This window comes from Kineosporia sp. A_224, assembly GCF_002198655.1.
GTDB lineage: Bacteria > Actinomycetota > Actinomycetes > Actinomycetales > Kineosporiaceae > R-H-3.
Genome location: NZ_MWLN01000234.1, coordinates 1 through 42,443, shown reverse-complemented (window position 1 = coordinate 42,443; position 42,443 = coordinate 1). Strand labels below are relative to the sequence as shown.

General features: G+C 74.9%; 38 protein-coding genes and 1 pseudogene. 23 read left to right on the top strand and 16 right to left on the bottom strand.

What is annotated here, in order from left to right; genetic code table 11:
- The first annotated feature begins 199 nt into the window (after positions 1-199).
- The 5 genes from EDJALFJO_RS31875 to EDJALFJO_RS31855 all read left to right on the top strand — a co-directional run bounded on the left by EDJALFJO_RS31875 (position 200) and on the right by EDJALFJO_RS31855 (position 6,170).
- A complete protein-coding gene (locus tag EDJALFJO_RS31875; protein WP_198950837.1) occupies positions 200-736 on the top strand; it encodes a formate dehydrogenase subunit gamma in 537 nt (178 codons plus the stop codon).
- Positions 733-2,442: an NADH-quinone oxidoreductase subunit NuoF gene (locus EDJALFJO_RS31870; RefSeq protein WP_088290655.1), complete on the top strand. Its 1,710-nt coding sequence runs from the start codon at positions 733-735 to the stop codon at positions 2,440-2,442. Before EDJALFJO_RS31875 ends, EDJALFJO_RS31870 begins: the two co-directional genes overlap by 4 nt.
- Positions 2,439-5,261 carry a formate dehydrogenase subunit alpha gene (fdhF, locus tag EDJALFJO_RS31865; RefSeq protein ID WP_088290654.1) on the top strand — a complete coding sequence of 941 codons (2,823 nt, stop codon included), beginning with the start codon at positions 2,439-2,441 and terminating at the stop codon, positions 5,259-5,261. Before EDJALFJO_RS31870 ends, fdhF begins: the two co-directional genes overlap by 4 nt.
- 92 nt (positions 5,262-5,353) lie before the next feature.
- On the top strand, positions 5,354-5,533 hold the full coding sequence (locus EDJALFJO_RS31860; protein ID WP_198950836.1) for a formate dehydrogenase subunit delta: 180 nt from the start codon (positions 5,354-5,356) through the stop codon (positions 5,531-5,533).
- A 94-nt stretch (positions 5,534-5,627) separates the two neighbouring features.
- Positions 5,628-6,170 (top strand): 2'-5' RNA ligase family protein, encoded by a 543-nt coding sequence (locus tag EDJALFJO_RS31855; RefSeq protein ID WP_158220647.1) that lies wholly within the window; start codon positions 5,628-5,630, stop codon positions 6,168-6,170.
- Here EDJALFJO_RS31855 and EDJALFJO_RS31850 read toward each other — a convergent pair.
- Entirely contained in the window at positions 6,167-6,811 is a 645-nt protein-coding gene (locus EDJALFJO_RS31850) for a response regulator (protein ID WP_369812601.1), read from the bottom strand. The genes EDJALFJO_RS31855 and EDJALFJO_RS31850 overlap by 4 nt on opposite strands.
- A gap of 5 nt (positions 6,812-6,816) precedes the next feature.
- On the bottom strand, positions 6,817-7,977 hold the full coding sequence (locus EDJALFJO_RS33870) for a sensor histidine kinase (RefSeq protein ID WP_158220646.1): 1,161 nt from the start codon (positions 7,975-7,977) through the stop codon (positions 6,817-6,819).
- 145 nt (positions 7,978-8,122) lie between these two features.
- Between EDJALFJO_RS33870 and EDJALFJO_RS31840 the strand changes: the two genes are divergently transcribed.
- Positions 8,123-10,075, top strand: a complete 1,953-nt coding sequence (locus EDJALFJO_RS31840; protein ID WP_158220645.1) for a serine hydrolase — start codon at positions 8,123-8,125, stop codon at positions 10,073-10,075.
- A gap of 5 nt (positions 10,076-10,080) precedes the next feature.
- On the opposite strand, the gene EDJALFJO_RS31835 is transcribed toward EDJALFJO_RS31840, so the two are convergent.
- Positions 10,081-10,632 carry a copper resistance CopC family protein gene (locus EDJALFJO_RS31835; protein ID WP_088290649.1) on the bottom strand — a complete coding sequence of 184 codons (552 nt, stop codon included), beginning with the start codon at positions 10,630-10,632 and terminating at the stop codon, positions 10,081-10,083.
- 114 nt (positions 10,633-10,746) lie between these two features.
- Here EDJALFJO_RS31835 and EDJALFJO_RS31830 point away from each other — a divergent pair, with 114 nt between their 5' ends.
- Positions 10,747-11,709, top strand: coding sequence for an AEC family transporter (locus tag EDJALFJO_RS31830; protein WP_088290648.1), 963 nt, complete (start codon positions 10,747-10,749; stop codon positions 11,707-11,709).
- An 18-nt stretch (positions 11,710-11,727) separates the two neighbouring features.
- Here the strand turns inward: EDJALFJO_RS31830 and EDJALFJO_RS31825 are convergent, their stop codons facing one another.
- From EDJALFJO_RS31825 to EDJALFJO_RS34720, 3 genes are all read right to left on the bottom strand, one after another.
- Positions 11,728-12,576: a PhzF family phenazine biosynthesis protein gene (locus tag EDJALFJO_RS31825; RefSeq protein ID WP_088290647.1), complete on the bottom strand. Its 849-nt coding sequence runs from the start codon at positions 12,574-12,576 to the stop codon at positions 11,728-11,730.
- A gap of 64 nt (positions 12,577-12,640) precedes the next feature.
- On the bottom strand, positions 12,641-13,762 hold the full coding sequence (locus EDJALFJO_RS31820; RefSeq protein WP_088290646.1) for a Gfo/Idh/MocA family protein: 1,122 nt from the start codon (positions 13,760-13,762) through the stop codon (positions 12,641-12,643).
- A 57-nt stretch (positions 13,763-13,819) separates the two neighbouring features.
- Positions 13,820-13,984, bottom strand: a complete 165-nt coding sequence (locus tag EDJALFJO_RS34720) for a hypothetical protein (RefSeq protein WP_158220644.1) — start codon at positions 13,982-13,984, stop codon at positions 13,820-13,822.
- Here EDJALFJO_RS34720 and EDJALFJO_RS31815 point away from each other — a divergent pair.
- On the top strand, positions 13,908-15,173 hold the full coding sequence (locus tag EDJALFJO_RS31815; protein ID WP_369812599.1) for a type IV toxin-antitoxin system AbiEi family antitoxin domain-containing protein: 1,266 nt from the start codon (positions 13,908-13,910) through the stop codon (positions 15,171-15,173). The genes EDJALFJO_RS34720 and EDJALFJO_RS31815 overlap by 77 nt on opposite strands.
- 51 nt (positions 15,174-15,224) lie before the next feature.
- On the opposite strand, the gene EDJALFJO_RS31810 is transcribed toward EDJALFJO_RS31815, so the two are convergent.
- The gene (locus EDJALFJO_RS31810; protein WP_088290644.1) at positions 15,225-15,494 is read right to left on the bottom strand and encodes an acyl-CoA carboxylase epsilon subunit; all 270 of its coding nucleotides are present in this window, start codon (positions 15,492-15,494) and stop codon (positions 15,225-15,227) included.
- Complete coding sequence (locus tag EDJALFJO_RS31805) at positions 15,491-17,113, bottom strand: acyl-CoA carboxylase subunit beta (protein WP_088290643.1); 1,623 nt, start codon at positions 17,111-17,113, stop codon at positions 15,491-15,493. The genes EDJALFJO_RS31810 and EDJALFJO_RS31805 overlap by 4 nt, the downstream gene beginning before the upstream one ends.
- Before the next feature lie 155 nt (positions 17,114-17,268).
- Between EDJALFJO_RS31805 and EDJALFJO_RS31800 the strand changes: the two genes are divergently transcribed.
- The 5 genes from EDJALFJO_RS31800 to EDJALFJO_RS31780 all read left to right on the top strand — a co-directional run bounded on the left by EDJALFJO_RS31800 (position 17,269) and on the right by EDJALFJO_RS31780 (position 25,165).
- Entirely contained in the window at positions 17,269-18,189 is a 921-nt protein-coding gene (locus EDJALFJO_RS31800; RefSeq protein WP_088290642.1) for a biotin--[acetyl-CoA-carboxylase] ligase, read from the top strand.
- 32 nt (positions 18,190-18,221) lie between these two features.
- Positions 18,222-19,016 (top strand): PH domain-containing protein, encoded by a 795-nt coding sequence (locus EDJALFJO_RS31795; RefSeq protein ID WP_088290641.1) that lies wholly within the window; start codon positions 18,222-18,224, stop codon positions 19,014-19,016.
- Complete coding sequence (locus EDJALFJO_RS31790; RefSeq protein WP_088290640.1) at positions 18,977-20,038, top strand: adenylate/guanylate cyclase domain-containing protein; 1,062 nt, start codon at positions 18,977-18,979, stop codon at positions 20,036-20,038. The genes EDJALFJO_RS31795 and EDJALFJO_RS31790 overlap by 40 nt, the downstream gene beginning before the upstream one ends.
- Positions 20,039-20,141: 103 nt before the next feature.
- Positions 20,142-20,954: an enoyl-CoA hydratase-related protein gene (locus EDJALFJO_RS31785; protein WP_088290639.1), complete on the top strand. Its 813-nt coding sequence runs from the start codon at positions 20,142-20,144 to the stop codon at positions 20,952-20,954.
- Between the two features lie 83 nt (positions 20,955-21,037).
- Complete coding sequence (locus EDJALFJO_RS31780) at positions 21,038-25,165, top strand: SCO7613 C-terminal domain-containing membrane protein (RefSeq protein WP_088290638.1); 4,128 nt, start codon at positions 21,038-21,040, stop codon at positions 25,163-25,165.
- Between the two features lie 669 nt (positions 25,166-25,834).
- Here EDJALFJO_RS31780 and EDJALFJO_RS31775 read toward each other — a convergent pair.
- Entirely contained in the window at positions 25,835-26,371 is a 537-nt protein-coding gene (locus tag EDJALFJO_RS31775; protein WP_198950835.1) for a GtrA family protein, read from the bottom strand.
- Between the two features lie 222 nt (positions 26,372-26,593).
- On the opposite strand from EDJALFJO_RS31775, the gene EDJALFJO_RS31770 reads away from it, so the two are divergent.
- From EDJALFJO_RS31770 to EDJALFJO_RS31755, 4 genes are all read left to right on the top strand, one after another.
- Positions 26,594-27,718, top strand: a complete 1,125-nt coding sequence (locus tag EDJALFJO_RS31770; protein ID WP_088290657.1) for a 5-(carboxyamino)imidazole ribonucleotide synthase — start codon at positions 26,594-26,596, stop codon at positions 27,716-27,718.
- A gap of 69 nt (positions 27,719-27,787) precedes the next feature.
- A complete protein-coding gene (gene purE / locus EDJALFJO_RS31765; protein WP_088290636.1) occupies positions 27,788-28,327 on the top strand; it encodes a 5-(carboxyamino)imidazole ribonucleotide mutase in 540 nt (179 codons plus the stop codon).
- 33 nt (positions 28,328-28,360) lie between these two features.
- Positions 28,361-28,765 carry a hypothetical protein gene (locus tag EDJALFJO_RS34715; protein WP_088290635.1) on the top strand — a complete coding sequence of 135 codons (405 nt, stop codon included), beginning with the start codon at positions 28,361-28,363 and terminating at the stop codon, positions 28,763-28,765.
- Positions 28,766-28,868: 103 nt separating this feature from the next.
- Positions 28,869-29,240 (top strand): hypothetical protein, encoded by a 372-nt coding sequence (locus EDJALFJO_RS31755; protein ID WP_088290634.1) that lies wholly within the window; start codon positions 28,869-28,871, stop codon positions 29,238-29,240.
- Between the two features lie 63 nt (positions 29,241-29,303).
- Here EDJALFJO_RS31755 and EDJALFJO_RS36640 read toward each other — a convergent pair whose 3' ends face one another.
- Both EDJALFJO_RS36640 and EDJALFJO_RS31745 read right to left on the bottom strand, forming a co-directional pair.
- Positions 29,304-30,023, bottom strand: a complete 720-nt coding sequence (locus tag EDJALFJO_RS36640; protein WP_369812600.1) for an LCP family protein — start codon at positions 30,021-30,023, stop codon at positions 29,304-29,306.
- 643 nt (positions 30,024-30,666) lie between these two features.
- The gene (locus tag EDJALFJO_RS31745; RefSeq protein ID WP_088290632.1) at positions 30,667-31,110 is read right to left on the bottom strand and encodes a CoA-binding protein; all 444 of its coding nucleotides are present in this window, start codon (positions 31,108-31,110) and stop codon (positions 30,667-30,669) included.
- Between the two features lie 305 nt (positions 31,111-31,415).
- On the opposite strand from EDJALFJO_RS31745, the gene galE reads away from it, so the two are divergent.
- Positions 31,416-32,405: a UDP-glucose 4-epimerase GalE gene (gene galE, locus EDJALFJO_RS31740; RefSeq protein WP_088290631.1), complete on the top strand. Its 990-nt coding sequence runs from the start codon at positions 31,416-31,418 to the stop codon at positions 32,403-32,405.
- 127 nt (positions 32,406-32,532) lie between these two features.
- Here the strand turns inward: galE and EDJALFJO_RS31735 are convergent, their stop codons facing one another.
- Positions 32,533-33,882 carry a UDP-glucose/GDP-mannose dehydrogenase family protein gene (locus EDJALFJO_RS31735; protein ID WP_088290630.1) on the bottom strand — a complete coding sequence of 450 codons (1,350 nt, stop codon included), beginning with the start codon at positions 33,880-33,882 and terminating at the stop codon, positions 32,533-32,535.
- A 172-nt stretch (positions 33,883-34,054) separates the two neighbouring features.
- Between EDJALFJO_RS31735 and EDJALFJO_RS31730 the strand changes: the two genes are divergently transcribed.
- Both EDJALFJO_RS31730 and EDJALFJO_RS31725 read left to right on the top strand, forming a co-directional pair.
- Positions 34,055-35,041: an LLM class F420-dependent oxidoreductase gene (locus EDJALFJO_RS31730; RefSeq protein WP_088290629.1), complete on the top strand. Its 987-nt coding sequence runs from the start codon at positions 34,055-34,057 to the stop codon at positions 35,039-35,041.
- A gap of 98 nt (positions 35,042-35,139) precedes the next feature.
- Positions 35,140-36,315 carry an acyl-CoA dehydrogenase family protein gene (locus tag EDJALFJO_RS31725; RefSeq protein WP_088290628.1) on the top strand — a complete coding sequence of 392 codons (1,176 nt, stop codon included), beginning with the start codon at positions 35,140-35,142 and terminating at the stop codon, positions 36,313-36,315.
- 29 nt (positions 36,316-36,344) lie between these two features.
- On the opposite strand, the gene EDJALFJO_RS31720 is transcribed toward EDJALFJO_RS31725, so the two are convergent.
- Genes EDJALFJO_RS31720 through EDJALFJO_RS31710 form a run of 3 tightly spaced genes read right to left on the bottom strand, consistent with a single transcriptional unit; the run spans position 36,345 to position 38,373 of the window.
- Entirely contained in the window at positions 36,345-36,725 is a 381-nt protein-coding gene (locus tag EDJALFJO_RS31720) for a cupin domain-containing protein (RefSeq protein ID WP_088290627.1), read from the bottom strand.
- Between the two features lie 29 nt (positions 36,726-36,754).
- Positions 36,755-37,111 (bottom strand): TraR/DksA C4-type zinc finger protein, encoded by a 357-nt coding sequence (locus EDJALFJO_RS31715; RefSeq protein ID WP_088290626.1) that lies wholly within the window; start codon positions 37,109-37,111, stop codon positions 36,755-36,757.
- Complete coding sequence (locus EDJALFJO_RS31710) at positions 37,108-38,373, bottom strand: CdaR family transcriptional regulator (RefSeq protein WP_088290625.1); 1,266 nt, start codon at positions 38,371-38,373, stop codon at positions 37,108-37,110. The genes EDJALFJO_RS31715 and EDJALFJO_RS31710 overlap by 4 nt, the downstream gene beginning before the upstream one ends.
- A gap of 83 nt (positions 38,374-38,456) precedes the next feature.
- Here EDJALFJO_RS31710 and EDJALFJO_RS31705 point away from each other — a divergent pair, with 83 nt between their 5' ends.
- Complete coding sequence (locus EDJALFJO_RS31705; protein ID WP_198950833.1) at positions 38,457-39,530, top strand: ferredoxin reductase; 1,074 nt, start codon at positions 38,457-38,459, stop codon at positions 39,528-39,530.
- Between the two features lie 70 nt (positions 39,531-39,600).
- Positions 39,601-40,791 (top strand): acyl-CoA desaturase, encoded by a 1,191-nt coding sequence (locus EDJALFJO_RS31700; protein WP_088290624.1) that lies wholly within the window; start codon positions 39,601-39,603, stop codon positions 40,789-40,791.
- 31 nt (positions 40,792-40,822) lie between these two features.
- Here the strand turns inward: EDJALFJO_RS31700 and EDJALFJO_RS31695 are convergent, their stop codons facing one another.
- Entirely contained in the window at positions 40,823-41,623 is an 801-nt protein-coding gene (locus EDJALFJO_RS31695; RefSeq protein WP_088290623.1) for a PIG-L family deacetylase, read from the bottom strand.
- A gap of 198 nt (positions 41,624-41,821) precedes the next feature.
- Here EDJALFJO_RS31695 and EDJALFJO_RS31690 point away from each other — a divergent pair.
- A pseudogene (locus EDJALFJO_RS31690) lies at positions 41,822-42,443 on the top strand (hypothetical protein); the annotation flags it as partial.

Genomic DNA, 42,443 nt, shown 5'->3' with positions numbered 1-42,443 from the left:
TCGGCGTCGAGGACGACGCGGACGACGCGACGGCGGGTGGTCGCATGGGGCACCCGCCCATCGTCGCCCCGCGCGCCGTCCGCCGCGAGCCCCGCCGCCCTCCCGCGCGTCCCACGATGCGGAACTTAGTCCCGCGACGTGGGCACGGGTCCCGGACGGTGGCTGCCCCGCGTGCCACCCCGTGATGCATGCTGGCTGTGTGAGCAACGGCGCTTCGAGTCCACCACCCACCGCCCCCGGCGCCACCGCCGACCTCGCCGAGGTCGCGCGGTCCGTCGTCGCGACGCACCGCGGCGACCGGGGGGCGCTGCTGCCGATCCTGCACGGGGTCCAGCACGCGCTCGGGTACGTGCCGACCGAGGTCGTGCCGGTCATCGCCGCCGAGCTCAACCTCAGCCGCGCCGACGTCCACGGCGTCGTCTCCTTCTACCGGGACTTCCGGCGGACGCCGCCCGGCCGCACCGTCGTCGGCCTCTGCCGTGCCGAGGCCTGCCAGGCGGTCGGCGCCGACGCCCTCGCCGCGCAGGTCGAGGCCCGGCTCGGCGTCGAGTGCGGTGCGACCCGGGCCGACGGCGGCGTGACCCTCGACGAGGTCTTCTGCCTCGGCAACTGCGCGCTCGGCCCGGCCGCGATCGTCGACGGCCGGGTGCTCGGCCGGGTCACGGTCGACACCGTCGCGGCGCTGGTCGACAGCCCTGCCGACAGCCCCGCCCAGCCCGAGGGGGTCGGCGCGTGAGCCGCACCGTCTACGTCCCGCGCGACAGCGCCGCCCGGTCCGTCGGCGCGGACGGCGTCGCGGCCCGGATCGGGCAGGCCGTCGCCGACGCGGACGGCGTGACGCTCGTCCGCAACGGCTCCCGCGGTCTGCTGTGGCTCGAGCCGCTCGTCGAGGTGAGCGTCGACGGCGGGCCGCGGCACGCTTTCGGCCCGGTCGCCCCGCGCGACGTCGCCGGTCTGCTCGAGGCGGGTCTGCTCGACGCCGACCCTGCGGACCTGTCCTCCGCCCTCGCAGCCCACCCGCTCGCCCTCGGCGAGACCGAGCAGCTCGAGTGGCTCGCCTCCCAGAACCGGATCACGTTCGGCCGGGTCGGCGTGATCGACCCGCTGTCGGCGGACGACTACCTCGCCCACGGCGGCACCGCGGGTCTGCGCACGGCCCTGTCGACGACGCCCGAGGAGGTCGTCGCGCAGGTCACGGCGTCCGGCCTGCGCGGCCGCGGCGGCGCCGGCTTCCCGGCCGGGGTCAAGTGGAAGACCGTCGCCGACGCCCGGGCCGACATCAAGTTCATCTGCTGCAACGCCGACGAGGGCGACTCCGGCACGTTCGCCGACCGGATGCTCCTCGAGGGCGACCCGTTCTCGACGATCGAGGGCATGACGGTCGCGGCGTACGCGGTCGGCGCCCGCGAGGGCTACGTCTACGTCCGCAGCGAGTACCCGGACGCCGTCGCGACGCTCACGAGCGCGGTGGAGATCGCGTACGCCCGGGGCTGGCTCGGGGAGAACATCCTCGGCTCGGGGCTCGACTTCGACCTCTTCGTGCGGGTGGGTGCCGGCGCCTACATCTGCGGCGAGGAGACCTCGATGCTCGAGAGCCTCGAGGGCAAGCGGGCCGTCGTCCGGGCCAAGCCGCCGCTGCCGGCGCTCGAGGGCCTCTTCGGCCGCCCGACGGTCGTCAACAACCTGCTCACGCTCGCGACCGTGCCCGCGGTGATGTCCGGCGGCGCGCAGGCGTACGCCGACCTCGGCGTCGGCCGCTCCCGCGGCACCCAGGTGTTCCAGGTCGCCGGCAACGTCCGGCAGGGCGGCATCGTCGAGACCGCCTTCGGTGTCACCCTCGGCGAGCTCGTCGAGCGCTGGGGCGGCGGGACGGCGTCCGGCCGGCCGGTGCGCGCCGTCCAGGTCGGCGGTCCGCTCGGTGCCTACCTGCCGCCGTCCCGGTTCGACCTGCCGATGGACTACGAGGCGTTCGCGGCCGTCAAGGCGATGGTCGGGCACGGCGGCGTCGTCGTCTTCGACGACACCGTCGACATGGCAGTGATGGCCCGCTTCGCGATGCACTTCTGCGCCGAGGAGTCCTGCGGCAAGTGCACGCCGTGCCGGATCGGCGCCACCCGCGGCGTCGAGACCCTCGACCGGATCCGGGCCGGCGTCGACCGGGAGAAGAACCTCGCCCTCCTCGACGACCTCTGCACGCTCATGACCGACGGGTCGCTGTGCGCGATGGGTGGCCTGACGCCGATGCCGGTGCGCAGCGCGATCGAGCACTGGCCCGAGGACTTCCACCACGAGCCGGTCCCGGTGACCATCGGCCGGCACCGCCCGGGCCGGGAGGCCGCGTCCGCCGGCCCGGTCTACACCCCTGCCAACGCGTCGGTCGCGGCGTCCCTCGGGGCCCCCGCCGGCAGCGCGCCGTCCACGAACGAGGAGGTGGCACCGTGAGCCTGCTCAAGGAGCCCGACCACGGCACGCCGGCACGGACGTCGGACACGACCGTCCGGGTCACCGTCGACGGCCAGGGCGTCGAGGTGCCGAAGGGCACGTCCGTCATGCGGGCCGCGTCGCTCGCCGGGGTCGCCGTCCCCAAGCTCTGCGCGACCGACTCGCTCGAGGCGTTCGGCTCGTGCCGGCTCTGCCTCGTCGAGATCGACGGCGTCCGGGGGACACCCGCCTCGTGCACGACGCCCTGCGCGGACGGCATGAACGTCACCACCCAGAACGACCGCCTCGCCGACCTGCGCCGCGGCGTCATGGAGCTCTACATCTCCGACCACCCGCTCGACTGCCTCACGTGCGCCGCGAACGGCGACTGCGAGCTGCAGGACATGGCGGGCGTCGTCGGGCTGCGCGACGTCCGGTACGGGTACGCGGGCGAGAACCACACCCACCAGGAGAAGGACCTCTCCAACCCCTACTTCGACTTCGACCCGAGCAAGTGCATCCTCTGCAGCCGCTGCGTGCGGGCCTGCGACGAGGTGCAGGGCACGTTCGCCCTGACGATCGAGGGTCGCGGCTTCGACTCCAAGGTCTCCCCGGGGATGGGCGAGAACTTCTTCGACAGCGAGTGCGTCTCGTGCGGCGCGTGCGTCCAGGCCTGCCCGACGTCGACCCTGCAGGAGCGCAAGGTCGTCGACATCGGGATGCCGACGCGGTCGGTCGTCACGACGTGCGCCTACTGCGGTGTCGGCTGCTCGTTCAAGGCCGAGATGCGCGGCGGCGAGGTCGTCCGGATGGTCCCCTTCAAGGACGGCGGCGCGAACGAGGGGCACTCCTGCGTCAAGGGCCGCTTCGCGTGGGGCTACGCGACGCACTCCGAGCGGGTGCTGTCGCCGATGGTCCGCGAGAGCATCGACGACGAGTGGCGCGAGGTCTCCTGGGACGAGGCGATCGCCTACACGGCCGAGCGGCTCACGGCGATCCAGGCCGCGCACGGCCCCGGCGCGATCGGCGGCATCACGTCCTCGCGCTGCACGAACGAGGAGGTGTACGTCGTCCAGAAGATGGTGCGGGCGGCGTTCGGCAACAACAACGTCGACACCTGCGCCCGGGTCTGCCACTCGCCGACCGGCTACGGCCTCAAGCAGACCTTCGGCACGAGTGCCGGCACGCAGAACTTCGCGTCCGTCGCGAAGGCGGACGTCATCGTCGTCATCGGCGCCAACCCGACCGACGGCCACCCGGTGTTCGCGAGCCGGATGAAGCGCCGGCTGCGCCAGGGCGCCAAGCTCGTCGTCATCGACCCGCGCCGGATCGACCTCGTCCGGTCGCCGCACATCGAGGCGGAGCACCACCTCCAGCTCGCCCCGGGCACGAACGTCGCGGTCGTCAACGCGATGGCGCACGTCGTCGTCACCGAGGGCCTCATGGACGACGCGTTCGTCGCCGAGCGCTGCGAGGGCACCGACGAGTGGGTCGCGTTCATCTCGCAGCCCGAGAACAGCCCCGAGGCGGTCGAGCACGTCACCGGCGTGCCCGCGACCGACCTCCGTGCCGCCGCCCGCCTCTACGCGACCGGCGGCAACGCCGCGATCTACTACGGCCTCGGCGTCACCGAGCACAGCCAGGGCTCGACGATGGTCATGGGCATGGCCAACCTCGCGATGGCGACCGGCAACATCGGCCGCGAGGGCGTCGGCATCAACCCGCTGCGCGGCCAGAACAACGTCCAGGGCTCGTGCGACATGGGCTCGTTCCCGCACGAGCTGCCCGGGTACCGGCACGTCTCGGACGACGCCGTCCGCTCTGTCTTCGAGACCCTCTGGGGCCGCACGCTGCACTCCGAGCCCGGCCTGCGGATCCCGAACATGTTCGACGCCGCGATCGACGGCACCTTCCGCGGCCTCTACGTGCAGGGCGAGGACATCGCGCAGTCCGACCCGAACACGACCCACGTGCACAAGGCGCTGCGCTCGATGGACCTCGTCGTCGTCCAGGACCTGTTCCTCAACGAGACGAGCAAGTTCGCGCACGTCTTCCTGCCGGGGACGTCGTTCCTCGAGAAGGACGGCACGTTCACCAACGCCGAGCGCCGGATCAACCGGGTGCGGCCGGTCATGCAGCCGAAGAACGGCAAGCACGAGTGGCAGATCGTCTGCGACATCGCTCAGGCGATGGGCTACCCGATGGCGTACGACCGGTCGAGCCAGATCATGGACGAGATCGCCATGACGACGCCGACGTTCGCCGGCGTCTCGTTCGCCCACCTCGACGAGGTCGGCTCGCTGCAGTGGCCGTGCAACTCCAACGCCCCGCAGGGCACGCCGACCATGCACGTCGACGGCTTCGTCCGGGGCAAGGGGCACCTCATCCCGACCCCGTACGTGCCGACGAACGAGCGCTCGACGCGCAAGTACCCGCTCATCCTCACGACGGGGCGGATCCTGTCGCAGTACAACGTCGGCGCCCAGACCCGCCGGACGTCGAACTCGCTGTGGCACGCCGAGGACGTCCTGGAGGTCCACGCCCACGACGCCGAGGTCCGCGGCATCGAGGACGGCGACCTCGTGCAGGTCTCCAGCCGGGTCGGGGCGACGACGCTGCGGGCGGTCATCAGCGACCGGATGCCCGTCGGGGTCGTCTACACGACGTTCCACCACCCGGTGAGCGGGGCGAACGTCGTGACGACCGACCAGTCGGACTGGGCGACGAACTGCCCGGAGTACAAGGTGACGGCGGTGCAGGTCGGCCTGGCGCAGGCCAGGACGCCGGCCGGGGTCGTCGCGCAGGACCGGCCGCTGCCGACGCCGGTCGCCGGCGACTGAGCGACGTCCGACGAGCACCCGGCACAGCGACTGACGAGAGCGACAGGCGAGAGCGAGGACGAGGCGTGGCGGTGGCGGCACAGGTTCGCCTGGTGAACGACGTGGCACGGCACTTCAGGCACCTGCCGCACGACGAAGCGGTGGCCGGGGTCGTGCAGCACATCCGGAGCTTCTGGGAGCCCCGGATGCGGGACCAGCTGCTCGCCGCCGTCGACGCGGGCGACGACGGCCTCGACCCGCTCGCCGTCGAGGCGGCCGAGGCGCTCCGCTGATCCCGGCCTGGCCCGCACAACCCAACACGCCGCGTTGATCTGCAGTTACTTTTCGTAACACTGTCGTTGTGTCATGCGCGGATACGCTGCACCCGTGGATCTTCAGGTCGGCCGGACGGCCGTCGTGGCCACGGTCCCGGCCGCCGAGGACCTGCTCGACCACGTCCCGACCGTGTTCGGTCCGGCGGCCGGGGCGGCGGTGCTCCCGCACGTCACGGTGCTCTACCCCTGGCTGGCCCCCGCCGCCGTCACCGCGGCCGACCTCGACGGGCTGCGGCAGGTGGCCGCCGAGGTCCCCGCGTTCGAGGTCGTCTTCGACCGGTTCCGCTGGTTCCCCGGGGTGCTGTGGCTCGCACCCGACCCCGCGGAGCCGTTCGCCCGGCTCACGGCGTCCGCGGCGCGACGGTGGCCGCACACCCCGCCGTACGGGGGCGCCCACGCCGAGATCACGCCGCACCTCACGGTGATGGACCTCGACGGCGCCGGCATCGACGTCGACGACGAGATCGCCCTCAAGGACGCCGTCGAGCGCCTCGAGCCCTGGCTGCCGGTCGTGCACCGGGTCACCGAGCTGTCCGTCGTCCTCTTCGAGGGCGACGGGGCCTGGACGACGATCGCGCGCTCGCCGCTCGCCTAGTCCACGAGGCCGGCGCGGAATCCGGTGACGGCGAGCTGGACCCGGTTGGTGGCGTCCCGCTTCTCGAACAGGTGCGTGACGTGGCTCTTCACGGTCGCCTCGCTCAGGTGCAGGTGACGGGCGATGTCGGCGTTGGTGTGCCCCTGCGACACCTCGGCGAGCACCTGCCGTTCCCGGGCGGTGAGGGTCTCGAGACGGGCGAGGGCGGCCGCGCGGGTGCGGCTGCGGTCCTCGGCGGTGAAGCGCTCGATCACGCGGCGGGTCACACTCGGGGACAGCAGGGACTCGCCGGCGGCAGCGAGACGGACGGCCTGGAGCAGCTCGGCCGGAGGCGTGTCCTTGAGCAGGAACCCGGTCGCCCCGGCGGCCAGGGCCTGGAAGACGTCGTCGTCGGTGTCGAACGTGGTCAGCACCACGACCGCCGGCGGTTCCGCCAGGGCCCGCAGGCGGGCGGTGGCCGCCACCCCGCCGAGCCGCGGCATCCGCAGGTCCATGAGGACCACGTCCGGACGGTGCCGGGTGGCGGCCTCCACCGCTGCGTGACCGTCCCCCGCCTCGGCGACGACCTGCAGGCCGGCGTCCGTCCCGAGGATCATCCGCAGCCCGGCGCGGACCAGCATCTCGTCGTCGACGAGCAGCACCGAGATCACGGCGCGTCCTCGCTGCCGGCGCGAGGGAGCACGACCCGCAGCTGCCAGCCCCCGCCCTCGCGCGGCCCGCTCTCCAGGGACCCGTCGGCCAGCCGAACCCGCTCGGCGAGGCCCAGCAGTCCCGCGCCCGCGCCTGGCAGGTCGAGGGCTGGCCGGGACGCGGCGTCGTTGGTCACGGTCACCGTCACCAGACCCTCGGTGTCGTCTCCGCCCTCGGTGCCGTCCCCGCCCTCGACGCGGACGACGACCGGCGCTCCCGGGGCGTGCTTGCGGGCGTTGGTCAGCCCCTCCTGGGCCACCCGGTGGACCACCCGGGCGACGGCCGGCGGGAGCCTGCCGCCGTGGTCCTGCAGCTCGACCTGCTGCCCGGCGCGCGTCGAGGCCTCGACCAGGTCGCCGAGGTCGGCGAAGGGGGCGCCGTCGGGCGCGGCGGCCGGCAGCGGCTCCGTCGTCAGCACTCCGAGCACCGTGCGCAGGTCGCGCAGCGCCTCCCGCGCGGTCCCGCGGATGAGCGCGGCGCCGTCCCGGGTGCGCTCCGGGTCGTCGCCGGCGGCCACCTCGAGGGCCCCGGCGTGCAGCGCGATGAGCGAGATCTGGTGGGCCAGCACGTCGTGCATCTCCCGGGCGATGCGCGTGCGCTCGGCGGACCGGGCCTGCTGGTCGCGCAGCACCCGTTCGGCCTCGACCCGCTCGGCGCGGTCCTCCAGGGACGCCTCGAGGTCGCGCCGGGTGGCGGCGTGCACGCCGACCGCCACCACGACGACCGCACCGACCACGGAGAACGCCGCGTCGCTCGCGGTCAGCCTGCCGGCGTCGACCCACGCCCAGCCGGCCTGCCCGGCAGCCCCCACGGTCGCCGTGAGCCACGCACGGCGCCGCGGTGCGTACGCGCCGCCCGCGTAGAGGCCGGCCAGCAACGGGCCCGGGTTGCCCGACAGCGTGTACGAGGCCGCCCCGGCGATCGCGGCCACCTGCGGGTGTCGGCGGCGCAACCACTGGGCCGCGCTGCCGCCGACCCCTGCCGGCACGATGACCGCCGCCGGCAGGCCCGACCAGGCCCCCCGGACGGCGAGCACGGTGAGCACCAGGCAGCCCAGCACCACCGCGGCGTCGACGGTCCGCGGCTCGGCGAGCAGGGTCTGCCACCTCGTCCTCACGAGAGCCCAGCCTAGGCAGGGCACCGTGCGGGGACGTCCCTCTCGGGGTCGAGGATCCGGGTCGCCGGGGTGCGACTTTGGTCGAGGCCCGGTGCCGACCCGGCGCCGATGCGGCCGCCGCCCCGGCCCGGACACGCTGGGCGGCATGACCAGAAACCTGTTGCACCGCAAGGGACCGGCGATGGTGGGCCTGCTCGTCGCCGCCCACCTGGCCCTGGCCCCCGGGGCCGCGGCGGCCACGCCCGTCGCGCCGGCCCAGCCGGCCATGCCGCCCTCGCCGCTACTCGCGGCGGGCTCGTCCGGTGCCTGCGCGCCCGCGACGCCGACCGCTCTGGCCGGCTTCTTCGACACCGCCGTGCCCGGGCGCCTGCGCCACGATCGCGTGCCCGGCGCCGTGGTGTCCGTCGTCTCCGGGGGCAGGACGGTCTTCGCCCGGGGCTACGGCCTGGCGGACGTCGAGCACGGCACCGCGTTCGACCCGGACCGGTCGCTCGTCCGGATCGCCTCGATCACCAAGCTCTTCACGTGGACGGCCGTCATGCAGCAGGTGCAGGCCGGCCGCCTCGACCTGGACGCCGACGTCAACCGCTACCTCACGGGCTTCAGGATCCCGGCCACCTACCCCGAGCCGGTCACGCTCGCGACGCTCATGGACCACACCTCCGGGTTCGAGGGGCAGGTCGTCGGCACCGCCGCCCGCAGCGCCGCGGACGTGCAGCCGCTCGGGGCCTATCTGGCCGCGCATCTACCGGCGCGGATCCGGCCGCCCGGCGAGATGTCCGCATACTCCAACTACGGCGCCGCCCTGGCCGGCCACATCGTCTCCCGGGTCAGCGGGCAGCCGTACGAGCGCTACGTCCAGGACCACCTGTTCGCCCCGCTCGCGATGACGCGCAGCACCGCGGCCGAGCCGGTGCCCGCCGCCCTCGCAGGCGACCTCGCCCGCAGCTACGACTCCGACGTGTCACCGCCGCGGCGGATCCCCTTCACCTTCGACCCGATGACCCCGGACGGCGCGATCAGCACGACGGCGGACGACATCGCGCACTTCATGACGGCACAGCTGGAGCAGGGCCGGTACGGCGACGGGCGGATCCTCGACCCCGCGGGAGTCGCGCTGATGCACCGGCGCACGTACGCGGCGGATCCCCGGCTCGCGGGCTTCGCGCACGGCTTCATGGACCGCACCGTCAACGGTCACCGGGTGCTCGCCCACGACGGCAGCTGGGAGGGGTTCGAGAGCGTGCTGCTGCTCGTGCCCGACTGCGACCTCGGGCTGTTCGTCTCGGCCAACGCCACCGGCGGCATCGCGGCCCTCACCGACGTGCTGCGCGCGTTCGACGACCGCTTCCTCACCCCGGCGGCGCCGCCGGCGACCGCGGCCGGCGGTCCGGTCGTCGCGCCGCGGGCCGGCTTCTACCAGCCGGCACGGCACAACGAGTCGACGGTGGAGAAGCTGACGAACCTGCTCGGCCCGATGCGGCTGACCGTGCGCTCCGACGGTGCACTGCACTTCAAGGGCATGCGCTGGACGGCGCAGGGCGGGGGCCTCTACGGGTCGGCGGACGGACGGGACCACCTCGTGTTCCGGGCCGGTGCCGGCGGCCGGTTCTACGCCGCCACCGACGGGGCCGCCTACCAGCTGATGGATCCGGCCGACACGCTGCCGGTCAACCTCGCGGTGCTCGCCGTCCTCGCCGTCCTCGGTCTGAGCGCGTCCGCCGTGCCGGTGGCGGCGGGGTGGCGCCGGCTGCGACGACGTCCTGCCACAGGCGGCCGGCCCTGGCGCGCCGCCCGGAGGCTCGCCGCCGCCGCGACGGGACTCGGCCTCGCCTTCCTCGTCCTGCTCGCCGCCACGCTCCTCGGCGACACGAGCGCCTACCTGTACGCGGTCCCGGCGAGGTTCACTGCGCTGCTCGCTGTGCCGGTGCTCGTGCTGCTGCTCGGTGCGGGGGCGCTGGCCTGCACCGTCGCCGGATGGCGCGGGCCGGGCGCAGGAACCCTGGCGCGCACCCACCAGGTGGCCCTGCTCCTCGGGCTGGTGGCGTTCACCTGGTTCGTCGTGAACTGGAACCTGCTCGGCTGGCAGTACCCGTGACCGGGTCAGCGGCCGAACGCCGACCGGAGCCGCTTGAAGCCCCAGGCGAGCGCGATGACGAGCACCCCGACGAGGAGCGCGCCGGCCGCCGGGTTGGTGCGCGCGGCGTCGACGCCGTTCTCTGCCGCGACGACGGTGCGGCTCTGCGTGGCCGGCTTCGCGCCGGTGCCGAACGTCCAGGGGATCGTGCCGGCGAGCTGGGTGCCGTCCTGGAGCACGACGGTCCAGCGGACGACGTACTCGCCCTTCCCGGCCTTCTGCGCGAGCGGCTGGGTCACCGTCCGCCCGTCGGTCGCCGTCCGCCCGGTCGACGAGACGACCCCGCCGGGCCCGTCGACCCGCACCAACGCCGTCCCCTTCGCGACCCGGTCGCTGAAGGTGAGCGTCACGGCGTCCGGCCACGACGACAGCCGCGCCTTCGCCGCGGGGGAGCTGGAGACGAGCGTCGGGGACGCCGCACCGGCCGGTGCGGCGCCCGCGACCAGCAGCACGCCGAGCAGCACGGCCGACAGAGCCGTGACGACGGCGACGCAGACGGCCCCCAGCACTTTCCGCATGGGCGCAGCGTAGGTCGACCGGCGGCGCGATCCCTCGGCCCTGCAGGGTGTGTCGCGCAGACGTGACGCACCCCGCGTGCAGGGCGGGCGCGACGGGGCCGGGATACTCGCGCGGTGTCCTCCGTCGTCGTGCTGCGCCTGCTGGCGATCTTCGCCGTCATCGGGCTCGGTTGGTTCGCCGGGCGGACGAAGCTCCTCGGCGACGGCAGCGACACCGCGCGGGTGATGTCGAACGCCGCGTTCTACCTGTTCACCCCGGCACTGCTGTTCCGGACGACGGCCCGGATCGACCTCGCGGCGCTGCCCTGGGCGACGCTCGCGGCATTCTTCGGCCCGGTCGTCGCGCTGCTGCTCGTCGTGTACCTGCGCGAGCGCCGGCGTGGCGGGCTCGAGCCGGCCGGCCCGGCGGTGCGCGCGATCAGCGTGAGCTTCGGCAACACGGTGCAGCTCGGGATCCCCATCGTCACGGCGCTGTTCGGCGAGGCCGGCCTGGCGCTGCACGTCGCGATCGTCAGCCTGCACGCGCTGACGCTGCTCACCGTGCTCACGGTGCTCGTCGAGGCCGACCTCGTGCGCGCCCACGTCGGCGGCGACCGGCCCGGGCCGCTCGCGACGGCGCTGACGACGGCCCGGCGCACCGTCGTCCACCCCGTCGTCCTGCCCGTGCTCGCCGGGCTCGCGTGGAACCTGCTGTCGCTGCCGCTCGGCGGCCCGTTCGACGAGATCCTGCGCACCCTCGGGCAGGCCGTCGTCCCGGTGTGCCTCGTGACGATCGGCCTGTCGCTGCACCAGTACGGCGTGGTCGGGGTCGCCGGGCCGGCGGTGGCGCTGTCGGTCGGCAAGCTCGTCGTCCAGCCGGCGCTCGTGCTCGTCGCCGCGCACTGGGGCGCCGGGCTGACCGGCGTGCCGCTCGCGGTCGTCGTCCTCGCGGCGGCGCTGCCGATCGGCAGCAACGCGCTGCTCTTCGCGCAGCGCTACCGGGCGCGCGAGGGGGAGGCGACCGCGGGGATCGTGCTGTCGACGCTCGCGTTCGTCGTCACCGGGCCGCTGTGGCTGCTCGTGCTCGGGCGGTTCTGAGCGCGGCCCCTCGACAGGTCAGAGCTCGACGAACCCGTCGACGCACGTGATCGTCGTCCCGCCGACCCAGACGGTGCCCTCGTCGTCCCGGGACAGGTGCGCCCGCCCGGCCCGGCCGAGCAGGGTGCCCTGGGACGCGACGTAGGGATACGTGACGACCCCGGCGCTCTCGAGCCACGGGGCGATCGCGGCGTTGAGGCTGCCGGTCACCGGGTCCTCCATCGTCACGTCGCCGCCCCCGGGACAGAACGCGCGCACCTCGACCGCCTCGGGCGAGCTCCCCGGGTACGGGCCGACGACCCCGACGTAGCGGTCGCCGACGGACCCGGGGCGCAGTGCGAGGACGGCGGCGGCGTCCCGTAGCCGGACGGCGACCCACGGCGGGCCGTTGTCCGCGTGCACGGCGTCGAGGACGTCGGCGCGGTCGATGCGCAGGGCCGCGGCCACCCGCGCGACGTCCGCCTCGTCGACCGGGCCGGACCGGCGCAGCAGGGGAGCGGCGAACGCGAGCCGGCCCTCCTCGCGCCGCACCCGGACGAGCCCGGCGGCGCACTCCTGGACGACGTCCCGCGTGCGGTCGAGCCGGGCGGCGCCGTTGATGGCGCTGCGCAGCCAGGCGTGGCAGGTGCCGAGCGTCGGGTGCCCGGCGAACGGGAGCTCCTCGCTCGGGGTGAAGATCCGGACCCGGTAGTCCGCGCCGGGCTTCGTCGGCTGGAGCAGGAAGGTCGTCTCGGACAGGTTCGTCCACACGGCGAAGCGCTGCATCTGCTCGTCGGACAGGCCGTCGGCATCCACGACGACCGCGACCGGGTTGCCCCGGTACCGGGTCTGCGTGAAGACGTCGACCTGCGCGAAGCGTCGCCTCATGGCGTCATCCAAGCAGCCGCCGCCGACGAACGGCAGGGCCGACGGCCCGGGTGAGGAGGATCTCTCAGCCGAGGAGCAGCTCGCCGACCTCGACCGGGGTGCCGCGCCGGGCGGACTCGAGTGCCGTCTCCAGCACGGCCTGGACCACGAGCGCCTCGGCGAAGTCCGGCATCGGCGCGACCGGCTCGGCGCCCGAGAGCGCGGTGAGGATGTCGAACGCCTGGTGCGTGAACGTGTGCTCGTACCCGATCGGGTGCCCGGCCGGCCACCAGCTGCCGACCCACGGGTGCCCGGCGTCGCCGTCCGAGACCTCGATCCGCGTCCAGCCGCGCACGAGCGGCTCGGCGGTCGCGTCGTAGTAGTCGAGGTAGGGCATCTCGTCGAACCAGAAGCGCAGTGCGCCGAGCTCGCCGTGGATCTCGAAGCCGTGGTGGTTGTGGAACCCGGTCGCGAGGCGGGTCGCCTCGAACGTGGCGACCCCGCCGCCGGACAGCCGCGCGAGGAAGAGCACCGCGTCGTCCACGGTGTGGCTCGGCACGAACGTCTTGGTGATCGAGCCGCTCACCTCGACGATCTCCTCACCGGTGACGAACCGGACGGCGTCGACGATGTGCGCGTTGAGGTCGCCGTGCGCGCCCGAGCCGGCGATGCCGCCGTCGAACCGCCACACCGCCGGCGCGGCCGGGCCGCCCCACTGCTGGGCGTAGACCGCGCGGACGTGCCGGATCTCGCCGATCCGGCCCTGGCCGACGAGGGTGCGGGCGAGCGCGATCGCCGGGACCCGCCGGTAGCTGAACCACACGTAGGTGTTGCCGGTCGCGCTCTTCGCGGCCTTGGCCATCGCCTTCGCGTCGGCGAACGTGCCCGCGAGCGGCTTCTCGCACGCCACGTGCTTGCCCGCCTCGAGCGCCGCGACGGCCTGCTCGCGGTGGACGTCGTTCGGCGTGCACACGTCGACGAGCGTGACCTCCGGGTCGGCGAGCGCGACGGCGAGGTCGGTCGTCGACGACTGCCACCCCCAGCGCCGCGCGAACTCGGCGGTCGCGATCGCGTCGCGCGCCACGACGGTGCGCATCACGGGCGTGAGCGGCGGGTCGAAGAACCGCGTCACCTGCTGCCACGCGTTCGAGTGCGCCTTGCCCATGAACTTCGAGCCGACGAGTGCGATGCCCACGGTGCCGGTCATGCGCAAACCCTAGTGCGGCGGTGGTGATGGGGGGTCGGCGCACCGCGAGGCGTGCTGTCAGCGTGGAGCGCGGAGCAGGTCGTCGGCCCATCGGCGCTCGCCGGGAGTCATCGGCCCGCCGGTGGCCGCGAGGATGTCGTCGACCATGGTGTCGAAGCGCTCGGTGGTGGGACTGCCGGTGCCCGGGTCGTCCGGCGGGGTCCCGCCGATCACGGTCGTCATGCGCTCTTGGTACCTCCCGCCCGTTGTCGTCCGCAACGAGATTCCCCCGCGGCCTCGCTGGGTCCGCACGAACGAGGTCCTGCTGAAGTCTTCCGTCGCTCCGTACGGCGGAAGTCTTCAGCCGAGCCGTTGTCCACAGGTGAACGCGCACCGATCGCCGCCGCGGTGCGGGTTTCGCCATGATCGTCGGGTGGCGGAGCACAGGTGCGGAGGAGGGGCGCCACCGGCGGCGTGGTCCGACCTCGCGGCGGGACAGGCCGGCGTCGTGAGCCGGTCCCAGCTCCTGGCGGTCGGGCTCACGGGGTCGGCGGTAGCCGCCCGGCTCGCGAGCGGGCGCTGGTCCCGGCTGCTGCCCGGCGTGTACGCCACCTTCACCGGACCTGTGCCTCCGGTCGTGCGGGTCTGGGCCGCGGTCCTCTACGCAGGCCCGCCTGCCGCGGTCGGAGGTGTTGCGGCGCTGTGGCTCTGGGGCGTCGCCCCCGCGCCGCCCGAGGTCGTGACCGTCTGCGTGCCTGCGACCCGGCGGGTGCGGGACCAGCCGGGCGTCCGCGTCGTGACGCTGGCCCGGTGGCGGGCGGCCACCCATCCGGCGGCGCTTCCGCCGCGGCTGCGGGTCGAGGAGGCGCTGCTCGACGTCGCGGCGAGCGCGGACGACCCGGCCCGGGTGGTCGACCTGTTGCTGCGGGCGACCCAGAGCCGGCACACGACCGCAGACCGGGTCCGGTGGGCACTGGGGCAGCGGCCCAGGCATCGGTGGCGGGCGCTCGTCGGCGAGGTGCTCGGGGACGTCGTGGACGGCGTCCGCTCGCCGTTGGAACTGCGCTGGGCCCGCGACGTCGACCGGCGGCACCGGCTCCCCCCGCCCGACCGCAATGCGGGGGACACGGGGCCGGACGGGCGACGCCGTTACCGCGACCTGCGGTACCGGCGCTGGGGCCTGGTCGTCGAGCTCGACGGGCGGGAGGCGCACCCCGACGACGCCCGGTTCCGAGACCGGGCCCGGGACAACCTGGTCGTCGAGGCGGGCGATGTACCGCTGCGCTACGGCTGGCGCGAGGTCGCGGGGACGCCGTGCGAGGTGGCGGCCCAGGTGGTCCATGTGCTCCGCCGGAGAGGTTGGAACGGGACGCCGCGCGCGTGCGGTCCGCGGTGCCCTCTCGCTGCCGGCCCCGGAACGTCATCAGGCTGAAGACTCCGGCCGTCCACGACGACGGAAGTCTTCAGCCTGATGCGCGGCGCGTCAGCTCGGCCAGTACGACGTCTTCCAGCCGTGCCGGCTCGGGGTGAAGGCCGCCCGGATGTGCCGGTGGGCGCGGCCGTGCTCGGACCACGTGGCGGCCCGGTCGTCGTCCGCACCGGACAGCGGTGCGCTGCCGCCCGAGCGGGCCGCGACGATCGCGAGGATCGCCGCGATCTCCTCGGGCGTCGCGTCGCCGGAGATGACGCGCAGGGTCGGCCGGGCGGCCGGCGACCGCGCGCCGTCCGTCTCCGGGTCGTGGTCCGTGCTCACAGCGGGATGTTCCCGTGCTTCTTCGGCGGCAGCGTCGCGCGCTTGGTCCTGAGCATCCGCAGCGCCTTGACGATCTCCGCCCGGGTCGACGACGGCGGGATGACCGCGTCGATGTAGCCGCGCTCGGCGGCGATGTACGGGTTGGCGAGGGTGTCCTCGTACTCGGTGATGAGCCGGCGGCGCTCGCTGTCGACGTCGCCGGCGGCCTCCGAGACGTCCCGAAGCTCGTGCCGGTAGAGGATGTTCACCGCGCCTTGGGCGCCCATGACGGCGATCTGGGCCGTCGGCCACGCGAGGTTGACGTCGGCGCCGAGGTGCTTGGAGCCCATGACGTCGTACGCGCCGCCGTACGCCTTGCGCGTGATGACCGTGACCTTCGGGACCGTCGCCTCGGCGTATGCCCAGATGAGCTTGGCGCCGCGCCGGATGATGCCGTTCCACTCCTGGTCGGTCCCCGGCAGGAAGCCCGGGACGTCGACGAAGGTCAGGACGGGCACGTTGAACGCGTCGCAGGTGCGCACGAACCGCGCTGCCTTCTCGCTCGCGTCGATGTCGAGGGTGCCGGCGAACTGCATGGGCTGGTTCGCGACGACGCCGACGGAACGGCCCTCGACCCGGCCGAAGCCGATGAGGATGTTCGGGGCGAACAACGGCTGCACCTCGAGGAACTCGCCGTCGTCGAGCACCGCCTCGAGCACCGTGTGCATGTCGTACGGCTGGTTCGCCGAGTCGGGGATGATCGTGTCGAGCACGTGGTCCTCGGCGCTCGGCTCGAGGTCCGCCTCGGCGTCGAACGCCGGGGCGTCGATGAGGTTGTTGCTCGGCAGGTACGAGAGCAGGGCGCGCACGTACTCGAGCGCGTCGTCCTCGTCGGAGCCCATGTAGTGCGCGTTGCCGCTCTTGCTGTTGTGCGTGCGGGCGCCGCCGAGCTCCTCGAAGCCGACCTCCTCACCCGTGACGGTCTTGATGACGTCCGGACCGGTGATGAACATGTGCGACGTCTGGTCGACCATGACCGTGAAGTCGGTGATCGCGGGGGAGTAGACCGCCCCGCCGGCGCACGGGCCCATGATGAGCGAGATCTGCGGGACGACGCCGCTCGCGTGCACGTTGCGCAGGAAGATCTCGCCGTACAGCCCGAGCGAGACGACGCCCTCCTGGATCCGCGCGCCGCCGGAGTCGTTGATGCCGATGACCGGGCAGCCGATCTTCATGGCGAGGTCCATGACCTTGACGATCTTCTCGCCGAAGACCTCGCCGAGGCTGCCGCCGAAGACCGTGAAGTCCTGGGCGAACACGCAGACCTGGCGGCCGTCGATCGTGCCGTGGCCGGTGACCACGCCGTCGCCGTAGGGCCGGTTGTGGTGCAGCCCGAAGTTGCGGCTGCGGTGCCGGGCCAGCTGGTCGAGCTCGACGAACGAGCCCTCGTCGAGGAGGGCGTCGATCCGCTCCCGCGCCGTCTTCTTGCCCTGCGCGTGGCGCTTCTCGACCGCCTTCGCCGACCCGGCGTTGATCGCCTCGTCGGCCCGGCGCTCGAGATCGGCGAGCTTGCCCGCCGTCGTGTGGATGTCGATGTCCGAGGGGATCTCGGTCCCGCCCGCGCTCGCCGGCTCCGCCATGACGTCCCTTCCTGTCGGGGGCTGCACCGGTGCGGCCACCCGGTCCCCGAGCCTAGTCCGGCCGACCCGCGCGGGGCCGAGACCGTGAGCGGTGCTCGTCACATCCGCGGGTCGCACCGGACGGACGCCCTGGCGGCGCCGGGTAGGTTGCCGGGGTGGACGACGCGAGCCCCTGGAGCGACCTCGGCCGGCCGCCGCTGAGCAGGACGGCGCTGCGCCGGGCCGTCACGCAGGGGCCCGGCGCGTCCTGGCGTGCGCTCGACGTGCTGCCGCGGACCGCCTCGACGAACGCCGACGTGCTGGCCCGGGCCGCGGACGGCGAGCCCGAGGGCCTCGTCGTCGTCACCGACCACCAGACGGCCGGGCGCGGCCGGCTCGACCGGACCTGGCAGACCCCGGCCCGGGCGGCGCTCGCCGTCTCGGTGCTCCTGCGCCCGGGCACGCCGACGACGACGCCGGACGGCGAGGAGCTCCCCGTCGTCGCCTCCGAGCACTGGTCGTGGCTGCCGCTGCTCACCGGCGTCGCCGCGCACGACGCGCTCGTGCGCACCTGCGGGCTGAACGCCCGGCTCAAGTGGCCGAACGACGTCCTCGTGCCGCGTGACGGGCGGCCGGGAGCCGAGCCGGGGAAGGTCTGCGGCATCCTCGCCGAGCTCGCGTCGACGCCGTCCGGGATCGCCGTCGTCGTCGGCGCCGGGATCAACGTGACCCAGGCCGCGCAGGAGCTGCCGGTGCCGACCGCGACGTCGCTCGCGCTCGCCGGCTCGGCGACGACCGACCGGGACACCGTGCTCCGCGCCTACCTGCGGGCGCTGTCCGACCGGTACCGGGCCTGGCGGCGCGCCGCCGGCGACCCGAGGGCGAGCGGTATCGCCGCGGCCTACCGCGAGGCCTGCGCGACGATCGGTCTCGAGGTCGCCGTCGAGCTGCCCGGCGGCGTCGTCCGTGGGGTCGCCGAGGGCGTCGACGACGCGGGCCAGATCCTCGTCCGGGACGCGAACGGCAGGACCCACGCGCTCGCGGCCGGGGACGTCGTCCACGTGCGGCCGTCGGCCGCGTCGTCCGGCTCCGGCTGATCACCGCCCCGCGAGACGGCATCATCACCGGTATGGGGATCCCGCAGCGCGCGCTCGCCGACGACGAGCGGGTCGTGCTCGCCGTCCGGCCGCACGGCCGCGTGCTCGTCGGGCCTGTCATCGTCCTGTTCGTCCTCGCTCCGGTCACCGGGGTCGTCGCCGGCTTCGTCAGCCCCGGCGGGGTGGGCTCGGTGCTGCGGACCGTCGTCCTCGTGCTCGGCGGGGTCGTCGTCTTCCGCGGTGCCGTCGTCCCGTTCCTGCTCTGGCGCAGCACCGTCTACACGGTGACGACGCAGCGGGTCGCCGTCCGGCGCGGGGTGCTCAGCCGGTTCGGCCGGGACGTCCCGCTCGCCCGGGTCAGCGGCGTGACCTTCCGGACCGGGCCGCTGGACCGGGTCTTCGGCAGCGGCCGGATCCGGATCGACGCGACGGGGGAGGGGCCGCTCGTCCTCGACGACGTCCCGGCCGTCGAGCACGTGCAGCGGGCGGTGCAGAAGTACGCCGGTCTCGCCGACGACGACCTGCCCGACGACCTGCCCGACGACCAGGCAGACGACCCGGACGAGGACCCCACCGACGCGGACGGCGGACCGTTCGGCCAAGATCTCCTCGACGTCGAGGACCTCGACGAGCCCTTCGAGGAGGAGGGCTTCGACGACGAGGACTCCGACGACGAGGGCCTCGACGACGAGGACTTCGGGGACGAGGACTTCGGGGACGAGGGTGACGACGGGGCCGAGGACGTCGGGGGACGGGACGACGGGGTGCACGAGGTGGACGACGTGACATGGCGGCGGCGGGGCCGCGGCGGCTGGTGGCGGCGGTGACGCAGGCCGGGCCGCAGACGTCGCGCGACCTGCGCCGGACGGCGACCGCGCTCGAGCTGCGGCTGCTCGGCGGTCCCCGGCGGTACGCCCGCCGCGAGGTCGCCAAGCTCGTCGGCGTCTCGGTGCTCTCGGCCCGCAAGCTCTGGCGCGCCCTCGGGTTCGCCAACGTCGCCGAGGCGGACGTCGCCTTCACCGACGCGGACGTCGCGGCCCTGACCCGGGTCGTCGGCGCGGTCCGCGACGGGCTCATCGACGAGCCCACCGCGATCGCGCTGGCCCGCGCCGTCGGCCAGACCACCGACCGGCTCGTCTCCTGGCAGGTCGAGGCGCTGCTCGAGCACCTGCGTGACAGCGTCGGCTCGGAGGGCTCCGAGCTCGCCGTCGGGCACCTCGTCGACCTCGTCGACGACCTCGAACAGGTCGTCGTCTACGCGTGGCGGCGCCGGCTCGCCGCCGTCGTCGCCCGGCTCGGCGCCGACCCGGACGCCGGCGACGACCTCCAGGCGACCGACCTCACGGTCGGCTTCGCCGACCTCGTCTCCTACACGCGGCTCAGCCAGCGTCTCGAGCAGCGCGAGCTCGGCCAGCTCGTCCAGCGCTTCGAGGGGCTGGCGTCGGACGTCGTCACCGCCGGCGGCGGGCGGGTCGTCAAGACGATCGGCGACGAGGTGCTCTTCACGACCGACGACCCCGGTTCGGCCGCGGTCATCGCGCTGTCGCTGTCCGAGCTCATGGCCATCGACCGGCTCGTGCCCGACGTCCGGGTCGGCCTCGCGCACGGCCCGGTCCTGCGCAGCCTCGGCGACGTCTACGGCGCCACGGTCAACCTCGCGAGCCGGCTCACCGCGCTCGCCCAGCCCGGCACGGTCGTCACCGACCACGCGACCGCGGCGCGCCTGCAGGGCCATCCGGACGTCGTCCTCGTCGCGCAGCGCGTCCGCCAGGTCCGCGGCTTCGGCACCCTCACCCCGCTGCTCATCGCCCGCGCCGGCCCCGACGCCCGCCTCATCGACCTCGACTGACTCCCACCTCCCCCGCCGTCCCGAGTTACTAGCGCGTATGACCCGTCTATCGGGTCATACGCGCTAGTAACTCGGGGGTGGGAGGTGGGTAGGGTCCCGGGCTATGGCAGAGGTGGTCGCGGGCGGGTTCGAGCACGTCAGGCTCGTGCGGCACGGGGAGGCGGGGCACGTCGTCGAGGTCGTGCTCGACCGGCCCGACGCGCTCAACGCGCTGTCGCAGGCCTTCGCCGCCGAGCTGCGCGACGCGTTCGTCGCGATCGCCGCGAACCCCGTCGTGCGGGCGGTCGTGCTCAGCTCGAGCCAGGACCGGGCGTTCTGCGTCGGCGCGGACCTCAAGGAGCGCAACGGGTTCACCGACGCGCAGCTGCGAGGGCAGCGGGTCGTCTACCGGGCGATGGCGCGGGCCTTCCTCGACGTGCCGGTGCCGGTCGTCGCCGCAGTCGCCGGCTACGCGCTCGGCGGCGGCCTGGAGCTCGCGCTGCTGTGCGACCTGCTCGTCGCCGACACGACGGCGGTGCTCGGGCTGCCCGAGGTGTCGGTCGGGGTCGTCCCCGGGCTCGGCGGCACGCAGCTGCTCTCCCGGCGGATCGGGCTCGGCCGGGCTTCCGACCTCATCCTCACCGCGCGCCGGCTCACGGCCGCCGAGGCGGACGGGATGGGGCTGCTCAGCCGGCTCGCGGAGGCCGGGCAGGCCCGGACCGTCGCGCTCGACGTCGCGACGACGATCGCCGGTCACTCCCCGGTCGGGGTCCGTAACGCCAAGCGCGCCGTGCGGCTCGGGTTCGACACCGACCTCGCGAGCGGGCTCGAGATCGAGGACGGCGCCTGGCGGGCGACCGCGTTCAGCGCGGACCGCGCCGAGGGCGTGGCGGCCTTCAACGAGAAGCGGCGTCCGGTCTGGCCCGGCACGCCCTGAGCAGGACTGCTCAGCGGGACACGCCCCGACGTAGGTAGCCGGACGCCTGACGCCGGGGCCGCCGAGCGGCCAGGCTGTCGGCCATGGTCAACCCCCGCGGCGTCGACGCCCCCGGTCCGCGCGCCCTCGGCGTCCTCGACCTCGACGCGATCGTCGACAGCACCCGCTGCCCCGTCTGCCGCTCCCTCCTGGCCGCGTCGACGTGCGGCACCTGCGGCGCCGACCTCACGGGGACCGCCGCCCGCCGGGTCTGGGACCTGTCCCGGCAGATCGTCACCGCGGCGACCGAGCGGTCCGCGCAGGTGCGGGTGCTCGACGAGGAGGCCGCGCAGCGCCGGGCCGCGCACGCGGCCAGACCCGTTCCTCCCGCGGCTGCGGCGTCCCAGCCGTCCGCGCCGTCCGTGCCGTCCGCGCCGTCCGCGCCGCAGGCTCACGTGCCGTCCGTTCCGTCGCCCGCGGGTCCGCCGGTGTTCCCGCCGTTCGTGCCGCCCGTCGCCGGCGGCCCGGCGCCGGGCCGCAGGCAGGGCCTCGGCGTCCAGGGCGTTCTCGTCGGCCTCGGCGCGCTGCTCCTCGCCGTGGCGGCCCTCGTCTTCCTCGCGTTCGCCTGGAACGCCATGGGCATCGGCGGCCGGGCCGCGGTCGTCGGCGGCGTGACCCTCGCGGCGCTCGCCGGCGCCGCCGCGCTGCGGCCGCGGCTCGAGGCGACGGGGGAGGCGGTCGGGGCACTGGCCGCCGTCCTCGTCCTCGCCGACGTCTGGGCGGTGCGCCGCACGGGTCTGCTCGGGGCGGACGACGTCGACGCGCTCCTGTACTCCGGCGCGGGCCTCGCCGTCGCCGCGCTCGTCCTCGGGGGATGGGCGCTGCGCTGGCGGGTCCGCGCCGGGTCCGTCGTCGCGTCGCTCGTGCTGCCGGTCGCCGCGCTGCTCCTCGGGCTCGCGACGACCGGGCCGCAGGTGACGGCGCGCGGCCTCGGCCTCGGGCTCGTCCTCGCCGTCCTCGCCACCGCCGTCCGGGCCTGGCTGCCCGCCGCCTGGTCGGCCGAGCGGGTGCTCCTGCGGCTCGCCGCGGCGGCGGGGCTGGTCGTGCTGCCGGTCGCCGCCCTTCTCACGTACACGGACGACGGGAACCTCGGCGTCGCGCTGCTCGCCGCCGGGACGGTCGTCGCCGGGCTCCAGGCGACCGTCGAGCTGCGGGCGCCCGTGCCGGCGGCGGTGCTCCCGCCGGCCGGCGCACCTGCCGGCCCGCCTGCTGCCGCGCCGCCTGCTGCGGCACCGGCTGCTGTGGCACCGGTCGCGGCGCCGGTCGTCGTGCCGGTCCCCGCACTGCGCCGGCCCGCGACGATGCGCACCCTGTGGTCCGCGGTGGCCGGTGGCTACCTCGCGACGGTGGCCGCCGTCGGTGCGGCCCGGGTGCTCGACGCCGTCGACGCCGGGACGTCCCCGGCGTATGTCGTGCCCGTCGCCGCGGTCGGGCTCGTGCTCGTGCTGGTCGCCCTGGCGGCCCCCGTGCTGGACCGGGTCGGCGTCCGGGGCCGCCCGGCCGCGCTCGCCGTCGAGGTCGTCGGCGGGCTGGTGCTCTCCGTCGAGGCGATCCTCGTCGGGGCGACGGTGCTGGCGCCGGCCTTCGCGGCGGCGTCCCGTCCGTGGGAGCACGGCGCGGGCGACAGCCTCAGCAGCGTCGCGCCGTTCACCGCCGGCTACGCCGACCGGCCGGGGCTGTGGCAGACGGTTCTCGTCGCCTCGTGCGCGGCGTTGCTCGTCGCGGCGGTCGCACTCGTCGTCGCGCACCGGGTGCGTCCCGCCGTCGTCGGGGCGGAGGCACCGTGGACCGCCCCGCTGCTCGCCGGCGCCGGCGTCGTCGGGCTCGTCTGCGCCCCGCGGCTCATGGTGGGGGCCGCCGTCGGCGCGCTCGTCGTGCTCGCGGTGCTGACGACCCTCGTCCGGCTGAAGGTTCCCGCGCTCGCCGGCCGGTCGGATGCCGGGCCCGGGGCCCGCGCGACCGCGCTGTCGCTGCGGTTCGTCGCGGCCGGTGCCGGTGTGCTCGCCGTCGTCGACGCCTGGAGCGTCCCGGCGCTGTCCGTGCCGCTCACGGTGCTCGGCGCCCTCGCGCTGCTCGCGGCCCGCCCGGCGGTCCCGGCCGGCGCCGGCCCGGCCCTCGTCGGTACGGCTGCCGTCGCGGCCGCGGTCGCCGCGGGCGGTGCGGCCGGGCTGCTCGACCGCAGCGTCGCCGACCGGTTCACGACGGCAGGCGTCGCTGCCGCGCTGCTCGTCGTCCTCGCCCAGTCCCTGGCGTGGGCGCCGCCGCGCCCGGCAGCGGGCGCGCCCGGCGCGCCGCCGACCCGCGGCCTGCTCGCCCGGCTCTCGACGGCCGAGCGCCTCGCGGTCACGGCCGCCGGTGCCGTCGTCGCAGTCGTCGCGCTCCTCGCCGCGGCGGCCGGCGGGGGCGGCGCGGACGGCGGAGAACCGGCCCGGCTCGCGGTGGTCCTCGGCGCGCTGCTGCTCGCGGCGGCCGTCACGGCCCTGGCCCCTGTCCGGGCTGCCGGGCCGGGCGGCGACCCCGCCGTGCTGCCCGTCGTCCGCGGGACCCGCCTGACCGCCGCGGGCGCCGTCCCGGCGCTGGTAGCCGCCACCGCCGTGGCCCTCGTCGAGCGCTTCGGCGACGTCACCGACGGCGTCGTCGCCCTCCGCGGGCTCGTCCTCGCGGCGGGTGCGGCCGCCGCGGCGCTCGCCCTCGCCGGACTGCTCGCGGCCCGGCGGGCGACCGTGCGCGACCCGCGCCGGCCTGCCGTCGAGGCGGGGGTCGCCGTCGTCGCGCTCGCCGCCGGGATCGCCACCCTCGCCGACCCGGTCGCCGGCCGGGCCTGGGTGACCCTGATGCTGCTCGGCGCCGCAGCGTCCGCCGTCGCGGTCGCCGCCGACCGCCGCCCCGTCGGCTGGCTCGCCTGGGTACTGCTCACCGCGTCGACCTGGGTGCGGCTCGACCTCGGGGACGTCGGGACGCTCGAGGCCTACACGCTCCCGCCCGCCGCGGCGCTCCTCGCGGTCGCGGCGCTGCGGGTTCGGCGCGAGCGGGGAGCCGCCGTCTGGCGGGTGCTCGCACCGGGGGCGGGTCTGGCGCTCGGCCCGAGCGTGCTCGCGAGCGCAGGAGGAGGGGACCTGCGCCCGTGGGTGCTGCTCGCGGTCGGCGCCGGGCTCGTCACCGCCGGGCTGCTCCCGGACGGCGGCGCACCGCGCGCCGCGCTGCTGCACAGGGTCGGCCGGGTGCTCACGCTCGCCGGGGCGGCCGCCGCGCTCGGGCCCGGGCTGCTACGGACGGGGGCCGCGGTGGTGGGCGTCCTCGACGACGTCCGGCCCGGTCCGTCCTCGCTCGTCCGGGCGGCCGTCGTGGAGCGCTGGTCCCTGCCCGCAGCGGCCGTCGTCCTCGCGGCGACGCTCGTCCTCGCCGTCCGGCACCGGGCCTTCACCGGCCGCCTCGCGGGCCTCGCGCTCGTGCCCGCCCTCGTCGTCCTCGCCGCGCCGTCCTGGGCCGCGGCGGCCGTCGTCCGCTGGGACGGCGCACCGCGGCTCGTCGCCGGCGACGCCGCGACCGGGCCGACCGTGGCCCGGCTGCTCGGGGCGCTCGCCGTCCTCACGGTCGTCGCGGTCGTCGCGGCCGCCCGGAGGGTGCCGGGCGCGGAGGCCGCGACGCCGGCGGGGCTGCTCCTCACGTGGCCGGTCGCGCTGCTCACGGCCGCGGCCGCGGGGCTCGTGGCGTTCACCGGGTACCGGGTGCTCGACGTCCCCGTCGAGGCCTTCACCGTGACCTCCGGCGCGCTCGCCGTCGCGCTCGGCGCGCTGCGGCTGCGGGCCGTGCCGGCGCTGCGCTCCTGGCCGGCGCTCGGGCCGGGGCTGCTCCTCGCCCTCGTGCCGACGCTCGTGCTCGCCGCGGACGGCGCCCTGTGGCGGATCCTCGGCCTCGTCGTCGTCGCGGCCGCCGTCGTCGCGGTCGGTGCCGCCCGCAGGCTGCGGGCCGGCGTCGTCGTCGGGGCGGTCGTGCTCGTCGGGCACGCCGTGGTCCAGCTCGCCCCGTACGTCGCGGACCTCACGACGTCGCAGTGGCGCTGGGTGGTCTTCGCCGTCGTCGGCGCCGGGCTGCTCGCGCTGGGTGCGACCTACGAGCGGCAGCTCGTCCGGCTGCGGCTCGCCCGGACCCGGGTGTCGGCGCTGCGCTGAGCCGCCGGGTGCGCCGCCGGCCGGCCGGCAGGGCGGGTCGCTGGGCGCTCGGGGGTGCGCACCCGGGGAATGCCGGCCGGGGGGATGTCGTCGCCACGCTTTGCTCTGCCATCACCAGCGAGCCACGCAGGGCACGGCCCTCGCCGGGCGACGTCCGCCGAGCGTGTGCACGAGCGTGAGGGCTCGTGTGTGCCGAGATGGTCGTCGCAGCGACTGATGCCGGGCACACTCACGCGCACGCTCGGGCGGAGAGTCGCCGGCTCGCTGGTGATGGCAGGGCGAGCGGCGTGCGTGGAGGCCGGCTCGCCGGTGATGGCAGAGCGAGCGGCACGTGCGTGGGGGACGCCCTGGAGCGGGGTCGCGCGTACTCGGGTCCGTGCTCGGGTCCACCAGGTCGTGATCACGACATGACGGACCCGATCATCGACCCGAGCTCGCTTCCGCGCTCGATGCACCGTTGGCTGCAGGCCGGTGCACGTCAGGACGTGCAGGGGGCTGTACCGACGGCTGTGACGAGCGCTCCGGTGCGCCGGTGCCGACGGGAGTACCGCGTCCGTTCCAGGGGCCGTCCCGCGCCTGGCTCGCTGGTGATGGCAGAGCAAACACCCTGGCGAGGCAGGAGCGTCACCCGGGGAAGCGCACGCGCCGGGAGGGGGACCGGACAGGCGGTCAGGCGGCCTCGGCGGAGCCGACCGGTTCGCGGTCGCCGTCAGTGAGGTCGGTCGTGCCCTGGGGCCGGATCTCGGTGAAGACGAACGTGCGGTACGCCCAGAACCGGAAGAGCGTGCCGAGGGCGATCCCGACGACGTTGCCGGAGATGTTGTCCGCGAGCGGGCTCTTGAAGCCGAGCACGTAGTGCGAGATGCCGAGGCAGGCGAGCGAGATCGCCAGGCCGCCGACGTTCATGACGACGAAGAGCACGAGCTCGGCGGTCGGGGCGCTGCGCCGGCGGTGCCGGAACGTCCAGTACCGGTTGCCGAGCCAGGCGACGAGGGTCGCGGCCGTCACCGAGAGCACCTTCGACAGCAGCGGCTTGTGCGCGAGCGGGGCCTCCGCGAGCGGCCACACGCCGGTGCGGAGCAGGTTGTAGACGTAGACGTCCGTGACGTAGGCCAAGGCGCCCACCGCACCGAACTTGACGACCTCGCGGTAGACGACGTCGACCATCGAGCGCAGCCGGCCGACGGCTCCCGCGATCCCTCGCATGCCGGTGAGACTACCCGCCGTGGCTGTGGATAGTTTGCGGTCGTGCCGCATCCCGACCCGCAGACCGCCGCGACGCGCAGCTCGTCGACGCAGCGTGACGACGACCTCACACCCGAGGCGGCCGCCGTCGCCCCCGCCCCGACCGGCTTCGGTGCGCTCCCCGAGCGGCCGCCCGGCGGCTTCCCCGTCGTCGGTGTCGTCGGCGGCGGCCAGCTCGCGCGGATGACGGCCCCGCCCGCGGTGAACCTCGGTGTGCGCCTGCGGGTGCTCGCCGAGGCCGTCGACTCCTCGGCGGCCCAGGTCGTGCCGGACTCGCCCGTCGGCGACCACCGCGACGTCGACGCGGTCACGGCGTTCGCCGCCGGCTGCGACGTCCTCACCTTCGACCACGAGCACGTCCCCACCCGGCTCCTCGAGTCGCTCGAGGCGGCCGGGGTCGCCGTCCGGCCGGGGTCCGCGGCGCTCGTCCACGCCCAGGACAAGGCCGTCATGCGGCGCCGGCTCACCGCTCTCGGGGTGCCGTGCCCGCGGTGGGCGCTCGTGCACGACACCGCGGAGCTCGAGGCGTTCGCCGCGACGACCGGCTGGCCGGTGGTCCTCAAGACGCCTCGCGGCGGCTACGACGGCAAGGGCGTGCTCGTCGTCGGCTCGGCCGGCGAGGCCGCCGACTGGCTCGAGCGCTCCCACCACCCGGACGCCGAGCACGCCGACGCGCTGCTCGCCGAGGAGAAGGTCGACTTCGTCCGCGAGCTCGCCGTCCTCGTGGCCCGCAGCCCCTCCGGGCAGGCCGCGGCCTGGCCGGTCGTCGAGACCGTGCAGGTCGGCGGGATCTGCCACGAGGTGGTCGCGCCGGCGCCCGGTCTCGACCCGGACCTCGCCGCCGAGGCCACGAACGCCGCGCTCCGGATCGCCGGCGAGCTCGGCGTCGTCGGCGTGCTCGCCGTCGAGCTGTTCGAGGTGACCGGGGACGACGGCCGGCCGGGCTTCGTCGTCAACGAGCTCGCGATGCGTCCGCACAACAGCGGCCACTGGACGATCGACGGCGCCGTGACGAGCCAGTTCGAGCAGCACCTGCGTGCCGTCCTCGACCTGCCGCTCGGCGACCCCCGCCCGCGGGAGACCTGGTCGGTCATGGTCAACGTGCTCGGCGGGACGTACGAGGACCTCTACCGCTCCTACCTGCACGTCCTGGCCCACGACCCCGGCGTCAAGGTGCACATGTACGGCAAGGGGGTCCGGCCGGGCCGCAAGATCGGGCACGTCACCGTGAGCGGCCCGGACCTGGACGACGTCCGGGCCCGGGCGCGGCACGCGGCGGACTTCATCACCGGCGTCATCGACAGCTAGACCGACAGCCAGACCGACAGCCAGACCGACAGCCAGACCGACAGCCAGACCGACAGCTAGGAGCCGGCAATGAGCGACACGGTCGTGGGCCTCGTCATGGGGTCCGACTCGGACTGGCCCGTCATGGAGGAGGCCGCCAAGGTCCTCGACGAGTTCGGCGTCGGCTACGAGGCGGACGTCGTCTCGGCCCACCGGATGCCGCACGAGATGGTCGAGTACGGCACCCGGGCGCACGAGCGCGGGCTGCGCGTCATCATCGCCGGCGCCGGGGGAGCGGCCCACCTGCCCGGCATGCTCGCCTCGGTCACCCCGCTGCCCGTCATCGGCGTCCCGGTGCCGCTGCGCTACCTCGACGGGATGGACTCGCTCCTGTCGATCGTGCAGATGCCCGGGGGCGTCCCGGTCGCGACCGTCTCCGTCGCCGGGGCGAAGAACGCGGGCCTGCTCGCCGTCCGGATCCTCGGGGCCGGGGCGGACGACGAGGCGCGGCGGCTGCGCGACGCGATGCTCGCCTACCAGCAGGGCCTCAAGGACGAGGCGACCGCGAAGGGCGAGCGGCTGCGGTCCCGGCGCAGCCAGCCCACGACAGGGTTCGGGTTCACCCGCTGACGGCGGGCCCGGGCGCGGGGCACACTGGCGATCATGTGGTCGCACGCGTGGGACGCCGTGGTGTGGGCGTGGACGTACGCGTTCCCCGCGGCGCTCGTCGCGGTCCTGCTCGTGTGCGCGGTGATCGGTCTGCGGCAGCCTGTGCGACGCGCGCCGTGGGGCGGGGAGAAGTGGGGCCGGGCGACCTTCTTCTACGTCGGCCTCGTGGTCTTCATCGGCGGTGACGCGCTGAGCGGCGACGGCCGACCGGTCTACGAGCGGCTCTGGAAGGGCACCGTGGTGCTCCTGGTCATCGGGATGCTCGCCGTCGAGACGCTGCGCTGGCTGCACGCCGGCCGGCCCGACGACCCGCTCCCCGTGGAGGACGACGAGGACGAGGACGACGACGAGGACGACGACGAGGACGACGAGGGCCCGAGAGGCCGCCGGGCGGCCTGACTGCGGGGACACCGCAGAGTTCGTGCGGGTCCGCTCCCTGGCCGGGGCCGGCCCGGCCGGACGACGGTGGGAGGCGTCCGACACCGACGCACCTGGGGGACCCGTGTCCGTGCACCCCGTCGCACCGACGACGCACACCGTCGAGCTCGAGCAGCTCGCGCAGATCAACGCCGCCCTCCAGGTGGCGGCCGCCCGCAGGGTGAGCGCCGACGAGCTGTCGCTGGACGGCGCCCCGCTCGTCGGGCGCGGCGTCCGGGCCTCGCTCGCACCCCTGCTGCCGGGGCAGACCCGGCTGCCGGGCTACGCGGTGCTGAGCCGGGTCGCGGCGTCCGGGCCGCCGGAGTACCCGTACGTGCACGGGCACTTCACGGCGCTGCCGTGGCGGCAGGGCGACCTCGTCGTCGAGCTGCACACGACCGCGCTCGCGTGGCTGAGCCACCGGCTCGACCTGCACCACCTCTGGGGCGTGCGCTGAGGCGACGTCCGCCCGAAGGCGCGCGACCGGCGGGGCCGGCGACGGAGGGCCCCGCCGGTCACGTCAGCGCTTCTGCTCGGCGGCCAGCGGCGCGATCGCCTCGGTGTCGTCGGTCTCCAGCGCGGTGAACAGCTTCTTGGCCTTCGCGGTGTCCCACGAGACGGCCTCGCCGGCCGGGGTGCGCAGCGCCGGGTTGCCGATCGGCACGGTGAGCGAGAGCCCGTCGCCGCCCGAGACGGCCCGCATCGCGAGCACGAACCGGGCCAGGCCCACGGGGGTCGTGCCGTCGTCGACGACGAGCGCGCCGCCGCCGGCGGAGGCCGCCGGGACCGCGCGCCACGGCGCGAGGATGACACCGGGCGAGAGGGTCTTGCCGGCGATCGCGGCGAGCACCTGGCGCTGCCGCTCGACGCGGCCGAGGTCGCCGCGCGGGTCGCTGTAGCGGGCGCGGGCGTAGCCGAGGGCGGTCGCGCCGTCCATGTCCTGGCAGCCCTTGGGGATGTCCAGGCCGGCCTTCTTGTCCTTCATGGCCCGCGGCGAGCAGACGTTGACGCCGCCGATCGCGTCGACGAGCGTGGCGTACCCGCCGAGGCCGGTCTCGACGTACTCGTCGATCGTCACCCCGGTCGCCTGCTCGACGGTCCGGACGAGGAGCTGCGGGCCGCCGAACGCGAACGCCGCGTTGATCTTGTTCTTGCCGCGGCCGGGGATCGACACGTACGAGTCGCGCGGGATGCTGACGAGCACGGTCGGGCCGCCGCCCGAGGGCACGTGGAGCAGCATGATCGTGTCGGTCCGGCGGCCGCCGATCTTGCCCGTCGCGAGCTTCTTGCGCTGCGCGGCGGTCAGGCCCTCGCGGGAGTCGCTGCCGACGACGAGGTAGGTGCGGCCGGGGGTGTCCGCGGGGCGCTTGTCGGGCAGCGCCGCGACCTTCGTGAGGTGCGTCCAGGCGACGGAGGCGAGCACGACCGGGTAGACGAGCGCGAGCACGACGAGGACGGCGAGCACGAGCTTCCAGGAGACGCCCCGGCTGCGCGGGCGCGGCACCCGGGGTGGGCCGGCCGCGAGCGTGCCGCCCGGTCCGCCGGGACCGCCGCGGAAGCCGGAGNGCCGGGGCGAACCCCTGGCCGGGGGCGCCCGACGGACCGGCCTGCGGGAACGCCGGGCCCGACGTCGGGCCGGCGGCGCCGGGCGTGGGACCGCCGCGCAGCCCCTCCATGCCGTCCTTGCCGCGCCGGAAGATGCGCGGCCTGGACCGGTACACCGTGCCGGGCTTGGCCGGGTCCGGGCCGCGGCCGCCGCCGCTAGAGCTCATCGCAGGGGCCCGCCCGTCGCGAGGGCTGCCCGGGGTCGTCCGTCAGGGGCGTGCATGTCTGTGCTGACGCGCGGGTGCACCGATCGGTTCACGTCCCGTTCCACGTCCGGCTCAGGCGACGCCGTGCCGGGGCGCCTCGATGGCCGGGCAGGTGTCCATGACGACCTCGAGGCCGGCCGCGGCCGCCCGGGCCGCGGCGTCCTCGTCGATGACCCCGAGCTGCAGCCACACGGCCTTCGCCCCGGCCGCGATCGCCTCGTCGACGATGCCCCCGGCGATCTCGCTGCGGACGAAGACGTCGACGACGTCGATCTGCCCGGGGACGTCCGCGAGCGTGCGGTAGCCGGGGGCGCCGTGGACGGCGTCCGCCTTCGGGTGCACGGGAACGATCTCCATGCCGAGCTGGTCCTGCAGGTAGCGGCCGATCCGGTAGGCGACCCGCGTCGGGTTCTCGGACAGGCCCACGACCGCCCAACGGCTGCCCCGGGAGGCCAGCAGGCTGCGGACGACGTCCGAGTCGTTGACGTGGAGGCGGTGCCGGGCAGGGCTCGTCATGCCCCCAGTGTGCATCCCCACCCCCGCAGTCGCCGAACCTCGCAGGTCAGCGCGACGCCCTCGACGCGGTCGCGCTCTGTGCTCGCCCGCCTGCATGTGCACCGGCATGTGCGACCGTGCGCCGTACCTCCGTCGACGGAGCGTGACGACGGTTCGCGCTGTACTGGGGCGTGGATCACATGTCGCGGCCGCCGCGCCGCGCGCGTCGCCCGGACGTCGTCCGGCCGACCGGCCCGCCCCTGCGGACAGGTCCTCGACGGCGCGCGCCGGCCCGCCGCACAGGCCCGCGAGGCTAGGCTCGGACCATGAGATGGTGCGTCACCGGCGGTGCCGGGTACATCGGTTCCCACGTCGTCCGCGCGCTGCGCGACGCAGGCCGGGAGGTCGTCGTCCTCGACGACCTGTCGAGCGGCCACCGTGGCTTCGTCCACGACGACGTGTCGTTCGTCGAGGGGTCGGTCGTGGACCCCGCCGCGGTCGACGCGGCCCTCGGTGCGGGCAGCGGGGACCCCGTCACGGGCGTGGTCCACCTCGCGGGCTTCAAGTACGCCGGCGTCTCGGTCGAGCGACCGTTGCACACGTACACACAGAACGTCACGGGCATGCAGGTGCTCCTGGACCGGATGCTCGCCGCGGGCGTCGGCCGCCTCGTGTTCTCCTCGAGCGCCGCGACCTTCGGCACCCCGGACGTCGACCTCGTCACCGAGGACACCCCGACCCGGCCCGAGTCGCCCTACGGCGAGAGCAAGCTCATCGGCGAGTGGCTCGTGCGGGACGTCGCCCGGGTGACCGGGCTGACGCACACCTCCCTGCGCTACTTCAACGTCGTCGGCTCCGGGTACCCGGACCTCTACGACACGAGCCCGCACAACCTCTTCCCGCTCGTGCTCAAGGCCCTCACCGAGGGCCGCACACCGCGGGTCAACGGCACCGACTACCCGACGCCCGACGGCTCCTGCGTGCGCGACTACGTGCACGTCCAGGACCTCGCGCTCGCGCACGTCGCCGCGGCCACCGCGCTCGAGGAGGGCCGCGCGCTGCAGCCCGTCTACAACCTCGGCAGCGGCGAGGGTCTGTCGGTCCTGCAGATCATGGACGCCGTCCGGCGGGTCACGGGGGTCGGGTTCACGCCCGAGATCCACGACCGGCGCCCGGGCGACCCGGCGCGGATCGTCGCGAGCGGCGAGGCCGCGGCCCGCGACCTCGGCTGGGCGAACCGGCACGACGTCGACGCCATGGTCGCCAGCGCCTGGGAGGCCTGGCAGCGCGCGCAGGCCGAGCCGGCGGACGTCTGAGCCGCACCCGTAGGACGAACGGAACGGCCGGTCACCCGCGCAGGGTGACCGGCCGTTCCGTTCGTCGTGGTCGTGCCTGGGGGCCGTCGGGGTCAGACCCCGACGAGAGCCTGCGCGCCGGCGAGAGTCAGTCGCCGGCGCGGGGTCGACCCAATGCGCGGTACGTCCAGCCTGCGCCGCGCCACACGGCCGGGTCGAGGGCGTTGCGGCCGTCGAGCACGTGCTTGCCGCGGACGATCTCGCCGAGCTTGGCGGGGTCGAGCTCGCGGTACTCGCGCCACTCGGTGAGGAGCAGGACGACGTCCGCCTTCGTGCACGCCTCCTCGGCCGTCGTCGCGAACTGCAGCTCCGGCCAGACCCGGCGGGCGTTCTCGATGGCGGCGGGGTCGGTGACGACGACGTCGGCGCCCTGGAGCTTGATCTGCGCGGCGACGTTGAGCGCCGGCGAGTCGCGGATGTCGTCGCTGTCCGGCTTGAAGGCGGCACCGAGGACGGCGACCTTGCGGCCGAGGAACGAGCCGCCGACGACCTCGCGGGCGAGCTCGACCATGCGCACCCGGCGGCGCATGTTGATCGCGTCGACCTCACGGAGGAACGTCAGCGCCTGGTCGGCGCCGAGCTCGCCGGCGCGGGCCATGAACGCGCGGATGTCCTTGGGCAGGCAGCCGCCGCCGAAGCCGAGGCCGGCGCCGAGGAACTTCGGGCCGATCCGGTCGTCGTGGCCGATCGCCGTCGCGAGCTGGGTGACGTCGGCGCCGGCCGCCTCGCAGACCTCGGCCATCGCGTTGATGAAGGAGATCTTCGTCGCGAGGAAGGCGTTCGCCGCCGTCTTCACGAGCTCGGACGTCGGGTAGTCCGCCGTGACGAGCGGGACGCCGTGCGACAGCGGGTCGGCGTAGACGCCGTCGAGCAGCGCCTTGGCGGCCGCGGCCGTCGCCGGGTCCGAGGGCAGGCCGTAGACGAGACGGTCCGGCCGCTGGGTGTCGACGACCGCGTGGCCCTCGCGGAGGAACTCCGGGTTCCACGCGAGCATCGCGCCGGTCGGCTCGACGAGGTCGGCGAGCCGGGCCGCGGTGCCGACCGGCACCGTCGACTTGCCGACGACGAGGTCGCCCGGGCGCAGGTGCGGCAGCAGGTTGCGGACGGCGGCGTCGACGTACGACGTGTCGGCCGCGAACTCGCCCTTGCGCTGCGGCGTCCCGACGCAGACGAAGTGCACCATCGGCTCGTCGGCCTCGGGCGAGCCGGCCTGCCGGGAGAGCACGGTGACGTCGGTCGTGAAGGTCAGCCGGCCGGAGCCCATGGCGCGCTCGAGGAGCTCGGGCAGCCCCGGCTCGAAGAAGGGCGCCTTCGCGGCCTGCAGGTCCTTGACCTTGGCCTCGTCCACGTCCACACCGACGACCTCGTGACCGAAGTCCGCCATGCATGCGGCGTGCACGGCCCCCAGATATCCACAACCCATGACGGAGATTCGCACCGGGCGAGACTAGCCCGGCGCGCAGAGGCGGAGCGCCCGAATCAACGAACAGTGATGTGGGCCGCACGGTCAGCGACCCTGTTCGTCGACGCCCGGTCGTCCGGCGTTCACGTCCCGCGCGTCGCCGGCTCCCGGGAGGTGCGACCCGGCCCGCCGTGCGTACCGTGGCGCCATGAGATTCGGCCTCTTCGTCCCGCAGGGCTGGCGCCTCGACCTCGTCGGCATCCCCCCGGAGGAGCAGTGGGCCGCGATGCGTGGCGTCGCCGCGCTCGCCGAGGCGGGCCCGTGGGAGTCGGTCTGGGTCTACGACCACTTCCACACCGTCCCGGTGCCCACCCAGGAGGCGACGCACGAGGCGTGGACGCTCATGTCCGCGCTCGCCGTCGCGACGTCCCGGGTCCGGCTCGGGCAGATGTGCACGTGCATGGGGTACCGGCACCCGATGTACCTCGCGAAGGTCGCGGCGACCGTCGACGTCATCTCCGGCGGCCGCGCCGAGATGGGCATCGGCGCCGGCTGGTACGAGCACGAGTGGACGGCGTACGGCTACGGCTTCCCGTCGGCCGGCGACCGGATCGCGATGCTCGCCGAGGGCGTCGAGATCATGCGCCGCGCGTGGGCCGAGGGCGAGGCGACGTTCGCCGGCGAGCACTACCAGGTCGAGGGTGCGATCTGCCGGCCGCAGCCGCTCCAGGCGGGCGGCGTCCCGCTGTGGATCGCCGGCGGCGGCGAGCGCAAGACGCTGCGGATCGCGGCCCAGTACGCGGCCTACACGAACTTCGACGGCACCCTCGAGGGCTTCCGGCACAAGTCCGAGGTGCTCGCCGGGCACTGCGCGGAGGTCGGCCGGGACTACGACGAGATCGTCCGGTCCGCCAACTACAACGTCGTCATCGGGCGGGACGAGGCCGAGGTCGAGGAGCGGCTCTCGGCGCTGCGGGCCCGGTACGAGCCGTACCTCGCACCCGAGCAGCTCGCCGCGGCCGAGCAGCAGTTCCGCACCGGCCCGCTCGTCGGCACCCCGGAGCAGCTCGTCGAGCGGCTCACCGAGCTGCAGGCGGCGGGCATGACGTACGCGATCACCTACTTCACCGAGGCGGCGTACGACACGAGCGGCATCGACCTGTTCACGAGCGAGGTCGTCCCGCACCTGCTCTGAGGTCGGTCGGCCGATTGGTTGGGCGTCCGAAGGTCGGACGTGAAATTCGCGACACGTCGCGGCTGCTGCGCGGGGCTACCCGTGCGTAACCTCGTGCCATGACCACTGCCGACGCCGCCCGCGCCGCGTTCCCGCACTTCGCCCTGCCCGAGGACCACGAGGCGCTCCGCGAGGCGGTGCGCGCCGTGTGCGACGACAAGGTCGCGCCGTTCGCGGCCGAGGTCGACGAGACCGGTGAGTTCCCGAAGCACGCGCTCGACGCGCTCGTCGCCGGTGACTTCCACGCGCCGCACATCCCCGAGGAGTACGACGGGGTCGGCGCGGACGCGCTCGCGACGTGCATCGTCATCGAGGAGGTCGCGCGGGCCTGCGCGTCGTCCTCGCTCATCCCGGCGGTCAACAAGCTCGGCACCATGCCGCTGATCCTCGCGGCGTCGGACGACGTCAAGCGCCGCTACCTGCCGCCGGTCGCCCGCGGCGAGGCGATGTTCTCCTACGGCCTGTCCGAGCGGGAGGCCGGCAGCGACACGGCGTCGATGAAGTGCCGGGCGACCCGGGACGGCGACGACTGGGTGCTCTCGGGGCAGAAGTCGTGGATCACGAACGCCGGTGTCAGCGAGTACTACACGGTGCTCGCGGTGACCGACCCGGACGGCCCGCGCGGTCGCAACATCACCGCGTTCGTCGTCGAGCGGTCGGACCCCGGATTCACGTTCGGGACCCCGGAGAAGAAGCTCGGCATCAAGGGCAGCCCGACCCGCGAGCTCCTCTTCGACCGTTGCCGGATCCCCGGCGACCGGGTCGTCGGCGACGTCGGGGCCGGTCTGCAGATCGCGTTGCGCACCCTCGACCACACCCGGGTGACGATCGGCGCCCAGGCCGTCGGGATCGCCCAGGCCGCGCTCGACCACGGATGCGCCTACGTCAAGGAGCGCAAGCAGTTCGGCAAGGCCGTCGCGGACTTCCAGGGCATCCAGTTCATGCTCGCGGACATGGCGATGACCCTCGAGGCCGCCCGCCAGCTCGTCTACGTCGCCGCGAGCAAGAGCGAGCGCAACGACCCCGACCTGCCGTTCTTCGGTGCCGCCGCCAAGTGCTACGCCTCGGACGTCGCGATGCAGGTGACGACGGACGCCGTCCAGCTCCTCGGCGGGGCGGGGTACACGAAGGACTACCCGCTCGAGCGGTTCATGCGGGACGCGAAGATCACCCAGATCTACGAGGGCACGAACCAGATCCAGCGGATGGTCATGGCGCGCCAGCTGCTCAAGTGACCCAGCTGCTCGAGTGACGTCGGGCCGGGTCAGAACCGGTACTCGAAGTCCTCGAACGAGTCGGTCGGGAAGACGTAGAAGAAGCGCAGGAGCCCGCTGCCGTCGTTGACGATGCCGTGCTCGGCGTTCCCGGGGACGTACACCGACGAGCCGGGCCGCAGCGTGTGCGCGACGCCGTCGAGGGTGACCGTCGCGGTGCCCTCGGCGACGAGGTAGACCTCGGGCGGGGTGTGCCGGTGCCGGCCGAGCCATTCGCCGGGCTGCAGGACCGCCACCCCGGTCGTCAGGCCGACGGTCGCCGTGACGTCACCGCTGAAGGACGTGCGGAACCCCAGTCGGCCGCGGACCGGGTCGTCCCAGCGTTCGAGCGGGACGTCGTCCTCGTGCCGGACGAGCGGTCGGACGTCCATGGCGGCTCCTTCGGTCGGGCGGCGTCGGCTCAGCGTCGCGCAGCGGCGCACGCGATGCACGTGGTCGCCTCCGGCCGGGCCTCGAGCCGGGCCGGCGCGATCGGCCCGCCGCAGCGCTCGCAGACCCCGTAGCGCCCGACGTCGAGGCGGGCGAGGGCCTCCTCGATCGCCGCGCGGCTGCTGCGGGCCCGGTCGAGCAGCGCCGTGACCTGCTCCCGCTCGAACGCGATCGTCGCGCCCTCCGGGTCGTGCTCGTCGTCCGCGTTGGAGTCCTTCGAGGCCTCGACGAACCGGGCGTGCTGCTGCTCCAGCGCGTCGACCTGGACGGCGTTCTCCGCCAGTGCGGCCGTGAGGCGCTCGCGGGTCGTGCCGGCGCCGTCCGTCACGGCCGGCCTGCCACGACCGGCACCTGCAGCCCGACGGCGACCGTCAGCGCGAGCACCCCCTCGGGGTCGGTGAGGGTGTCCCCGAAGAGCCGGCGCAGCTGGGTCATGCGGTAGCGGACCGTCTGCGGGTGGACGACGAGCTGGGCGGCGACGTCGTCCCGCCGGCCCTGGTGGAGCAGCCACGACCGGAGCGTCTCCACGAGCCGCTGCCGGGCGTCCGGCCGCAGGTCGTCGAGCGGGGCCAGGGTGCGCTCGCGCAGGTCGCGCAGCGCGTCGGCGTCGGCGCCGAGGACGAGCTCGGTGAGGTGGCTCTCGGTGTCGAGCAGCTCGCGGCGGCGGCCGAGCAGGGCGAGCAGCCGGACGGCGCGGGTCAGCGAGGCGGCCGCCGTCACCCACGGCCGGGCCGGCCCGACGACGACCGGCCGGTCGCGCAGGGCGTCGAGGGCGACCCGGCGCCCGGCCCGGCCCGGCGCGCCGGCGGGGACGAGCAGGACGTCGAGCGCGGCCTCCGGGGCGTCGCCGGCGCCGTCGTCGTCCGGGTCGTCGGCGCTGTGCCCGAGGAGGTCTCCCACGACGTCCGCGGGCAGGTGCAGCGTGCCGGGCGGGAGCTGGGCGAGGGCGAACCGGGCCTCGGCGGGGGAGAGGACGACGGCGACGAGGGTCTGCGGCGGGTCCCACTCCGCGCGCTGGGCGAGCGGCAGCAGCTGGTGCTCGGGCTCGCCGTCGAGGATCGCCTTCGCGAGCCGCTCCCGGTACTGCTCCCGGACCCGGCCGGTGACGGCGAGCTCGTCGCTGTGGCCGGTGACGCTCGCGGCGGAGAGGGCGTCGATGTAGGCGAAGACGAGCTCGGCGAACCGGGCCAGGGTCGCCGGCGGCATCCCGAGCTCGACGCAGTGCGCGCTCCACTCCCGCCAGGCCACCCGGGCGCCGACCCGGTAGGCCGCGAGCAGGGCGGCCATGGTCCGCCCCGACCGGGCCTCGCCGCGGCCGAGGGCGTAGGCGGCGTCGATGACGGGACGCAGCGGCATCCCGGCGTCGGGGCTCTGCGGCTGCTCGGCCATCGTGAGGAAGCCGCCGAGCGCGAGGCGCACCGAGCTCTCGAGGGTCTCCCGCAGACCCGTGCTGAGGGCCCCTTCGCCGAGCCGGTCGCTGTACTCCGGGACCCCGGCGCGGACGGCGTCCACGGTGCGGCCGGCGACGTCCTGCAGGCGCTCCCGCATGGACTCACCGATCGCCGGGTCGAGCGCGAGCCCGCCGTCCATCTGTTCCCTCCGAACAATCCGTTTCTGTAACTCCACGTCCGCAGAGTGAGAGTTTACCCTTGACGATCACCCAGACTGAAGCGGTGGAGAGCACCAGCACGCGGACACGCAGCCTGTCCCGCACCCTCGGAAGGGTCGCGGAGGCACTCTGCACGCCGCTCGTCCCGGCCGACTACCTCGACATCGTCGCCCCGATGCGCCCCGGCGCCCGCCGGGCCAAGGTCGTCGCCGTCCGGCCCGAGACCGCCCGCGCGACGACCCTCGTGCTGCGGCCGGCCTTCCGCTGGCCCGGCCACCGGCCCGGCCAGTACCTGCGCCTCGGCGTCGACGTCGACGGTGTCCGGCTGTGGCGCTCCTACTCGCTGACCGGCCCGCAGCGGGCCGACGGCACCCTCACCGTCACCGTCGGTGCGCTCGACGGCGGTGCGGTGAGCAGCCACCTGCAGTCCGTGCGGGCCGGTGCGCTCGTCGAGGTCGAGGGCCCGGACGGCGTCTTCACCCTGCCGGACGTCGCCCCGGCCAAGACCCTCTTCGTCACGGCCGGGACCGGCCTCACCCCCGTCATGGGCATGCTCCGGACCCGGCTCGCCGACCTGCCCGACGTCGTCCTCGTGCACTCGGCGCGGACCGCCGACGACGTCATGTTCGCCGAGGAGCTGCGGGACTGGGCCGCGCAGGGCCGGCTGCGGCTCGTCGAGCGGCACACCGCGACGGACGGCCGGCTCACCGCCGCCGCCCTCGCGGACCTCGTGCCGGACCTCGCCGAGCGCGAGACCTGGGCGTGCGGCCCGAACGGCCTCCTCGACGAGATCGCGGCCGCGGCGCAGGTGCAGGGCTGGACGCAGCAGCTGCACACCGAGCGCTTCCGGCCCGTCCTCGTCGAGCCCGGCACGGGCGGCACCGTGACGTACGGCCGGGCCGGCGTCACGCTCGAGGCGGACGGCGCGACCACCCTCCTCGCCGCCGGCGAGGCCGGCGGGGTGCTCCTGCCCTCGGGCTGCCGGATGGGCATCTGCTTCCAGTGCGTCGTCCCGCTCACCGAGGGCTCGGTCCGCGACGTCCGCAACGGCGTCGTGACGACCGCGACCGCCGAGGACCCCGCCCTCGTCCAGACCTGCATCAGCGCGGCCGCCGGGCCGTGCGCGCTCGACGTCTGAGCGCCGTCCGGCCCACCTGTCCCGCCCGACCGTCCTGCACGACCACTGACTGCCCCGGAGGAACCCTCCCGTGACCGCTATCCAGCACAAGCCCGTCAGCCCCGTCGCGCACCTCACGCCCGAGGACGTCGAGGAGCTCGGCCGTCTGCTCGACGAGATCCGCGAGGAGGTCGTGAGCAGCCGCGGCGCCAGCGACGCCGAGTACATCCGCAAGGTCATCAAGACCCAGCGCCGCCTCGAGCTCGGCAGCCGCGCCGTCCTGCTCGCCTCGCTGTTCCCGCCGGCGTGGGTGGTCGGCACGATCGGTCTGAGCATCGCGAAGATCCTCGAGAACATGGAGATCGGGCACAACGTCATGCACGGCCAGTGGGACTGGATGCGTGACCCGAAGATCCACTCGACGACGTGGGAGTGGGACAACGTCACGCCGTCCGAGCACTGGAAGCACTCGCACAACGAGCTGCACCACACGTGGACGAACGTGCTCGGCAAGGACAACGACCTCGGCTACGGGATCATGCGCGTCGACGAGGACCAGCCGTGGTCGCCGGCGCTGCTCGGCCAGCCGTTCTACAACTTCCTCAACATGCTCGTCTTCGAGTACGGCATCGCCGCGTACGACCTCGAGCTCTTCGCGCTCGGCAAGGCCTCGGCGGAGAAGAAGGCCGCGACCTGGGCCAAGGGCAAGCAGGTGCTGAGGAAGGTGCGCAAGCAGGTGCTGCGCGACTACGTCCTGCACCCGGCCCTGTCCGGCCCGTCGTTCGTGCCGACGCTCGCCGCGAACGCCGTCGCGAACCTCGTCCGCAACGTCTGGACGCACTCGGTCATCATGTGCGGCCACTTCCCGTCCGGCGTCGAGACGTTCACCCGCAAGAGCATCGAGGGCGAGACCCGCGGCGAGTGGTACCTGCGCCAGATGCTCGGCTCGGCGAACATCACCGGTGGCAAGTTCATGCACGTCATGACCGGCAACCTCAGCTACCAGATCGAGCACCACCTCTACCCGGACCTGCCGAGCAACCGGTACTCCGAGGTCGCTCCGCGGGTGCAGGAGCTCTTCGAGCGCTACGGCCTGACGTACGTCAGCGGCCCGCTGCCCAAGCAGGTCGCCTCCGCGTGGTGGAAGGTCATCCGGCTGTCGATGCCGACGAAGGCCGACCTCGACAAGCGCGCGGCGCGCAAGGCCCGCCGGGCGACCGGGCGTCGTCCCGCGGTGCCCGCGCAGCATCAGCAGGAGACGGTGCTCGAGCCGGTCGCCTGACCGGTCGCCCGACCGTTCCTCCCGCCGTCGGTCAGCGGACCGCGGCGAAGACGTCGTCGACCCGGCCGGGCCTCCCGGCCGGGTCGACGTACCACTCGTAGCGCAGCACGCGGTCGAACAGCCAGCCGGGCAGGCCGAGCAGGAGCCGCAGCGTGCGGGTGCCGCCGTCCGCGACGGCCTGGCTCGCATGCGCCTGCAGCGCAGCGCGTTTGGCCGCGGTGTACGCCGAGACGTCGACCCGGTGGGTGATCTCGTCGCGGCCGCAGTAGGCGTCCCCGAGGCGGGCGAGCGTCGAGGCGTCGAGCAGCCGGGCGGCCCGGGCGAGCCGCGCGCCGCGCACGAGCAGGTCGCGCGGCACCGTCGCCTGGAGCACGCTCGGCGTGCCGGCGAGCCGGGCGGCGACGGCCCCGACGGCGTGCACCTGCTTGTGGTCGGGGTGGCCGTAGCCGCCCGACGGGTCGTAGGTCGTCAGGACGTGCGCCCCCTCCTCGCGGAGCACCTCGACGAGCGGCTCCGCGGCCTGCGCGGGGTCGAGCGCGGAGAACGCCCGCGGGTCGCCGGTCGCGCTGCCCCCGAAGCCGGAGTCCGGCAGCCCGAGGTGGACGACGCGCGCCACCCCGAGGGCCGCGGCCGCCGCGGCGAGCTCGGCCCGGCGGCGGGTCCCGAGCGCACCGGCGGCCGCGAGGTCGGGTGACGTCAGCCCGGCCTCGCCGTCGGTCGCCGTGACGAGGACGACGCGGTGGCCCTCGGCGGCGGCGCGGGCGAGGGTGCCGGCGGTGAGGAGGGCCTCGTCGTCCGGGTGGGCGTGGAACGACACGAGGACGAAGCTCATGCCCCGAGCCTGACAGCAGCCGGGTGCCCCCGGCGAGCCCGCCGCCGAGTTCGGGAGGACAGGACGACCCCGGGTCAGACCATGGTCGTACCTGCCCGCGGCGGCCCTGCACCCTGGGGCGGACACCCGCTGCGAGGATGTGCCGATCTTCACCGGAGGCCCTGTCCCGCAAGGGCTCCGGGCCGCCACGGTGGCTCCATGGACGCCTCCTCGCCGCTGCTCCTGCCACCGGTCCCGACACCGGTCCGGCCGCCCGCCGTGCCGCCGCGGTCCCCGCTGCCCCGGACCGGCCGCCGGCTGCTCGCCGGCCTCGGCCTCGCCGGGCTCACCGCCGTGCTCGTCGCCGCGGTGCCGGCCGTCGCGGGCACGTCGTGGCCCGCGGTCGCGCGCCTCGCAGCGGGCACGGACCTCACCTGGCTGCCGTGGCTGGCGGCCGTCTGGCTCGCGGGGCTCGGCGCCTACACCGTCGTCCAGACCGCCGCGCTGCCGGGGCTGTCCGCCGGGCGCGCGATGGCGCTGACCCTCGGTGGCAGCGCGGTCGGCAACCTCGTGCCGCTCGGCGGCGCCGCGTCGATGGGCGTGTGCGCGGCGATGGCCCGGCGCTGGGGGTTCGGCTCCTCCCGGTTCGGTGCGTACCTCACCGTGACGACCCTGTGGTCGAGCGTGAGCCGGGTCGTCCTCGGGGCGGCGGCGCTCGCCTGGTGGGCGCTCGCCCGGCCCGGCGGGCCGCCGCTCGCGGACCCGGTCGCCGTGCTGCTGCCCGCCGTCGTGGTGCTCGCCGCGGTCGGCGCCGTCGTCGCGAGCGGGCGGGCCTGCCGGG

Excerpts from the sequence above, each read along its gene's own strand:
- EDJALFJO_RS31840 (WP_158220645.1), top strand. The coding sequence starts at position 8,123 with ATGACCAGAAACCTGTTGCACCGCAAGGGACCGGCGATGGTGGGCCTG.
- EDJALFJO_RS31835 (WP_088290649.1), bottom strand. The coding sequence starts at position 10,632 with ATGCGGAAAGTGCTGGGGGCCGTCTGCGTCGCCGTCGTCACGGCTCTG.
- EDJALFJO_RS31825 (WP_088290647.1), bottom strand. The coding sequence starts at position 12,576 with ATGAGGCGACGCTTCGCGCAGGTCGACGTCTTCACGCAGACCCGGTAC.
- EDJALFJO_RS31820 (WP_088290646.1), bottom strand. The coding sequence starts at position 13,762 with ATGACCGGCACCGTGGGCATCGCACTCGTCGGCTCGAAGTTCATGGGC.
- EDJALFJO_RS31815 (WP_369812599.1), top strand. The coding sequence starts at position 13,908 with ATGGTGTCGAAGCGCTCGGTGGTGGGACTGCCGGTGCCCGGGTCGTCC.
- EDJALFJO_RS34720 (WP_158220644.1), bottom strand. The coding sequence starts at position 13,984 with ATGACGACCGTGATCGGCGGGACCCCGCCGGACGACCCGGGCACCGGC.
- EDJALFJO_RS31805 (WP_088290643.1), bottom strand. The coding sequence starts at position 17,113 with ATGGCGGAGCCGGCGAGCGCGGGCGGGACCGAGATCCCCTCGGACATC.
- EDJALFJO_RS31795 (WP_088290641.1), top strand. The coding sequence starts at position 18,222 with ATGGGGATCCCGCAGCGCGCGCTCGCCGACGACGAGCGGGTCGTGCTC.
- EDJALFJO_RS31790 (WP_088290640.1), top strand. The coding sequence starts at position 18,977 with ATGGCGGCGGCGGGGCCGCGGCGGCTGGTGGCGGCGGTGACGCAGGCC.
- EDJALFJO_RS31785 (WP_088290639.1), top strand. The coding sequence starts at position 20,142 with ATGGCAGAGGTGGTCGCGGGCGGGTTCGAGCACGTCAGGCTCGTGCGG.
- EDJALFJO_RS31780 (WP_088290638.1), top strand. The coding sequence starts at position 21,038 with ATGGTCAACCCCCGCGGCGTCGACGCCCCCGGTCCGCGCGCCCTCGGC.
- EDJALFJO_RS31775 (WP_198950835.1), bottom strand. The coding sequence starts at position 26,371 with ATGCGAGGGATCGCGGGAGCCGTCGGCCGGCTGCGCTCGATGGTCGAC.
- EDJALFJO_RS31770 (WP_088290657.1), top strand. The coding sequence starts at position 26,594 with ATGACGGCCCCGCCCGCGGTGAACCTCGGTGTGCGCCTGCGGGTGCTC.
- purE (WP_088290636.1), top strand. The coding sequence starts at position 27,788 with ATGAGCGACACGGTCGTGGGCCTCGTCATGGGGTCCGACTCGGACTGG.
- EDJALFJO_RS34715 (WP_088290635.1), top strand. The coding sequence starts at position 28,361 with ATGTGGTCGCACGCGTGGGACGCCGTGGTGTGGGCGTGGACGTACGCG.
- EDJALFJO_RS36640 (WP_369812600.1), bottom strand. The coding sequence starts at position 30,023 with ATGCTGCTCCACGTGCCCTCGGGCGGCGGCCCGACCGTGCTCGTCAGC.
- EDJALFJO_RS31745 (WP_088290632.1), bottom strand. The coding sequence starts at position 31,110 with ATGACGAGCCCTGCCCGGCACCGCCTCCACGTCAACGACTCGGACGTC.
- galE (WP_088290631.1), top strand. The coding sequence starts at position 31,416 with ATGAGATGGTGCGTCACCGGCGGTGCCGGGTACATCGGTTCCCACGTC.
- EDJALFJO_RS31730 (WP_088290629.1), top strand. The coding sequence starts at position 34,055 with ATGAGATTCGGCCTCTTCGTCCCGCAGGGCTGGCGCCTCGACCTCGTC.
- EDJALFJO_RS31725 (WP_088290628.1), top strand. The coding sequence starts at position 35,140 with ATGACCACTGCCGACGCCGCCCGCGCCGCGTTCCCGCACTTCGCCCTG.
- EDJALFJO_RS31720 (WP_088290627.1), bottom strand. The coding sequence starts at position 36,725 with ATGGACGTCCGACCGCTCGTCCGGCACGAGGACGACGTCCCGCTCGAA.
- EDJALFJO_RS31710 (WP_088290625.1), bottom strand. The coding sequence starts at position 38,373 with ATGGACGGCGGGCTCGCGCTCGACCCGGCGATCGGTGAGTCCATGCGG.
- EDJALFJO_RS31695 (WP_088290623.1), bottom strand. The coding sequence starts at position 41,623 with ATGAGCTTCGTCCTCGTGTCGTTCCACGCCCACCCGGACGACGAGGCC.